This is a genomic window from Kitasatospora hibisci (assembly GCF_043950205.1).
GTDB lineage: Bacteria > Actinomycetota > Actinomycetes > Streptomycetales > Streptomycetaceae > Kitasatospora > Kitasatospora hibisci.
Map to the genome: position 1 here is coordinate 8,205,327 of NZ_CP171642.1, position 57,671 is coordinate 8,262,997.

Below are 57,671 nucleotides of genomic sequence, written 5' to 3' on the forward strand. Positions count from 1 at the left end.
ACCCCCGGGTGCGGTCCGACCTGGTCGCGGGCGCGCTGGAGGACACCGAGCGCCTCCAGGCCCTCGCGGCCGACCTCCTCCTGCTCGCCCGCCTGGACTCCGCCGGGCGCACCCGGCCGCAGGAGCCCGTCGACCTCGCCGAGCTGGTCCGGCACACGGCCACGGCCCGTGGAGTGCAACCCCACCCGGTCACCGTGCACGCGCCCGCCGCGGCCACCGTGGCCGGCAACCCCCTGTGGCTGGGCCGGCTGCTGACCAACCTGCTCGACAACGCCCAGCGCCACGCCCGGACCGCCGTCACCGTCCGGCTCGACACCGAGCCGGCCTCCGGCGCCGCCGTCCTCGAGGTGACCAACGACGGCGTCCCGATCGAGCCCGACGACCGCGAGAAGATCTTCGAACGCTTCGCCCGCCTCGACGACGCCCGCAGCCGTGACGACGGCGGCGCCGGCCTGGGCCTCCCGATCGCCCGTGACATCGCGACCCTCCACGGCGGCACCCTCACGGTGGTCGACACCCCCGGCGCCACCACCTTCCGACTGCGTCTGCCCGCCACCCCGACGCCGCCCGCCGGCGGGTGAGCCGACGAGCCGGTGGCCGGGTCTACGGCATCCGGCGGACGGGGAGCGTGCGGGGGCCGCGCACCAGGAGGCCCGGGCGGTAGGGGAGCGTGCCGGGGTCGGCCGCCAGGCGCAGGTCCGGCAGGGCCTCGAAGAGCCGGGGCAGCGCGACCATGGCCTCCAGCCGGGCCAGCCGGGCGCCGAGGCACACGTGCGGGCCGTGCCCGAACGCGAGGTGCGGGAGCGCCCGCTCGCCGCCGGGCGCGTAGCGGTCGGGGCGGAAGGCGTCCGGGTCGGTGAAGACGTCCGGATCGCGGTTGGCGGCCGCCAGCACCACCAGGACCGACGCGCCCTCGGGGACGACCGCACCGTCCCCGAGGTCCACGTCCTCGCTCGCGCGCCGCCAGGTGGTCCCCTCCAGAGGGCTCGCGTGCCGGAGCGTCTCCTCGATGACCGCGGCCCAGCCGGACCCGCCGTCCCGTCGTGCGGCGTGCAGCTCGTCCGGACGGCCGAGCAGCAGCAGCGCGGCGGAGGCCAGGAGGTTCATCGTCGTCTCGTAGCCGGCGAAGAGCAGGAGGAAGGCCATGGCCAGCAGCTCCCCGTCGTCCAGGGCCGCCTCGTCCTCGTCGTGGGCCAGCAGGCTGAACAGGTCCCCGCCCGGCCGGCGGCGCTTCTCCGCGATGAGCTGCGCGAAGTACCGGTGCAGGCTCTGCCACGCCTGGTCGAGCTCTCCCGGCGCGAGGGCACCGGCGGGGGAGCCCACGCGGTAGGTCCAGGTGCGCAGGTCCAGGCGGTCCTGTTCGGGGACGCCCAGGATCTCGCTGATCACCAGGACGGGCAGCGGGAAGGCGAAGTCGTCGACGAGGTCGACGACCCCACCGCGCTCGGCCCGTGCCGTGAGCTCCGCGAGCACGGAGTCGGTGAGACCGGCGATCCGCTCGGTGAGGGCGTCCACCCGGCGGGGTGTGAAGGCGACCGACGCCAGACGGCGCAGCCTCCGGTGCTCGGCGCCGTCGGTGTTCAGCATGTGCTGCTCCAGCACGGACCGCGCGCCCGCCGTCGCCCCCTCGGCCTTGCGGGGGCCGGTCTTCGGCGCGGGGGCGTTGGAGAACCTCGGATCGGCCAGGACCGCCCGGGCCTGCCGGTAGCCGGTCACCAACCACGCCGACGTCCCGTTGGACAGGGCCACCGGCGCCGCCGGGCGGCCCTGCTCGCGCAGTGCGGCGTAGTACGGGTACGGGTCGCGGGCGAACGCGGCATCGGCGGGGTCCAGAACAGTCGTCACCCGGTCATTCTCGTCCGGGGGCATCGGACGGGTGGACGCGCCCCCCGTCCCGGCGGCCTGCGCGGCCCCGCCGACCAGCGCGGGGCGCCGGCGGGCCGGGTCCGGGGTCAGAGCGGGAAACGGCGGGTCTCCCCGGGCCGGACGGTCGCCGGGCTGCCGCGGAAGCGGATCACCACCGGGTCCTGCCGGTCCTCCCGCAGGCTCACGGTGGCCGCACCGCGGTCGACGGCGACCACCAGTCCCCAGTGGCCCCGGTAGCGCAGTTCGAGTTCCAGCCGGCCGAGGGCGGAGGGCAGACGGGGGTCCAGCCAGAGGGCGTCCTCCCGGATCTCCAGGCCCGTGTAGCAGCGCTGCAGCAGGTCGACCGCGCCCGCCATGGCGCCGAGGTGGACGCCCTCGGCCGTGGTTCCCCGCTGGCTGTCCCGGAGGTCGGCCACCAGGGCGTCGCGGAAGTACCGCCAGGAGGCGCGGCGGTCGGAGCGGGTGAGTACCCAGGCGTGCACGACGGAGCTGAGCGTCGAGCCGTGCACGGTGCGCCGGAGGTAGTAGTCGGTGGTGCGGCGGAGCAGCTCGTGGCCGGCGGGGTAGCCGAGGTGCCGCAGCAGGTCGCGGACCTCGCGGCCGGAGAACAGGTACCAGAGCATGAGTGCGTCGGCCTGCTTGGACGCCTTGTAGCGGTTGACCGTGTCGCCTTCGGCCTCCAGGATCCGGTCGAGCCGGCGCAGGTCGGCGTACCGGCTGCGGTAGGCGGCCCAGTCGAGTTCGGCGAGCCGTTCGTAGCCGTCGAACTGGCTGAGGACGCCCGCGTGGAACGGGACGTGCAGGCGTCGGCCGACCTCCTGCCAGCGGTCGAGTTCCAGCGCGTCGAGGGCGAGGCGTTCGCGCAGCTCGTCGCGCCGGTAGCCGGGCAGGGCGTCCAGGGCGTCCCGCGCGCGGGCCAGCACCCAGGAGGCCAGCACGTTGGTGTAGGCGTTGTCGTCCAGGCCGGGGCCGCGGGCCCAGGGGTAGGCGTCGTGGTACTCGTCCGGCCCGAGGACGCCGCGGATCGACCAGCGGCCGCTGCCCCGGTCGTAGCTGGCGGAGGAGGACCAGAACCGGGCGATCTCCAGCAGCATCTCCGCGCCGGCCGTGGCGAGGAAGTCCCGGTCGCCGGTGGCCTGGTAGTACTGCCAGATGTTGTAGGCCACCGCCGATCCGACGTGCCGCTGCAGATGGCTGTGGTCGGGCAGCCAGCGGCCGGAGAGCGGGTTGAGGTGCAGCTGCTGCGACTCCTCGCGGCCGTCGCTCGCGCTCTGCCACGGGTACATCGCGCCGCGCCGGCCGGCCGCGCGGGCCTGGCGGCGGGCGGCCTCCAGGCGGCGGTGGCGGTAGCGGAGGACGGCGCGGGTGAGTTCGGGGAAGCGCAGGTTCAGCAGCCGCAGGACGAACAGGTCGTCCCAGAAGACGTGGCCCCGGTACGCCTCGCCGTGGAGGCCGCGGGCGGGGACGCCGGCGTCCAGGTCGACGGAGTGCTCGGAGTAGGTCTGGAGCAGGTGGAACAGGTTCAGGTGCAGCGGTCCGGCGCCGTCGAAGTCCGCCTCGATCCGGCAGCGGCGCCACAGCTCGGCCCAGCGCAGGGCGTGTTCGGCCAGCAGCTGGTCGAAGCCCGGGGCCTCGGCGGCGAGCAGGGCCGAGGCGCGCAGCGGTGTGCCGGTCGCCGGGTCGCGGGACGTGTGCAGGGCGACGGTCTTCTCCACCGTGACGGGCCCGCCGCGCTCGACGTCCACGGTGAGGAGGTGGGCCGCCCACCCGGTGCGGCATTCGGTCGCCACCTTCGCTCCCCGGCCCGCCTCGATGCGGGTCCGGGCACACAGGGCGATCCGCAGCGGTGAATCGGCCGTCCCCACCTCCAGCCGGAGCCGCCCGGCCCCGTCCACCCCCTGGCCGGCGGGGACGAGGTGGCGTTCGGCCAGCCCCCGGTAGCGGGCGACGCCGGTGTTGGCCACGTTTCCGTCGAGGCCCGAGCGGACCTCCAGCGGGCCGGACCAGTTCTCCGGCGTGAACGTGCTCTCCAGGGCGAGCAGGTGCGGCCGGGCCTGGCTGGCGAGGCGCCGCTGGACGAGCCGGGTCCGCCGCCCCCGCTCGTCGACGACGAGGGCGGTGCGGGTCAGCATTCCCCGCCGCAGGTCCAGCTCCAGGGCCTGTTCGGCCGGCGGACCGGTGAACCACGTGCCGCCCGCCGGGCGGAAGGTCAGCGGCAGCCAGTTCGGGCAGTTGACGAGGTCCTCGTTGGCGACCACGCGCCCGCCGACCGTCGACTCCGCCCGGTCGTAGCAGCCTGCGAGGTACGTCCCCGGGTAGTGGACGCCGTCGGCCACCGACTCGGGCGCGGCACCTCGGGTGACCGCGTAGCCGTTGCCGACCGCGCACAGTGCCTCCCGAAGCCCCTCCTCCGCGGGGTCGAAGCCCTCGAAACGCAGGGTCCACGGGTCCGGCATGAGGGGATAGCCCGCCGCTGAGTCCGCTGCCACGTCGCGACCTCCGTGCCGACCGGTCTGACTCCAGTGTGCGCACCGCACCGCCCGGTCGCTCGTCGCCGGGGCGGCGGCGGCCGTCGGGCGCCCCCACCGGAACGGCCGCGGGTCCGGAACGGCGAGGGCGTACGGCGACGGTGCGACCCGTGGTCCGATCGGGGTCACGGCGAGTAGTCTCCTCCGCCCTCGCGGTGCGCCCGCTTCGTCACCCTGCGGGACGCCCGGGCCACCCGGCTGCGGCAGACCTCCGGCCCCCTTCCCGTCGCCCGCGCACCGGACGCGTGAAGCCGTCCCGGCCACCCCCGGAAGGCCCGCGGCCGGGACCTTCGGCGCCCGGGACGGTGCCTCTCGGCCCCTGGGACCGCCGGTGGGCGGGGCGGGAGTCTGGTCACCGGTCGGGACCGTGCGCACCGGCGCCGCGGTCGGCCCGGGATCAGGGCGTGTCCGACACGCCCTCAGGGAGGTCGCAGTCATGTCGTACGGCGTGGTGGTGGGGATCGACGGCTCGGCGCAGAGCGCGGCGGCGGCGCAGTGGGCCGCCCGGGAGGCGCTCCGGCGGGGGCTCGGGCTGAGGATGGTCCACGTCGCCGGGACGGAGGCCGACGCCCTGGAGCGCGAGCTCGGCGGCGGGAGCGCGGTGCCGGAGCCCGTGGCGGTGATCCGCGACCGCATCGCGGCCGCCTCGCCCGGGCTGGACGTCTCCTGCGAGCTCCGCCCCGGAAGCCCGGCGGACGACCTCGCCGCCGTCGGCCGGCGGGCCGAGCTGCTGGTGCTGGGGTCGCGCGGCCTCGGCGGCTTCGCCGGCCTGCTGGTCGGATCGGTCGGGCTGCGCACCGCCGCCCGGGCCGGCTGCCCGGTGGTGCTGGTCCGCGCCGGAGCGGACGGCCAGGGCGGGACCGACGGCCCGGGCGGGGTGCCCGGGGACGTCGTCGTGGGCGTGGAGGGCGATCGGCCGTGTGACGCCGTCCTGGCCTTCGCCTTCCGGCACGCGGCCGACACCGGCGCCGTCCTGCGCGCGGTGGAGAGCCGGGACGTCTCCCACGGCGGCCCGTACACCACCGAGGCGCCGGTCTGCGAACGGGACATCAGGGACTCGTTGGCGGCGGCCGAGCAGCTGCGGCTGCAGGACGCGCTGGGCCGCTGGCGCGAGAAGTACCCCGAGGTCCGCACGGAGGCGGAGCTGCACCCCGGGAGCCCGGCCGGCGCGCTGGTGGCGGCCTCCCGCAGCGCCTCCCTGCTGGTGCTCGGGCGCCGCACCCCCAAGCACACGCTCGGCGCACCGCGGCTCGGAGCCGTGACGCAGTCCGTGCTCCACCACGCGCACAGCCCGGTCGCGGTCGTGCCGCACGCCTGAACGGGCGCACGGGCCCGCCCGAGCGGGCGGGCGCGCCGCCCCCGGCCGCGGCGGTCCCGCAGCCCGTCCCGGGACCAACCGCACTCCGTGGCAGGGACTTTCGGGCCGCGCCCTGGTCCCGTTGGGCGGATCCCCCGGAGCCCCGTGCAAGGAAGCCTTGAACCGAAGGCGCTCGCGGCCGCCGCCGGCGCCCCATCTCGGACGATGACCGAAAAGGTGGTCCAGCATGTCCCCTCGCCCGCAGCCCGAGGCGAACCCGGCTCCCGCGAGCGTCGGCAGCCCTCCCGTCCCGCCGACCGCCGTCGAGCGGCTGGTCGCGGCCGCCCTGACGTCCCTCCAGGAGTACGAGTCCTTCACCCAGGAGCAGGTCGACCACATCGTCCGGAAGGCCTCGCTGGCCGCGCTGGCCCGGCACACCGCGCTCGCGGTGCTGGCGGTCGAGGAGACCGGGCGCGGGGTCTTCGAGGACAAGGCGGTGAAGAACGTCTTCGCCTGCGAGAACGTCACCCACGTGATGGCCCGCACGAAGACGGTCGGGGTGGTCCACCGGGACGAGATCGACGGCATCGTGGAGATCGCCGAGCCGGTCGGCGTGGTCGCCGGCGTCACCCCGGTGACCAATCCCACCTCGACCGTGATCTTCAAGTGCCTGCTGGCGCTCAAGACCCGCAACCCGATCGTGTTCGCCTTCCACCCCTCGGCCCAGCACTGCTCCGCCGAGGCGGCCCGGACGGTGCGGGACGCGGCTGTGGCGGCCGGGGCCCCGGCGCACTGCATCCAGTGGATCGAGGAGCCGTCGATGGCGGCCACCGGGGCGCTGATGAACCATCCGGACGTCGCGACGATCCTGGCCACGGGCGGCAACGCGATGGTCCGGGCGGCGTACTCCTGCGGCAAGCCGGCGCTGGGCGTCGGCGCGGGGAACGTCCCCGCGTACGTCGAGCGGAGCGCGGACGTCCGCCGGGCGGTCAACGACATCGTGCTCTCCAAGACCTTCGACAACGGCATGATCTGCGCCTCCGAGCAGGCCGTGGTGCTGGACGCGGCGATCCGTGACGATGCGCTCGCCGAGTTCGGGCGGCTCAAGGCGCACCGCGCGAGCGCCGAGGAGAAGGCGCTGTTGGAGCGGTACCTGTTCGGGACGGCGGCCGACGGCGTCTCCTGCGCGGGCGGCCGGCTGAACGCGGAGGCGGTGGGCCGTTCGGCCGCCCAGGTCGCCGAGGCGGCGGGCTTCGAGGTCCCGGCCGACACCTCGGTGATCCTGGTCGACTGCGACCGGGTCGGTCCCGTCGAGCCGCTGACCCGCGAGAAGCTCTGCCCCGTGCTCGCCGTGCTGACCGCCGGCTCCCGCCGGGAGGGTGTCGAACTGGCCGCCGCGATGGTGGAGTTCGACGGGCTCGGGCACTCGGCCGCGGTGCACACCGAAGACCCGGCGTTCGTCGAGGAGTTCGGGCACGCGGTGAAGGCCTGCCGGATCATCTGGAACGCGCCGAGCTCGCAGGGCGGCATCGGCGACGTGTACAACGCCTTCACCCCCTCGCTGACGCTCGGCTGCGGCAGCTACGGGCACAACTCCGTGGCCGGCAACGTCTCGGCGCTGAACCTCGTCAACATCAAGCGGATCGGGCGGCGCAACACCAACATGCAGTGGTTCAAGGTGCCGCCGAAGATCTACTTCGAGCGCAACTCCGTCAAGTACCTGGCGAGCATGCCGAACGCGCACCGGATCGTCGTCGTGACCGACCACACCATGGTGAAGATCGGCCACCTGGAGCGGATCCGGAACGTGCTCGACCGCCGCCGGGAGCCGGTCGAGGTGCGGGTGGTCGACTACGTCGAGCCCAACCCGAGCATCGACACGGTGCGCAAGGGCGCCGACCTGATGCGGGAGTTCGAGCCGGACACCATCATCGCGCTCGGCGGCGGCTCGCCGATGGACGCGGCCAAGGTGATGTGGCTGATGTACGAGCACCCGGAGGTCGAGTTCGCCGACCTGAAGGAGAAGTTCTTCGACATCCGCAAGCGCGCCTTCACCTTCCCCGACCTCGGGGAGAAGGCCAGGCTGGTGTGCATCCCGACCACCTCGGGAACCGGCAGCGAGGTCACCCCGTTCGCGGTGATCACCGACACGGCCACCGGGCAGAAGTACCCGCTCGCGGACTACGCGCTCACCCCGAGCGTGGCCATCGTGGACCCGGCCCTCACCACCCGCCTGCCGAGCCACGTCACCGCCGACACCGGCTTCGACGCCCTGACCCACTGCATCGAGACCTACGTCTCCGTCTACGCCAACGACTTCACCGACGGCCTGGCGCTGCAGGGCGTCCGGCTCGTCTTCGAGAACCTGGAGCGGGCCGTCACCGGCGGCCCGGACGACCCCGAGGCCCGGGAGCGGATGCACAACGCCGGCACGATCGCCGGGATGGCCTTCGGCTCGGCCTTCCTGGGCGCCGTGCACGCCATGGCCCACACCCTGGGTGCCACCTTCCACGTGGCCCACGGCCGCACCAACGCGCTGCTGCTGCCGCACGTGATCCGCTGGAACGGGGCTGCCCCCGGCAAGGTCACCGGCTGGCCCAAGTACCGCAGCTACGTGGCCCCGGAGCGTTACCAGGACATCGCCCGGACGCTCGGTCTGCCGGCCGCGACCCCGGAGCAGGGCGTCGAGTCGCTCGCGGCGGCGGTCGAGGAACTGCGCGACCGGGTCGGCATCCCGCGTTCCTTCAAGGCCGCCGGCGTGGACGAGGAGGCCTTCCTGGCGGCGCTGCCGCAGCAGGCCATGAACGCCTACGAGGACCAGTGCGCCCCCGCGAACCCCCGGATGCCGATGCTCGCCGACATGCAGCAGCTGATGCGCCAGGCCTACTACGGCGACCGGGCCTGAACGACCGGGCCTGGAGAAGGGACACCGAGATGACCACCTCGCAGCACACCCCCCGCCCGGACGCCGGGGGCGGCCATTCCACCGGGGACGGCTCCTCCGCCTGGGGCGGCTTCCGCGGCGGAGCCTGGCGGGACGCGATCGACGTCCGCGACTTCATCCAGCACAACTACACCCCGTACGAGGGCGATGCGGCCTTCCTCTCCGGCCCCACCGAGCGGACCGCCGAGGTGTGGCGGCAGATCACCGACCGCTTCCCCGAGGAGCGCGCCAAGGGTGTGTACGACGTCGCGTACGACATCCCGTCCACCATCACCGCGCACGCCCCCGGCTGGATCGACCGGGAGCGGGAGCTCATCGTCGGCCTGCAGACCGACGCTCCGCTCAAGCGCGCGATCATGCCGAACGGCGGCTGGCGGATGGTCGCGGGAGCCCTGAAGACGTACGGCTACCCGGTCGATCCGCAGCTGGAGACGGTCTTCACGCGCTACCGCAAGACCCACAACGCCGGCGTGTTCGACGCCTACACCCCCGAGATCCGGGCCGCCCGCAAGGCCGGAGTCATCACCGGCCTGCCCGACGCCTACGGACGAGGCCGGATCATCGGCGACTACCGCCGCGTCGCCCTCTACGGTGTGGACCGCCTGGTCGGGGCGAAGCTCGCGGAGAAGGCGGAGCTCGACGACGCCCCCACCGACCCGGGACGGCTGGAGGAGACGATCCGCGAGCGCGAGGAGCTCGCGGAACAGATCCGGGCGCTGGGCGAGCTCAAGGAGATGGCCGCGGCGTACGGGTACGACCTCTCCGGGCCGGCCCGCACGGGCCGGGAGGCGATCCAGTGGCTCTACTTCGCCTACCTGGCGGCGGTCAAGGAGCAGAACGGGGCGGCCATGTCGCTCGGCCGCACCTCGACCTTCCTCGACGTCTACCTCCAGCGCGACCTCACCACAGGTCTACTGACGGAGGCTCAAGCCCAGGAGCTGGTCGACGACTTCATCATCAAGCTGCGGATAGTCCGCTTTCTGCGCACCCCGGAGTACGACGAGCTGTTCTCCGGGGACCCCACCTGGGTGACCGAGTCGATCGGCGGCATGGGCGCGGACGGCCGTACCCTCGTCACCCGGACCTCCTTCCGCTACCTGCAGACCCTCTACAACCTGGGCCCGGCCCCCGAGCCCAACATGACCGTCTTCTGGTCGCCGCGACTGCCGCGTGGCTTCAAGGAGTTCTGCGCCCGGGTGTCGATCGACACCTCCTCCCTGCAGTACGAGTCGGACGAGCTGATGCGCCCGCGCTTCGGCGACGACACCGCGATCGCCTGCTGCGTCTCCGCGATGGAGGTCGGAAAGCAGATGCAGTTCTTCGGGGCCCGGGTCAACCTCGCCAAGACGCTGCTCTACGCCGTCAACGGCGGGCGGGACGAGAAGTCCGGCGAGCAGGTCGGCCCGGCCACCGCACCGGTCGGCGGGGACGTGCTCGACTACGAGGAGGTGCTGGCCCGGTTCGACGAACAGATGGAGTGGCTCGCCGCGACCTACGTCCACGCGCTCGACGTCATCCACTACATGCACGACCGGTACGCCTACGAGCGGCTGGAGATGGCCCTGCACGACCGCGACGTCCGGCGCACGATGGCCTGCGGCATAGCCGGGCTCGCGGTGGCCGCCGACTCGCTCGCCGCGATCAAGTACGCCAAGGTCACCCCGGTGCGGGACGCGACCGGGCTCGCCACCGACTACCTGATCGAGGGCGACTACCCGGCGTACGGCAACAACGACGACCGCGTGGACGCGATCGCGGTCCGGCTGGTCGAGGAGTTCATGCGCAAGGTCCGCAAGCACCCCACCTACCGCGGCGCCGAGCACACCCAGTCCGTCCTGACCATCACCTCCAACGTGGTCTACGGCAAGAAGACCGGCAACACGCCGGACGGCCGCCGGGCCGGCGAGCCGTTCTCCCCGGGAGCCAACCCGATGAACGGCCGCGACCGCCACGGCTACGTCGCCAGCGCGCTGTCCGTCGCCAAACTGCCGTACGAGGACGCCGAGGACGGCATCTCGCTCACCAACACCGTCGCCCCGGACGCCCTCGGCCGCACCGAAGCGGAACGGATCGCCAACCTGGTCGGCGTGCTCGACGGCTACGTGGCGTGCCACGGCTTCCACATGAACGTCAACGTCCTCAACCGGGACACCCTCCTGGACGCCATGGCGCATCCGGAGAAGTACCCGCAGCTGACCATCCGGGTCAGCGGCTACGCGGTCAACTTCGTCCGGCTGACCCGGGAGCAGCAGCTCGACGTGATCAACCGCACCTTCCACGACGCCCTGTAGCCAGCCCCCTGCACGCGGTGCCGACGCCTCCCCGACGCGCGTCGGCACCGCACCCGGGAGCACCCAGGAGAAGGAGCCCCCGTGGCCCAGAACGACCAGACCGCCCCCGCCGTGGCCGACGGCGCCGCCCGGCCTCCGGTGACCGGAAGGCTCCACTCCTGGGACCTGTCCACCGGCGTCGACGGCCCCGGCACCCGCTTCGTCACGTTCCTCTCCGGCTGCCCGCTGCGCTGCCTGTACTGCCACAACCCGGACACCCGCCACATGCGTGACGGCCGTCCCTGCTCGGCCGAGGAGATCGTCCGGGAAGCCGCCAAGTACACCGCCTTCATCCGCGCCTCGGGTGGCGGCGCCACCGTCAGCGGGGGCGAGCCGCTCCTCCAGCCCGCGCTCACCGGCGAACTGCTGCACCGCTTCAAGCACGAACTCGGCCTGCACACCGCCCTGGACACCTCCGGCTTCCTCGGCGCCCGCGCCACCGACGCGTTGCTCGCGGACACCGACCTCGTCCTGCTCGACATCAAGTCCTGGGACCGCGCGCTGTACCGGCACCTGACCGGAGAGGAGCTCGCCCCGACCCTCGCCTTCGCCCGCCGCCTGGCCGAACTCGGCCGGGAGGTCTGGGTCCGCTTCGTCCTCGTTCCGCACCTGACCGACCCCGCCGCGAACATCGAGGGCGTCGCCGCCTTCACCGCCGAGCTCGGCAACGTCACCCGGGTCGACGTCCTGCCCTTCCACAGGCTCGGTGCGGCCAAGTGGAGTGCTCTCGGCCTCGACTTCCCCCTCGCCGGCACCCCGGTGCCCACCCCCGGGCAGGTCGCCGAGGCCCGAGCCGTCTTCACGGCGCACGGCCTGTACGCGGTCTGACGTTCCGTTCCTCCGCCGCGCGGCGGACTCCACCGGGATCAGGACCTTGCGCGTCCTGCCGCGAAGGAGCCGCGCTCGCACCCCAGGGGGAGAAGGAGCCGGGGGCCGATGACGGGAACGCCGCCGGCGCCGGACATCGGCCGCGTGGACCGGGCCGCGCTGCTCGGCCGTGCGGCCGACGTCCGCGAGGTGCACGCGCAGGCGTGCGGCCGGCCGCGGTGGAACGAGGCCGACCTGGCGGCGGCCTGCCCGGCCTGCCCGGTCGGGAGGGTCGGGCAGCCCGGTCGGGTGCTCGCCGTCGCGATGCAGGGCGACCGGCCGCCTGCACTCCGCTACCGCCACCGGTCCCGGGCCCGCGCCTTCCGCGCCCCGCTCGGCTCCCCGAGGGCGGTCAGCGGCCCGGCGTCGAGCACCGGGGCCCGTGACGCGGGTGGAGCGGCACAGCCGACGGGGCCCGGGCGGTCGGAGCAGCCCGGCACCGGTCAGACCAGCGCGGCGCCCCAGGCGCGCGCCCGCTCGATCTCACCCTGGCGCAGCGGGCCGTCGCCCTCCTCGACGATGAACCCCTCCGGCTCGACGACGACGTCGTAGTGGTGGCTGTTGAGCCGTTTGGCGATGCCGTTCGCGGCCCCGCCGCTCCTCCGCATGTCGGCGCGGGTGTCGAAGGCCGCCGCGTGGATGCCGTGCCCGGTCTTCGGAAGCGAGTGGAACCAGGAGCGCAGGCCGGGGCCCTCGGCGGTCTCGTACGCCTCGCGTGCGGCGTCCTCGTGGCCCTCCTTCTTCGCCTCGGCCATGGCGGCCATCCGGCGACTGGCGCCGGAGGACATGCCGTGCATGTGGGTCGGTCCGCCGACGACCAGTAGGTCTGCCGTGCGGGTCGTCTCCGTGTCCGCCCGGGCCACGGGCAGGCAGTCGACGGACGCCTCCGGATCGGCCTGGTGGACGCCCTCGGCGATGGCCTCGGCGATCTCGCGGGTGTTGCCGTACATGCTCTCGTACACGATGACGGTGTGCATCGATCCCACCTCCTGACACCAGTCTGGCGCGGCGGGGGGGCCGGGACCTGGGCCGTTCGTACCAGGCGGGGGAGCCGACCGGCCTTCCGTGCCGGCGTCAGGAGTACGAGACGACCGCGACGGGGCACCGGACGTGGTGGATCACGGCGTGGGCCACCGGCCCGAGGTGCGCGCCGATCGGCGCGTGACGGACACGGCGGCCGACCACCACGAGGCCGGCGCCGTCGGCCGCGGAGTCGACGACGGCGGCCGCCGCGTGGCCGCGAAGGAGCTCGGCGTCCACGGTCACCCGGGGGTGGCGCGACCGCCACGGGGAGAGCGTGTCCTCGAACTGGCGCTGCTCGGCGGCCGAGAGCTCCTCGTCCATGCTGCCGATCGCGGCGAACGCCATGTACTCGCTGCCGGTCGGCGGCATCCAGGCGTGCACCGCCCGGAGCGGCACCGAGCGCAGCCGGGCGGCCTCGAAGGCGAAGGCGATGACCTCGTCGCAGGCGTGCCGGAGATCGAGTCCGAGCACGACGCAGCCCTCCGCCGCGGCGGCCGCCGCCGGTCCGCCGGAGGCCGGGCCGCCGGCCGTCGGGCCGTCCTCCTCCGCGCGGACCAGCACCACCGGGCAGGCGGCCCGGCGCAGCACCTCCTGGCTGACCGAACCGACCAGGAAGCCGCGGAGTGCGCCGAGCCCGCGCGAGCCGAGCACCAGCATGGTGGCGTGCCGGCCGGCCGCCTCCAGGGCCTCGGCCGGGTCCTCGGGGACGTGGGTCGACGTGACCTCGGCGCCCGCGGCGAGCACAGACCGGAGCTCCGCCTCCTTGTCGGCCAGTTGCCGGCGACTCCAGGCGATCGCGTCATCGGTGCCGAGGACGTCTGTCCTCGGCCACGGCCACGCCTCGACGAGTTCGAGCGACAGGCCGCGGAGCAGCGCCTCACGGGCGGCCCATCCGGTCGCGGCGACGCTCTCCGGCGAGCCGTCGAAGCCCACCACGATCGGTCCGCTCATGCTGTCCTCCCTGTGATGTCCGTCGGTGTCCGCCGACCCCGGGGCACGGCCGTGACCGCCGGCGGTCAGGCGGGGCCGGACCTGTCGTTCGCGGTCGCGTCGGCCATCCCGGACCGCAGCAGCAGGTGCCCGAGTTCGACCAGGGCGCGCCCGGCCGCGTACTCGTCGCCGATCTCCGGCACGGGCGGGTCGTGCGGGTTGCGGTGGGCCTCGGTGCGGCTCTCCAGCGTCTTGTCGCCGGTGTCCAGCACGGCGTGGACCTTCGTGACGTCCCCCTCCTCGAAGAGGTCCAGTCGCAGAGCCCAGCGCTTGGTACGGACGGGGCCGGCAGCGGCGCTCTCGTTCATGGGCGGTTCTCCTCACGTGCGGCGCTCTCCGGCCGGCCGAGCGGTCGGCCCGCGGGAGCCTTCCCGCACCTCCATGGTGGGCCGAACGGGCCGCACCGGCACGGGGAGGGCCGCGGCGGCACGGGCGCGGACCGGCGGGCGCAGGCCGCGGACCGGGTGGGACGTGCGGACCGGGCCCCGACCCGCCGGCCGGGGGCCGCCGCGCGATGCCGTGCCGGGGGGTCGGCCGGCGCTCCGAGGGGCCGCGTGCCGACGGGCAGGCGGGGAGGAGCGGTCCGAGCGGTCTGCGGACCGCCTCGGACAGCCTGTTCCCGGCCTGGCGTGGTGGGCGGTGTGAGGGCCGTCGGCGGCGGTTCCCCACCCCGCCGGGAATGGACACGGGGATCCGGGCGCCTAGATCGGTCATGTTCCGGCCAAGTTGCGCTGTCCACTGCTTGCACACCGGACGTGCACGTGATCTCCGCACTAGGGTGGGGCCGATCCACCGCTTGGTTACCCCCGACCAGCGGGCGTCGCGCACGCCCGCCGCCAGGACTGGAGTGAACCGACCATGAATCCCCGTCATCTGTGGAAGCGTCTGACCGGCGCGGTCGTGCGCCGCGGCATCGGCGCGACCGTAGGCGCACTCGCGCTCGTCGCCGCCTTCGTTCTCGCCGGCACCGCCACGGGCGCGTCGAGCGCGGCCGCCCAGCCGTCCGGCCTGACCGGCTCCGGCCGGTGGTCCTGCGCCGGCGCGCCCATCCCGAGCGGGTACGTCCTCACCGGCTACAACTCGGCGGGCTGCAACGGCCGGGGCTCCTGGTACCAGGAGCCGGTCAAGGACGGGATGTGGACCTGCGGCGGCTCCCCGGTCGTCCCCGGCTACGTGAGCACCGCCTACAACAAGGCCGGCTGCAGCGGCGTCGGTTCCTGGCGGCACAACCTCGCCAAGGACGGCATCTGGACCTGCGGCGGCTCCCCGGTGGTCACCGGGTACGTCATCACCGCCTACAGCCGCACCGGCTGCCAGGGCGTCGGCGCCTGGCAGCACAACCTCGCCAAGGACGGCATCTGGACCTGCAGCGGTTCGCCGATCGTCGCCGGCTACGTCACCAACGACTACCTCCGCTCCGGCTGCAACGGCGTCGGTGCCTGGAAGCACCGGATCGCCAAGGCGGGCATCCTGACCTGCCCCGGCTCGCCCATCCCGCCCGGCTTCCGCTCGACCACGTTCCAGGCGGGCGGCTGCGGCGGCCTCGGCGCCTGGCTCCTCGCCCGCGCCTGACCGCCGGGCGGCGGTCGACCCCGGCCGGGCTGTGTCGTGCCGCCCGGCTGCGGGCTGCTCGCGACTCTCGTCGACCCGCCGGGCCGCACGGCCCGGCGGAGTCCGGGGCAGGTGCGCAGGCCCGGACCGTCACTCGAAGCGTGAGGGGTCGCCCGCCCCGCGTCGGACGATCTCCGGCTCGCCGCCGGAGAAGTCGACGACCGTCGTCGGTTCCGTGCCGCAGTCGCCGGAGTCCACCACGGCGTCCAGCACGTGGTCGAGGCGCTCCTTGATCTCCCACCCCTGGGTCATCGGCTCGTCCTCGCCCGGGAGGATCAGGGTGCTGGAGACCAGGGGCTCGCCGAGCTCGGCGAGCAGGGCCCTGGCGACGGTGTGGTCCGGGATCCTGACCCCCACCGTCTTCTTCTTCGGGTGCATCAGGCGCCGCGGAACCTCCTTGGTGGCGGGGAGGATGAAGGTGTAGCTGCCCGGCGTCGCGGCCTTGACGGCACGGAAGACGGTGTTGTCGAGCTGGACGAACTGCCCCAGCTGCGCGAAGTCCTCGCACATCAGGGTGAAGTGGTGGCGCTCGTCGAGGCGCCGGATCGACCGGATCCGTTCGAGGCCGTCGCGGTCGTCCAACCGGCAGCCCAGGGCGAAACAGGAGTCGGTCGGGTACGCGATGAGGGCCCCGGACCGCAGACTTGCGGCCACGGCGCCGATGGTGCGCGGCTGGGGGGACTCTGGGTGCACGTCGAAGTACTTCGCCATTGGCCGACCCTACGGTATCCCGGTCCCCGATCGGCACAGCCGCGACCTCCCGCCGTCGTGGCAGTGGACATGGCGGCAACGGCTGCGGCGCGCCCGCCGGGCGGACCCGGGGTGGCGAGGCGGCGGGTGGCGAGCGGGACCGTCTTCGCGAACCGGGCCTGCCGGCGCGGCGGGTGGGACTCGGCTTCACCGGGCGGACCGGCACGGAGCCGGCGTCGCCCGTGCGACGCTCGCGGTGGTCGGGCAGGGCCGACGGCTCTCTCCGGCCGCCACGGGGAGTGGCTTCTCGCCGCTCCGGGCCCGGCGAAGGCGCCCCCGCAGTGCGCTGCCGCCGCTCGGGGGCGCCCGCTGCGGGCCGGCTCAGCCGTACATCGCCACGCGGTACAGGGCCGCGAGCGCGTCGTCGATCGGATGGGGCTGCGGCCTGCCCGAGGAGTCCAGCCTGTTCCACCTCTGCACGTTCACCGCGAGCGCCATCTGCCGCCTGCCGTCGGCGCGGGTCATGGCCAGCGCTCCACCACCCCAGACCGTGCCGCCGTGGCCCCAGAAGGAGTCCTGACCGGCACCCTCCATCGGATGCAGGCCGAGGCCGTAGTCGACCGTCCTCATCTCCTGAGAGACGATCCGGACGGTGCGCTGCATCTGCGCCAGCGACGACGGGCTGACGATCTCCCCGGCCAGCAGCATGCCGTAGAAGCGGTTGAGGTCCGAGACGGTCGATATCAGCGAGGCCGCCGGTCCCACCCATGACATGTCGTAGACGCCGTAGTCGCGCGGCGGGTCGATCATGCCGAACCACGACTCGTAGAGCTGCGAGTGCGGCCCGTCGACGTCCGGTCCGGTGGGGAACCCGGTGTCCCGGAGCCCGGCGCGCTCGATGACGTCCCGGCTGATGCACCGTTCGGCCGTAGTGCCGGTCACCCGTTCCAGAAGTTGGCCGAGGAGCAGGTAGTTGGTGTTGGAGTACAGCCCGGGCGTACCGCCCGGGGCGCCCACGGGAGGTGCGGTGACCCCCATCCCGATCAGTTCGACGGGGTCGAACCGTGTGAAGCGGTGGTCGTCCAGGCTCTGCGGCCCGGTGTCCGCGAGGACGGGGTAGGCCTTGAGGGAGGGGTAGGCGTACGGGAGGTACTCGGCCAGGCCGCTGGTGTGGTTCAGCAGCATCCGGACCGTGATCGCGTCACCGCGTTCGCCGGGGACCAGCTCCGGAAGGTACCGGCCGATCGGCGTGTCGAGCCCGATCCGACCGGCCTCCACCTGCTGCAGCACCGCGGCGGCGGTGAAGGTCTTGGTGATGCTGCCGACACGGTGCCGCATGCCGGCGGTGACGGGGCGGCCGGTGGCGACATCGGCGACCCCGGCGGCGCCGCGCCAGACCCGGTCGCCGTCCCGCACCTCGGCGAACAGGCCCGGCACCCCGGCGCGGTGGACGGATTCGACGGCGGCGTCCAGTGCCGCGCAGTCCAGTGGGTTCTTCACGTCATGCGTCCTTTCGTCTTCCCCGGGCGACCTTCGCATCGGTCACCTGACCCGGGACAACAAGGGCACAAGGGGGCCCGCCTCCTGCCGGCCCCGCCCGACAAGCTCACGTCCTCATTATGCACGCACTGCGTGCAACGCCAAGTGCATAGGTTAGGCTGAGATCCGGCGAGAGGAGCGGCATGGCAGGCCGAAGGCGTTGGTCGACCGAGGAGATCCTGGACGCGGCGGCGGAGCTGCTGCGCACGAGCGATGCGGAGTCGTTCAGCGTGCGCAAGCTGGCCGCGGTCCTCGGGACCGACTCCTCCAGCCTCTACCGGCACTTCCGGAGCAAGACCGAACTGCTGCGGGCGGTCGCCGACCGGATTCTCCTCACCGCCATGGAGGGCCACCGCGCCGAGGGGGACTGGAAGCAGCGCATCACGGCCCTGGCCCTGCGCGTGAGGGACGCCTTCGGTCAGCAGCCCCAGCTCGCCGCGGTCTGGGGGCGCTACGCGTCGAGCGGCACCGGCTCCCGGCTGGTGATGGAAGAGGCGCTACAGGCGCTGCGCGCCTCGGGACTGCCCGACGAGGACGTCCCGGTGTTCTACCACCGGATCGCCGTCCTCATCGCCGCACTGGTCGCCTCCGAGGCCGGGGTCAGTACGGTCACCCCGGAAGAGCGCGAACAGGGCATGGAGCTGTTCCGCGTGGCGGTACTGGGCGCCGACCCCGCGCGCTTCCCGGCCCTGGCCCACTTCGCCCGTGACGTCCGCCCCCTCGGGGCGGACCGCCGCGCCGCGTTCGAGGACATCCTCGCCGCCCAACTCGGCCACCTGGAGGCCGCAGTCCGCCCGAGCCGGGGCGTGTCTCGTTGATCAGGCGGGGGCGCCGGTCGGTGAAGGCGCCCGAGCAGCCGCCGCGCCTCGGCCGGCCGGTCGGAGCCCGGGTGCGGCGTCCACCGGGCCCGCGTCCTTCAACGTCTTGAGGTGGTTCGACGGGCTGGTCTGCCGGGCCCTGTCCAGCCGGGACGCCGCCTCCGTCCCGCGGCCGTGGGCCCCCTGCTCCAGACCGTGGTGCCCGCCCTACTCGTGGACGGAGGCCCCCGGCGGGTGCCGGCGGTGGCCGCACACCCAGGCGAGGGCCTCGTAGACGCCGCGGGCGTAGTCCAGCTGGAAGGAGCGGCCGTTGTGACCGAGCAGTTCGGTGCGGGCGGCGTCCGTCTCGGCCAGGAGCCGTGCGGGGCAGGGGACGCCCGGCAGGGACGTCGCGGTGATGGGCGCGGCCTCCCGGTGACCCAGGGCCCAGCGCAGTCCGGCGAGGACTCCGCGTCCGTAGCGCCCGCTGCAGAACGGTGGAGTGTCGACCCGGGCGAGTACGCCTTCGAGATCCTCCGGGGCCCGTGAGCCGTCCGCAGGGCGAGCGGGCCGGGCGGTCACGGGCCCACACTGCCCTTCCCGGCGAACGGCCGGCCCGGGTCCGCCCGGAGGACGAGTACGGTGAGCGGAACGCGCAGGTAGAGGTGCTCCCACAGGCGGCGGAGCGCGACCGCGACCGGCTCGCCGGCGAACCGCACGCCGAGGCATCGGAGCTGCGCCACGGCGTCGGCCACCAGGTCGGTGTCCACGCGCACCTGTTCGCCGACGGGACTCCCGGCGGCGAACAGGTCGCCGATGCGGGCGGCGAGCCGGTCCCGGCCGGGACGGTCCCCGGCCGCTGCCGGAGACAGCGGCTGTTCGTCCGCGCAGGGCGGGCCCGCGGTCCGCAGTGCCGCACGGAGACCGCCCGCCACGACGCCGGCCTTCGGCCCCGGGTCGTCGGCGCCCGGGTCCGCGAGGCGGTCGAGCACTTCGGCGACCGTGGTCAGCACGGCGGACTCCATCTGGACCGCCGCCTGCCGGGGACTGCGGGCGGTCACGGTCGCGGTCACGGTCACGGGGACGGGCGCGGTGAGGTGGCTGGTGTGGTCCATGGGTGCCAGCCTGTCCCCGCCCGGGGACGGCGTGCGAGCGGAGACCGCCCGCCCAGGTGAACCTCCGGGCCGCCGACCGGTGGCTCCGTCGGTCGCCGCCGGCCTTGCCCTCGTGCCCTTGGGGCGCGTTCCCGGCAGGCAGAATGGGAAGGGAGCAGCCGTTCGCTCGACCTGTCCCACCGGTGGTGTGAGGAGGTGGCGGCATGCCGGATCGACTGGGACCGTCCGATGCGGCCCTGGCCGCGGGCGGCCTGCTGGACGTCCTCGGTGTGGCCGCCGTCGTGGTCGACGAGAAGGGCCGGATCGCGCTCTGGAGTCCGCCGGCGGAGGACCTGTTCGGCTACGCCTGCGACGAGGCGCTGGGGCGCGGTGCCGTGGACCTGCTCGTCGGGGCGGACCGCCGCGATGCCGTGCTGGAGGCGTTCGACCGGGTGATGGCCGGCGAGGGAACGTGGGCCGGGGCGTTCCCCGCCCGCCACAAGGACGGCCACACGGTCCTGGTGGAGATGCGCAACATGCGCCTGCAGGCCTCGTCCGGTACCTGGTACGCGCTCGGGATCGCCTCCTCCCGCGCGACCCTCCAGCGGGTGGAGCGGGACCTGGCGCTGTCGGTGCGCATGGTCGACCAGGCCCCGATCGGCCTCGCCGTCCTCGACCAGGACCTGCGCTTCGTCCTGGTGAACCCCGCCCTGGAGCGGATCAACGGCGTACCGGCGGCCGGACACCTCGGCCGCACCCCGGGCGAGGTGCTGCCGCACCTGGACGTCGCCGCCATCGAGGACCGGATGCGGCAGGTCCTGGCCACCGGCCGGCCGGTGCTGGAGGACTTCACCACCGGGTACACGCCGCACGACGGCGGCGAGCACGCCTGGACGTCCTCGTTCTACCGGCTGGAGGACCAGGTCGGCCGGGTGTTGGGCCTGGCGATCTCGGTCATCGACGTCACCGAGCAGTACCGGCAGTCCCTCGCCGCCGCCCGGGCCCGCCGCCGCCTCGCCCTGATCGCCGATGCGTCGATCCGGGTCGGCACCACGCTGGATCTCGCCGCCACCGCCCGGGAGCTGACCGAGGTGATCGTGCCCGAGGTCGCCGACATCGCCGCCGTCGACCTCCTGGACGCCCTGCTTCCCGGCGCGGCCGGCAACCCGAACGACGGGGGGCCGCCGGCCTTCCGCGCGATGGCCCTCAAAGCCGCCCAGCCCACGGCGGCCACCGCGGCCGCCGACCCGGTCGGCGAGGTGACGCACTACCACGCGCAGCGGCTCGTGACCCAGGCCGCCAGCGGCGCCCACCCCGTCCTCGTGCCCCACGTGAGCGCCGGCGACCTCCCGCGGATCGCCCGCAGCGATCAAGCGGCCCGCCTCCTCGCGGAAGCCGGCGTCCACTCCTACCTGGCGGTGCCGCTGACCGCCCGCGGCCAGGTCCTCGGCGTCCTCGACCTCAAGCGCACCCGCAACCCGGCCCCGTTCGACCGCGACGACTCCCTGCTCGTCACCGAACTCGCCGCCCGTGCCGCCGTCGCCATCGACAACGCCCGCTGGTACCAGCACCAACGTCACACCACGCTCGCCCTGCAACGCCACCTCCTGCCGCCCCGGCACGCCCCCCATCCGCCCGGCCTCGCGATCGCCCACCGCTACCAGCCCGCCAGCGCCACCGACGACACCGGCGGCGACTGGTTCGACACCATTCCCCTTCCCGGCGACCGCACCGCACTCGTCGTCGGCGACGTCATGGGCTCCGGCATCAACGCCGCCGCCACCATGGGACAGCTCCGCACCACCACCCGCGCCCTGGCCCGACTCGGCCTCGACCCCGGCGACCTCCTCACCCACCTCGACACCACCACCCGTGACCTCGGCGACGCCATGGCGACCTGTCTCATCGCCCTCTACGACCCCGCCACCGGCCGCTGCCGCCTCGCCGACGCCGGTCACCCGCCACCCGTCCTCACCCGCCCAGGCCACGCCCCTCACCCCGTCCCACTGGACCCCGGCCCGCCACTCGGCGTCGGTGGCCTGCCGTTTCCCGCCCATGACCTCACCCTGCGGCCCGGGGACGATCTGGTCCTCTACACCGACGGCCTGATCGAGGTCCGCGACCAGGACATCGACCAGCGCCTGCACGCCCTCACCGACCTGCTCGCCGGTTCCCGCCGCCCCCTCGACGACACCTGCGACCTCCTCCTGGCCGCTCTGCGCCGGCCCGACACCCACGACGACGTCGCCCTCCTCATCGCCCGCGTCCTCGCGACCCCGGCCGACTCCTCGGATCCGTCCTCGGATCCGTCGCCGTAGAACCCCGGGCGGACGCGAGGCGGGCCCTTCCCCGGCCCGGCCGCCGCCCCGCACCCGGATCCGGCCGCTTCCGGAGGAGGACCGGGACGAGGCGGTGGTCCCGGAGGACCGCGCGCCCGCGGAGAGGGGTCTGACCGCCCGGATCGGGGATGCCGTCCGCGCCCGGGGGGATCCCTCGCGTCAGTGCAGTTGCTCGGCCAGTCCGATGATGACGCCCTCCGGGCCGCGGACATAGCAGAGCAGATAGCTGTCCTCGAACCGGGCGATCTCGCCGAGGAGTTCGGCGCCGTGAGGGCGCAGGCGGGCCACGGTGTCCTCGATGTCGTCGACGGCGAACATGACGCGGTGCGTGCCCAGGACGTTGTGCGGCCGGTTGCGCGGCCCGGCGCTGATCACCGCGGGACTGTGGTACTTCGCCAGCTCCAGCCGGCTGTGACCGTCCGGGGTCCGGAGCATCGCGATGTCACAACGGACGCCGTCGAGTCCGGTGCACTGGTCGGCGAAGCGGCCCTCGACCTCCGCCCTGCCGTCCGGTTCCATCCCGAGTTCCACGAAGAACGCGATGGCGGCATCCATGTCCTCGACGACGATGCCGACGTTGTCCATCCGCTGAATCGCCATGCGACCCTTCCTCCCGTGGTGGAACCGATGTCTCGTCGGCAGCGCCGACGGCCGGCTTCGACGACCTCTGCATCGGTGTGCACCGCGTACAGCTCCGCCTCCGCCCGCCGGACGGCCGGTACGGCCTCGTGCAGCCCGGTCCGAGCGCCTGCCGCAGTAGGGCGGACTTCTCGTACCGGATGCCGTGGGGCACCAGTATGGCGGTGTCGGCCGCCTCGACGGGCTCTTCGGCGGCGGCGACGCGCAGCCCGCCGGCGCGGGATCAGCAGGTGCGGCCCCAGGCCCGCCCGGCCGTGGACTCCCGTACCTTCAGCGCCCACTCGTGCCGTCGCACGGCTCCGGGCTCGGCCGATCCCGCCAGCAGATCGCTGAGCAGGGCGGCGCACGCGCGCCCGTACTCCGACGGGCGCAGGTCGACCGCGGTGACCTGGGGGCCGGAGCCGCGCGTCGCCGCGCCGTCGACGCAGGCGGCCACCAGCAGGTCCGACCCGACCTGCAGGCCTGCCCGTGCCGCGGCCGTCAGCACGCCCGGAACCGCACCGTCGGGGGCGCACACCACCGCGTCCGCGCCCGAGGCCCCGCCGATCAGGCCCGCGGTGGCCGCCTCGGCCTCGACCGGCGTCGTGGCGAACGGCACCGTCCGCACGGTCACCTCGATGCCCTCGCGCCGGCTCCAGGCAACGGCGGCCGTCCGGAGTGCGGCGGCCCAGTCGGAGCCGGGACCGGGGACGAGCAGCGCCGGGCGCCGCGCGCCGCGCTCCGCCAGGTGGTCCAGCAGCGCGACCAGCGAGGCGGCGTTGTCGCACACCACGGCACCGCTCGGTGCGACGCCCCCGCCCAGGTAGCGCTCGCCCGTGACCACCGGGACGCCGGCGCCCAGCAGGTCGGGCACCTCCGGGTCGTCGACCTCGGGGTCGATCACCAGGAGACCGTCCACCCGCGCGGCGAGTCCTGTGCCGGCCGCCGTGCCGGGTGCGAGCAGGACGAGGTCCAGCCCGTCCTGCCTGGCCCGCTCGACCGCGCCGAACGCCAGGTTCATGTAGTAGTCGAGGCGGGTCGCGGTGCGCGGCAGGTGCAGTCCGATCGCGCCGGTGCTGGCACGGCGCAGGCTGCGCGCCGCGGTGTTCGGCCGGTAGCCGAGTTCCCGGGCCACGTTCCGGATGCGCTCGCGGGTGGTCTCCGAGACCCGGCCGGAGCCACCGAGCGCGTTGGAGGCGGTGCTCTTGGACACCCCGGCCGCCCGGGCCACGTCGATGAGGGTCACGGAGCGGCTGGTCACAGCCCGGAAGTCTAGACGCAGTCCCGCCTCGATCCCCTCCCCGGTTCGCCCCCGTTGCTGGAACGTTCCAGCATTGCCTAGGATGCGCGCTGCTGGAACGTTCCAGCAGCGCGGGCCGGCTCTGCCCCGGCCAGTGCGCCCGGAGGCGTGACGCCGTGTACGCCCCTGCCCCATCCGAACACCCAGGAGGCACCCGCATGACGCGCGGATTCGATGTTGTGGAGACCGGTATCGCCGACCTCCGGGCGGCGCTGGAGAGCGGGGAGACCACCGCGGTCGAACTGCTCGACGCTTACCTCGCGCGGATCGACGCCTACGACCGGCCCGGCACCGCCACTGCGCTCAACGCGATGGTCGTGATGAACCCGGACGCCCGCGCCGAGGCCGAGGCCTCCGACGCCCGCCGCGCGCGCGGCGAGACGCTCGGCCCGCTGGACGGCATCCCGTACACCGCTAAGGACAGCTACCTGGCGAAGGGACTCACCGCCGCCGCCGGCTCGCCGGCGTTCGAGCACCTGGTCGCCCAGCGCGACGCCTTCGCCGTCGAGCGGTTGCGCGCGGGCGGGGCCGTCCTCATCGGCCTGACCAACATGCCGCCGATGGCCAACGGCGGGATGCAGCGCGGTGTGTACGGCCGTGCGGAGAGCCCGTACAGCGCCGACTGGCTCACCAGCGCCTACGGCTCGGGCTCGTCCAACGGCTCGGGCACCGCGACCGCGGCGTCGTTCGGCGCGTTCGGCCTCGGCGAGGAGACCTGGTCCTCGGGCCGGGCGCCCGCGTCGTACAACGCACTGTGCGCCTACACGCCCAGCCGGGGCGTGATCTCGGTGCGCGGCAACTGGCCGCTCGTCCCGACCATGGACGTCGTCGTCCCCCACACCCGCACCATGGCCGACCTGCTCGAGCTGCTCGACGTCATCGTGGCCGACGACCCGGAGACCCGCGGCGACCTGTGGCGCGCACAGCCGTGGGTGCCGCTGCCCGCGTCGTCACAGGTGCGCCCGGCGTCGTACCCGGCTCTCGCGCCCGCCGACGCCCCGGCGGCACGCGCCGTGCTCGCCGGCAAGCGCGTCGGCGTGCCCGGGATGTACGTCAACGCCGACCCCGACGCCGGCGCCAACCCCGACGGTGGCATCGGCGGCCAGACCGGCCGGCGGATCGACACCCGTCCCTCGGTGATCGCCCTGTGGGAAGCCGCACGCCGTGACCTGGAAGCGGCCGGCGCCGAGGTGGTCGAGGTCGACTTCCCCGTGGTGTCGAACTACGAGTCCGACCGGCCCGGTGCGCCCTCGCTGCTCACCCGCGGCCTGGTCGGCCGGGACTTCCTCACCGTCGAGATCGAGGACCTGTCCGCCTGGGCGTGGGACGACTTCCTGCGCGCCAACGGGGACCCGGAACTCGCCTCCCTGGCAGAGGTCGACGGCGACCGCATCTGGCCCAAGCAGCAGGGTGAACTCCCGGACCGTTACGCCGGGTTCGACGACTCGATCGCCGACTACCCGCGCTTCGTCCGCGAGCGCCCGTACGCGTCCTTCACCGACATGCCGCACCTGGAACAGGGGCTCCGGGGGCTGGAGGAGACGCGCCGGGTCGACCTGGAGGAGTGGATGGACGGCCTGGGCCTGGACGCCGTGGTGTTCCCCGCGGTCGCCGACGTGGGACCGGCGGATATGGACGTCTGCGAGGCGTCCGCCGACCTCGGCTGGCGCAACGGCGTCTGGGTCGCGAACGGCAACCTGGTGCCCCGGCACCTCGGCATCCCGACGGTGACCGTGCCCATGGGCACCATGGCGGACATCGGCATGCCGGTCGGTCTGACCTTCGCGGGTCGTGCCTACGACGACAACGCACTGCTGGTTCTGGCCGCGGCCTTCGAGGCGACGGGTGCGCGCCGGACGGAGCCGGCACGCACGCCGCGGCTCGCGGCGCAGTGACGGCGTCGCCGGCTGAGGCCGGCCCGCCGTTGTCCTGGCGCCGGCGCCAGGACAACGGCGGACCACCCGTCGAAGCGGTCGGCGACGGGCAGGACCTTGCGGGAATCCCCGCGGTTCCCCGCGCCTCGGGCGTCTACAGACCCACCGGCAGGGCGACCAGGCCACGGACCAGTCGGGACTGCCGCCAGACGAGTCGGTCGGCGGGGGCCGCCAGCCGCAGACCGGGGAACCGCTCCAGGAGGACGCCGAGCACGATCTCGATCTCCGCGTGGGCCAGCGGTGCGCCGAGGCAGCGGTGGATCCCGTGTCCGAAGGCCAGGTGACCGGCGGCGTCCGCGCGGCGGAGGTGGAGCCGGTCGGGGTCGGCGAACCGCGCCGGGTCACGGTTCGCCGCGCCGGGGCACACGAAGACCGCGCTGCCGGCGGGTACGTGGTCGCCACCGAGGTCCAGCTCGTCGGGCGCCCAGCGCCAGGTGGCGATGCTCACCGGGGAGTCGTAGCGCAGCAACTCGTCGACGGCGGCCCGGACGCGGTGGGGGTTGGTGCGCAGGTGGTCAAGTTCGGCGGGGTGCCGGAGCAGCGCCAGCACGGCGTTGCCGATCGCCGCGGAGGTGGTCTCGTGGCCGGCGACCAGCAGCAGCACGGCCAGGGAGAGGAGCTCGTCCTCGTCGAGCCGGCCGGCGTCGTCGTCGTGGACGGCGATCAGGTCGGAGAGCAGCGAGCGGTCGGGGCGGGCGCGCTTGCCGGTGATCAGGTCCGTCATGTAGGCGGCCAGGGCGTGGGAGGCGGCGTCGATCCGGTGGTGGTCGCCCGTGGCGAACAGGTCGGTCGACCAGGCGCGGATCGACGGCCGGTCGGCCGGGGGGACGCCCAGGAGTTGGCAGATGACGGTGACCGGTAGGGGGCCGGCCAGCTCCTCGACGAGATCGACCTCGGTGCCGGGTTCCCAGCGGCTGACGAGCTGTTCGGCGAGTGATCGGATGTAGGGCCGCAGTCCGTCGACCACGGTGGTGGTGAACGCTCTGGTGACCAGGCGGCGCAGCCGGGTGTGCTCCGGCGGATCGGTGGCGAGCATGGTCCGGGCGACGGCCGGATGCAGGGACCGGCCGGACGGCCTGTCTGCGAAGTACGCGACGGTGTCCTTCGACAGCGGGGCCGTGAAGGCCTCCCGGGCGGCGTCGTAGCCGGTGACGACTGCCGCGGTGCCGGCCTTGCCGTGCATGGGGATCCGGAGGACCGGCGAGTCGGCGCGCAGGGCGGCGTAGGTCGGGTACCGGTCGCGGTAGAACGCCGGGTCGGCGAAGGGGGAGGTCATGGTGGTGATCCCTGTGCCGCTTCGAACGCCGTCCGCCGTTGGGCGGTGACGATGCCGCGGACGATGTCGGAGGTCCTGTAGTGCCGGAGGCCGAGCCTAGCCAGTACGCCGCGGCTCGAAGGCCACAGGCCTGCCGTCCGCCGTGCGAACGGCGTCGCACCGGTGCGCCCGGCGAAGGCTCGGCCCGGCCGCCCTCCGACCCCGTGGGCGGTTCGTCGGTGCCGACCTCCCGGTCAGGCCGGCGCGGCGAGTCGCAGTTCGACGCCGACCACGCCCGGTACGGAGCGCACCAGGCGTTCCAGGAGGGGTGCGGAGACGGTGTCCGTCAGTTCGCCGGTCAGGGTGATCCGGCCGTTCTCGGAGCGGACGTCGGTGTCCACCGCGGAGCTCGGGCCGAGGGTGGCGACCAGTTCGAAGCGCACCCGGTCGGCGAGCTCGCGGTCGTCGCCGAGGTAGACCTTCAGCAGGTCCCCGCGGCTGACGATGCCGACCAGGTAGTCCTCCTCGTCGACCACCGGGAGCCGCTTGAGGTGGCCGCGGGCCATCGTCCGGGCAGCCTCGTTCAGGGGGCTGTCGGGGTGCACGGTGACTGCGGGGACGGACATCATCCGTCCGGCCGTCAGGGCGCCGGCACGCTCGGCGTCGCGGTCACGGGCGGTGATCAGGTCGGCCTCGGAGACCACGCCGATCACTCGGCCGTCGCCGGTCAGCACGGGGACGGCGCTGACCTGCCAGCGCTGCAGGGTCTCGGCGATCTCGCGGAAGTCGGCGTCGCGGCCGACGGCGACCACGGCGTGGGTCATGACGTCGGCGACGACGCTCGGTGTGCTGGTCATCGTGGCCTCCTACGACGCCGCGCGGTAGGCGCGGGGGTGTTCCAGGGCCTGCTCGGTGTCGTCCTCGGCCCAGTCGAGGGTGGTGTGGACGGCGACCACGCCGTCGACGGAGCGGCAGAGCTGTTCGGCGATCGGGATCAGGCTGCGACGCGGCAGCCGCCCCTCCAGGGTGACCACACCCTCCTGCACCGCCACGCGGACGTCGCCGGGCGCGACCCACAGCGTTTGGCCGAGCACGTCGTGGTTGATCTCCTCGCGGATGGCCGCATCGTGCCGCAGGAAGACCTGGAGCAGGTCGCGGCGGCTGACGATGCCCACCAGGCGTCCGATCTCGTCGACCACGGGCAGCCGCTTGACCTTGTGCCTGTCCATGGCGCGCGCGGCCTCGGGGACCGACCAGCCGGGGCGGGCGGTGACGGCCGGGCTGGTCATCAGCCCGCCGGCCGTCTCGGCCTCGGCGCGGGCGCGGTCCTTGGCGTCCAGCCACCGGCCGGGGTGGCGGCCCTCCGGGTCGGGCAGGACGGCCTCCTTGCGGATCAGGTCGGCCTCGGACACCATGCCCAGCGGTCGCCCCTGGTCGTCGACGACCGGGATCGCGGTGATGTCGTTGCGGTGGAACAGCGCCGCGATCTCCTTGAACGGCGTGTCGGGCCGGGCGGTGACGACCTCGTGGGTCATCACGTCGTTGACGCTGCGATGCTGCATCGTTCTCACTCCTCCTCCGGTGGTCCCGTTATCACTGTCCGCCCGTCGGAGACGGGCGGACAGGGCCGTACGGTCCACGCCACAGGGTCGTTCCGGCCCGGGACACCGCCGCCGAAGCGGGAGACGATGGGGGGACCCCGCACCCTGGAGGTCGGCCATGACGACGGACGGTACGACCGACCGCGGCGGCCCGCGGACGCAGCCCAGGCCGGGCCTGTTGACCTTCCTCGGCGGCGTGGGCACCGTCACCGGCAGCAAGTTCCTGGTCGAGACCGACCACGCCCGGCTGATGATCGACTGCGGCCTGTTCCAGGGCCTGGCCGAGCTGCGCCGGCGCAACCGGCGGCCCCTGCCGCTCGACCCCGCCGACGTACGGGCCGTCGTGCTCACCCACGCCCACCTGGACCACTGCGGCTACCTGCCCCGCCTCGTCCGCGACGGCTTCCGCGGCCCGGTGCTCACCACGCCCGACACGGCCCGGATCGCCGAGCTGATCCTGCGTGACAGCGCCCACCTCCTGCGCGAGGAGGCGGACCACGCCAATGAACACGGCTGGTCCAAGCACCGGCCCGCCGAACCGCTCTACGACGACGAGGACGTCGAGAACGCCCTGCGGATGTTCGACCCCGTCCCGCTCGACACCGACGTCGAGATCGTGGCCGGCATCGTGCTCCGGCTGCACCGCGCCGGACACATCCTCGGCTCGGCCTGGGCGCACCTGGTGCTCGAAGACGGCCACACCATCGCCGCCAGCGGCGACCTCGGACGCCCCGTCCACCCCCTGTTGCGCCCGCCCGCCCCCTTCGGCGGCGCCGACGTGCTCCTCATGGAGTCGACCTACGGTCACCGGCACCACGAGGAGTCGGCCGCCCGCGAGTGGTTCGCCCGGGCGCTGGAGCGGACACTGGGACGCGGCGGGACCGTCGTGATCCCGTCCTTCGCCGTCGACCGCACCGAGGTCGTGCTGCACCGGCTCACCGAGCTGCGCCGGGCGGGTCGGCTACCGGCCGACGTGCCCGTGTACGTGGACAGTCCGATGGCCCTGGCCACCCTGCAGATCTACCGGGACGCCTTCGCCGCCGGCTCCGACCAGCTGCGGCCCGACGTCCTCGCCGAGGGTTCGTCCGCCCTGGACCCCGCACCGTTCACCCCTGTCCACTCGCTGCAGGAGTCGCTTGCCCTGGACCGCGCCCACGGCCCGGCGGTCATCGTCTCCGCCTCCGGCATGGCCACCGGCGGCCGTGTCGTCCACCACCTGCGACGCCTGCTGCCGGACTCCCGCAACACCGTCGTCGTGGTCGGCTACGCCGCGGAGGGCACCCGCGCCCGCGACCTGGTGGACGGCGCACGCGCGCTGAAGATGTACGGGACGTACGTGCCGGTTCGCGCGGAGGTCGTGAACGTTCCCGCGTTCTCCGCGCACGCCGATGCCGCGGAGATCATCGACTGGCTCCGGGGAGCCCCGCCCCCGAGCGCGGTGTACCTCGTCCACGGCGAGCCGGAGGGGTCGGAAGCACTGCGCGACCGGATCGACCGCGAACTCGGCTGGACGGCCGTGGTGCCCCGCTCGGGCGAGCGGGTGCTCGTCCGATGAGCCGGCGCGCCTGTCGGGGGTGACGGCGACTGCCGGCCTGCCCGTGCCGTGGCGTCATGCCGTGGCGGGCCCGGGCCCGTCCTGGAGGCGTGCCGGGTGGGACGGGGGGAAGGTGCCGGCGGCCGTGCCGTCGGGGATGCCGTGCTTCCCGGTGTTCACGTCTCCTCGGTGGCTGCGGGGCGCCGGAGCCGCCGCAGGTAGGGGTCGAAGGACGGGCGGCGTTCGAGGCGCACCCGTGCGTCCACGCACACGGCACCGTCCGGGCGGACGATGACGGGGTTGAGGTCGGCTTCGGCCAGTTCCGGGAAGTCCTCGGCGAGCCGGGACAGCCGCGTGAGGACGGACCGCAGCGCGGCGAGGTCGACGGCCGTTTCGCCGTTCTGTCCCAACAGCATTGGTGCGCTTCGGAGTTCGGTGACCATGGTGGTCAGGTCGCGTTCGCTGAGCGGGGCGAGCCGGGCCGCCCGATCGGCCAGTACCTCGGTGGCGGTGCCGCCGAGGCCGAGAACGACGAGCGGGCCGAAGACCTGGTCCTGGACCACGCCCGCGAGCAGTTCCACGCCGGGGGCGGCCATCGGCTGGACCACCGCTCCGGCCAGCTCGGCGCCGAACCGCCGTACGAACTCGCGGTAGGCGGACCGCACTTCGGCGTCGTCGGCCAGGCCGGTGCGGACGGCGCCGGCAGCGCTCTTGTGGACCTGCCCGGGCCAGTACGCCTTCAGGGCCACCTTCCCCTCGTGCCCGCGCGTGCGCAGGGCGGTGGCGGCGGCGGAGGCCGTCGGCTCGTCGCGGGCCCACACCGTCGTGGTCAGCGGCAGCCCGTAGGACTCCAGCAGGTCGGCGGTGGACAGCGGGTCCAGCCAGCCTCCCCCGGGGTGGGCGGTCAGGTAGCCGTCGACCAGGCTGCGGGCGGTGCGCCGGTCACAGCCCGGGGCGCCGGCGGGAGCGGAGGGGGGCTCGGCCAGCCATCGGGCGCGGTCCCGGGCGTGCGCGAGGGCACGGGCGGCGGCCACCGAGTCCGAGTAGGTCGGCAGTGCGCCGCCGTCGGCGCAGGTGCGGTAGCGGACGGGTACCTGCTGGTCGAGGAGGACGGCGACGACCGGTACGCGGCGGCGGGCCGGGCCCTCCAGCAGGGCGTACACCGGGTCCTGGCCGGTGGAGGCTTCCAGCGCGGTCGGCACCAGGCACACCAGGATGGCGTCGATGGCCGGTTCGTTCTCCAACGCCCTGAGGAGATGGGTCAGTTCGAGCGGGGTCACCGCGGCGGTGGTGTCCACCGGGTTCCGGACGGAGGCGCCGGGCGGCAGCACCCTGCCGAGTTCTGCCGGGAGCTCCGGCAGTTCCAGTCCCGCCTCGGCGCAGGCGTCGGCGGCCAGGATGCCGATGCCGCCCGCGTTGGACACCACGGCCACCGCTCCGCGCGGCGCCGGTGGCGGCTGGGCGTGCAGCAGGGCGGCGGCCTCCACGAGTTCGTCGACGCTGCGGGTCGCGGTGATGCCGGCCTGCCGGAACAGCGCCTCCCTGGCGACGGTGGGGGTGGCGGCGGCCGCGGTGTGCGAGGCCGCGCCCCGTCGACCGGCCGTGGAACGGCCGGCGTCGACGGTGAGCACCGGGATGGTGCGGGTGACGCGGCGGGCGGTACGGGCGAAGGCGCGAGGACTGCCGAAGGATTCCAGGTGCAGCAGTGCGAGGTCGGTGCGGCCGTCCGACTCCCACCACTGGAGCAGGTCGTTGCCGCTCACGTCGTACTTGTCGCCGAGCGAGACGAAGCTGGACACCCCGACGCCCAGCCAGGCCAGCCGCTGCAGCAGTGCGATCCCCACGCCGCCGCTCTGCACGGCCACACCGGCGGTGCCGGGTCTGGGGAAGGCACCGCCGAACTCGGCGTCCAGGCGGACGGCAGGGTCGGTCTGGGCCATGCCCAGGCTGTTCGGGCCGACCAGGCGCATGCTGTGGCGGCGGCAGGCCCGTACCAGCCCGCGGGCCTCCTGCGCACCGAGGCCCGAGGTGAGCACCACCAGCGCCCGGACCCCGGCGGCTCCGCATTCCTCGGCGACACCGGGGACGGCGTCGGCGGGCACGGCCAGCACGGCGAGGTCCGGTACTTCGGGCAGCGCACGGACCGACGGGTAGGCGGGCTCGCCGTCGATCTCCCCGGCGTGCGGGTTGACCGCCCGGACCGGGCCCGCGAAGCCGCCCTGCCGGATCTTCCGGAGGACGGTCCGTCCGACCGAACCGGGCCGCCGGGAAGCGCCGAAGACCGCGACCGAGGCTGGGCGCAGCAGGGTCGTCAGGCTCGCGACGTCGGCTCGGCGGCCGCGCTCGTCCACGGCGGAGCGGTAGCGCTCGTCGCGCTCGTCCAGTGGTACCCGGACCCTGACCTCGCCCTGCTCGTACCGGCGCTCGACGGGAAGGCCGAGGTGGGCGAAGACCCGGTGCACGGCCTGGTTTCCGGACAGCGTGTCGGCCTCGAAGAAGCGGACGCCGGCGGCGCGGGCGGCATGCACCAGGTGTTCCAGCAGCAAGGTGGCCACACCCCGGTGGTGCCAGCGGTCGGCCACCGCGAGGGCCAGCTCCGCGGTCTCCGGCGGTTCGTCCAGCGGCTCGCAGTCCGCCTCGCCGATCAGTTCATCGCCCGCCCAGGCGCCGAGCGCCAGCAGTCCGGCGCGCGGCGGCCCGCAGAGCCGGTCGGCGGCCTGTTTCGGCGCGTTGCGGCTGACTCCGAAGAACCGCATCCGGAGACTGTCCTGCGACATCCCCTCGGCGTGCAGTTCGACCACCGCCCTGTGATCGTCCGGGCCGAGCGGCCGGATCCCGACGGTGGTGCCGTCGGTCAGCAGGGCCTCGGCGCTGGTCTGCGACGGGTGGACGGTGGACATGGCGCACCTCCTGTCCTTGGACCCAGCCTCGGCGCCCGCCTCGGTCCTCGGAAGGGTCGACCGGCCCCAGTCGGAGCCGGCGCTTCGGTGGTGTCATGGAGGTGTGCGGACAGCCGGGCCGTGCCCGGGCCCGCGCCGACCGAGGGAGGACGACATGAGAGCCGCCGTGGGGGACCGCATCATCGTCCAGGCCACCCGGCCGGGCGCGGCCCGCAGGGACGGCGAGATCGTCGGCCTGCACCATCCGGACGGCAGTCCGCCGTACGACGTGCGCTGGTCGGACGACGGCCGGGTGACGGAGTACTTTCCCGGGCCGGACACCCGGATCCATCACTTCGAACACCGTCCGGGGGGTGCTGCGGCCGCGCCGCCCCACCCGCACCTGCCCGCCGAATGACCGCCCCGGTCGTGCCCGGATCCTTCCGGCACGACCTGCTGCACCGCGCGCGCTGCCAGGTCGTGACGGTGCCGGCCCCGTCCGGCCGAGACGGGCGCGCGCCGGCGGGGCGACACTGGTCGGGGGCCGAGGATGGAGTGAACGGATGTCCGACGGCGGAGACGGCACGTACCGTGCGCTGATCGCAGAACTCGCCGGTCTGGTCCGGCTGGCACACGGGGCACTGCGCGGCGCGACGGCTGCGCTGGTGGACCCGGTGGGCCCGGGCGACGCGATCCCGGTGGCCGAGAAGGCCCTGGCCGAGCTGCGTTCCCGGATCGAGGAGGACGCCGCCGGGGCGCTCGGCGGGCGGGCCGGAGTCGTCGTCGCCGTCCACGTGGGCACCGAGGTGGAGGCCCTGGGGCAGCTCGCCCAGCGGCTGCTGGAGGCAGGCTGGGCCCGCCAGGATCGGGAAGCGCTCGGAGAGCACCTGCGGATCCCCCTGGGCGGCCTCGCCGACGCGGCTCTGGAGCTGGTCGCGAGGGCGGCCGACGTCCTGGAGTCGGCAGCGCCCGGAGGCGTCGCGGACGTGCTGACGGGGCTGCACGAGGTCGGGCAGCGGCAGCGGCTGCTGTACGAGCTGCTGCTCCGCGAGGACGGGGCGGACCTGGCCGACGTGACCGACCTCGTGCTGCTGTCCTGCTGCTACCAGCAGTGCGCCGACCGGGCCGGGTCGATCGTCCGCCACGCCGCGCTGTTCCCGCACCTCGGCGGCTGAGGCCCTACGGGAGGCCCGCGACGGCGGTCGCCTCCCTCAGCAGCCGGCTGGTCGGCCCGTGCCGTACGGCGCCCCGGTCGGTCACCAGCATCGGGCCGAGGACCGGGTCCATCGCGAGCGGCCCGCCGCGCGCGAGCCGTTCGAGGAGCGCCAGCACGTTGTGGGCATAGGCGCGGGAGGCGGTCCCGGGCGCCTGGGCGGCGAGTTCCGCGGCCCCGATCACGGTGACCCCGTCGCCGACCAGCGTGGTGGTGTCCGGCAGGACGCCTTCGATGGTGACGCCGTCCGGACCGGCCGCCAGGTCCACCAGGACCGACCCGGGACGAAGCCGTGCGACGGTCTCCGTGCGGAGCAGGACCGGGGGCGTCCGGCCCGGCCGGGTCAGGGCCGACACGACGACGTCGTACCGGACGGCGGCCTCGGCGAGCCCGGACACCCACGCCGGACGCTCGCGGTCGAGGGCCGCCCACGGCTCGCGGCCGTCCGCCACCGGGCGCCACCCGGGCAGGTCCAGCAGGTCCGCCCCGAGGGCACCGGCCGCCGCCCGCTCGGGCTCGCGCCACTCGACCGCGCCGACCAGTGCACCCAGACGACGGGCGGTGTCGATCGCCTGGAGCCCCGCGGGTCCGGCCCCGATCACCAGCACCCGGACCGGGGTGAACAGCCCTCCCGCCGTGCCCCAGGGCGGGAGGCAGCGGTCCAGCCGGACGGCGGCGAGCAGCACGGCGCGGTAGCCGGCCACCCGGGCCTGGGAGGCGTCGGCGTCCACGGCGTACGCGGCTGACAGGCGGGGCGCCAGGTCGAGGCCGATCGCCGTCACGCCCCGTTCCGCCCACTTCCGGACCAGGTAGGGAATCCGCTGCGGCCGCAGCAGCGCGGCCAGCACCTGCCCGGGGTGCAGGTCGCGGTCCGGGTCGACGTTGGGCGGGTGGATGCCGAGCAGCACGTTCGAGCGGCCCAGCAGCTCGGCGCGCCCGGCCGGGACGGCCCCCGCGGTGCGGTAGTCGGCGTCGTGGTGGCCGGCCAGGGCGCCGGCGCCGCGTTCGACCAGGACCGTCCCGCCGAGGCGGGCCACGGCGGGAACCAGGTCCGGTACGAGGGCCACCCGGCGCTCGCCCGGGGACGTCTCCCGCAGGACACCTGCTGTCGTGGCCGTCATCGCCGCCTCCAGGTCACCCTCCATGCCCAGTATGTTCCGTTTGCCCGGGTGGTTCGCCCGGTCGGATACTCGTGCGCAGGGTTACTCGCGCACAGGACGCCAAGCGGCACGGCGGAGGGAGCCGGTCATGGCCTCCAGGGGCTGGCAGTTCTGGGTGGACCGGGGCGGGACCTTCACCGACGTCGTCGCCCTGGCACCGGACGGCCGGCTGACCACGCACAAGCTGCTCTCGCACGACCCGGCCCGCTACCGCGATCCCGCCGTGGCGGGCATCCGGGCGCTGCTGCCGCCCGACGCGGACCTCGAAACCGACGTCGAAGCGGTCCGGATGGGCACCACGGTGGCGACCAACGCCCTGCTGGAGCGCACGGGCGAGCCGACCGTCCTGTGCATCACCCGCGGGTTCGCGGACGCGCTGCGGATCGGCTACCAGAACCGGCCGCAGATCTTCGCCCGCGAGATCGTGCTGCCCGAGCCCCTGTACGCCCGGGTGGTCGAGGTGGACGAGCGGATCACCGCCGACGGCGAGGTGCTGCGCCCGCCGGACCTGGACCGGCTCGCCGAGGACCTGCGCGACTGTCTGCGCGACGGTGTCCGCTCCGTCGCCGTGGTGTGCCTGCACAGCTATCTGCACCCCGCGCACGAGCAGGAGATCGGGCGCCTCGCCGAGCGGCTCGGCTTCGAGCAGGTGTCGCTGTCCAGCGAGGTGAGCCCGCTGATGAAGGTGGTGCCGCGCGGGGACACGGCGGTGGTCGACGCCTACCTCGATCCCGGTCTGCGCCGTTACGTGCGACGGGTGGCGGACGAACTGGCCGGGGTTCGGCTGATGTTCATGCAGTCCAACGGCGGCCTGGCCGAGGCCGGACACTTCCGGGGCAAGGACGCGATCCTCTCCGGACCGGCCGGCGGCATCGTGGGCATGGTGCGGATGTCGGGGCTCGCCGGGTACGACAGGGTGATCGGCTTCGACATGGGCGGCACGTCCACGGACGTGTCGCACTTCGCCGGTGAGTACGAGCGGGTGGTGACCACCCGGGTCGCCGGCGTGCGCCTGCGGGCGCCGATGCTCGCGATCCACACCGTCGCGGCCGGCGGCGGCTCCGTACTGCGCTTCGACGGCGAGCGCCTGCGGGTCGGCCCGGACTCGGCCGGCGCGGACCCCGGCCCGACCTCCTACCGCAACGGCGGGCCGCTGACCGTCACCGACGCCAACCTGCTGCTCGGCCGGATCCAGGCCGAACACTTCCCGCACGTCTTCGGGCCGGAGGGCGACCAGCCGCTCGACCGGGAGCTGACCGAGCGCCGGTTCTCCGAACTCGCCGACACCATCGGCGGCATGTCGACGGAGGAGGTCGCCGAAGGGTTCCTGCGGATCGCCGTCGGCAACATCGCCAACGCGATCAAGCGCATCTCCGTCCAGCGGGGCCACGACGTCACCCGCTACGCGCTGACCACCTTCGGCGGCGCGGGCGGGCAGCTCGCCTGCCCGGTGGCCGAGGCGCTGGGGATCCGCACCGTCCTCGTCCCGCCGATGGCCGGGGTGCTGTCCGCCCTCGGCATCGGCCTGGCCGACACCACCGTCCTGCGCGAGCACGCGGTCGAACGCCCGCTCGCGGACGAGGAGATGGCCGCCGTACGGGCCAGGGCGGACGATCTGGCCGCAGCGGCCACCCGCGAACTGCTCGGTCAGGGTGTCCCGGAGGACCGGATCAGGCTGACCCGGCGCGCGCGGCTGCGCTACCGGGGAACCGACACCACGATCGGCGTCGCGCTGGGCGAACCCGTGGACATGAGGGGGGAGTTCGAGCGGCGGCACCGGGCCACCTACTCCTTCCTGATGGACCGACCGCTCGTGATCGAGGCCCTTGCCGTCGAGGGCACCGGGCTCACCGAGCAGCCCGGACTCGACGCCGTCCTCCCGGCGCCCTCGGAACCCACCCCGCCCGCCACGGTGTCCCTCCGCACCGGCGGCGAGTGGCGCCGGGTCCCGCTGCTGGAACGCGGGTCGATGCGGGCGGGGGACACCGTCACCGGCCCCGCCGTGATCGCCGAGGCCAACGCCACCACCGTCGTGGACGACGGCTGGCAGGCCACGGTCACCTCCGCCGGGCACCTCCTCGTCGAACAGGTCCGGGACCCGGCCGAGGAGGCCGTCCCCACCGCCGCCGACCCCGTCCTCCTGGAGGTCTTCAACAACCTCTTCACGGCCATCGCCCAACAGATGGGAGCCCGGTTGGAGTCCACCGCCCAGTCGGTCAACATCAAGGAGCGGCTGGACTTCTCCTGCGCCCTCTTCGACCCGGACGGGAACCTCGTCGCCAACGCCCCGCACATCCCGGTGCACCTGGGCTCGATGGGCACCACCGTCAAGGAGGTGATCCGCCGCCGCGGCCCGAAGCTGCGCCCCGGCGACACCTACGCGGTCAACGACCCGTACCACGGCGGCACGCACCTGCCCGACATCACCGTGGTGACGCCGGTCTTCGACCCCGACGGGCGGGACGTCCTCTTCTTCGTCGCCTCCCGCGGCCACCACGCCGAGATCGGCGGCATCACCCCCGGTTCGATGCCAGCCGGCAGCCGGGCCATCCACGAGGAGGGCGTGCTCTTCGACGACTGGCCCCTGGTGGTGGACGGGCGACTTCGCGAGGCGGAGACCGTGCGGCTGCTCACCGAGGCGCCGCACCCCTCCCGCGACCCGGACACCAACCTCGCCGACCTGCGCGCCCAGGTCGCCGCCAACCGCAAGGGCGTCGACGAGGTGAACGCGATGATCGACCACTTCGGCCTCGACGTCGTCCAGGCCTACATGCGCCACGTCCAGGACAACGCCGAGCAGGCCGTCCGGCGGGCCATCGACGGCCTCACCGGCGGGGCCTACCGCTACGAGACCGACTCCGGCGCCGTGATCGCCGTCGAAGTCCGGGTCGACCGCGAACAGCGCACCGCCACCGTCGACTTCACCGGCACCTCACCCCAGCTCGACAGCAACCTCAACGCCCCGTCCGCCGTCGTCACCGCCGCCGTGCTGTACGTCTTCCGCACCCTCGTCGCCGAGGACATCCCGCTCAACGACGGGTGCCTGCGCCCACTGCGGATCGTCGTGCCGCCCGGCTCGATGCTCGCCCCGGCGTACCCGGCCGCCGTCGCGGCCGGCAACGTCGAGACCTCCCAGGCCATCACCGGCGCCCTCTACGCCGCACTCGGCGTCCAGGCCGAAGGGTCGGGCACGATGAACAACCTCAGCTTCGGAAACGAGCACCACCAGTACTACGAGACCATCGCCTCGGGCTCCGGCGCAGGACCGGGCTTCGACGGCGCCGACGTCGTGCAGACCCACATGACCAACTCCCGCCTGACCGATCCCGAGGTCCTGGAGTTGCGCCTGCCCGTCCTCGTCGAGGAGTTCGCCGTACGCCCGGGCAGCGGCGGTCACGGCCGCCGGCACGGCGGCGACGGTGCGCTGCGCCGGCTGCGCTTCCGCGAGCCGATGACCGTCAGCATCCTGTCAGGCCACCGTCGCGTCCCCCCGTACGGCCTGGCCGGCGGCTCACCGGGCGCGCTCGGCGGCAACCGCGTCCTGCGCCGCGACGGCACCACCGAGGCCCTGCCCGGCTGCGGCAGCGCCGATCTCGACGCCGACGACGTCCTGGAGATCCGCACCCCGGGCGGCGGCGGTTATGGGAGCCCGTCGTAGCCCCGCCCGGTCCTGCGGGTGGGGCCGAACGGCCCCGGCTGCGGTGACCGTCCGGGCCGGTGCCCCGGGGCGAACGCCCCCGCGCGCACCGGCCCGCCCGGAGGGACAGTGGCAGGGACGGAGTCCTCGGCGGGCCCGGCGCCGCGAGGGCACACTGCGAGCGCGTCCGGAGGCAGTCATGCGCCGTGTCATCCGTTTCCACGACCTCGGTCGGGAGGACGTCGGCGTGGTCGGCGGCAAGAACGCCTCGCTGGGCGAGCTGATCACCGCGCTGGGCCCCGCCGGGATACGCGTGCCGGACGGCTTCGCCACCACCGCCGACGCCTACCGCGAGCTGCTCGACACCGGAGGCCTGCGCGAGCGGATCGCCGAACACGTCGACCGGCTTCACGGGGGCGCCCCGCTGTCCGAGACCGGCGCGGCGATCCGGTCCGCCGTGCTGGCCACTCCGCTGCCCGCCGCACTGGAACAGGACGTCCTGGAGGCGTACGGCCACCTCGCGCGCGAGGCCCGGCGGACGGACCCGGACGTGGCGGTGCGCAGCAGTGCCACCGCCGAGGATCTGCCGGAGGCGAGCTTCGCGGGCCAGCAGGAGACCTTCCTGAACGTCCGGGGGCCCGAGGCCCTGCTGGACGCCTGCCGGCGCTGCTTCGCCTCGCTGTTCACGGACCGGGCGATCGACTACCGCGAGCGGATGGGTTTCGACCACCTCTCCCTCGCGCTGTCGGTCGGCGTCCAGCTGATGGTGCGCTCCGACCTCGCGGGCGCCGGGGTGGTGTTCACCCTGGACACCGAGACCGGGTTCCCGGGCGTGGTGGTCGTCAGTGCCGCGTGGGGGCTGGGCGAGACGGTGGTGAGCGGCCAGGTGGACCCGGACGAGTACACCGTGTTCAAACCGGTGCTCAAGGACCACCACCTCGACCCCGTGGTCCAGGTGCAGCTCGGCGCGAAGCGCCGAAAGGCCGTGTACGGCGCGGACGGCTCGACCACGACCGTCGACACCGACGCCGACGAGCAGGCCCGCCCGGTGCTCGGGCGGGGTGACATCCGTACGCTGGCCGAGTGGGCGGTGGCCGTCGAGGAGCACTACGGCTGTCCGATGGACCTGGAGTGGGCCAAGGACGGCGTCACCGGCGGGCTCTTCCTCGTCCAGGCCAGACCGGAGACGGTGCAGTCCCGCCGGCACGGCGAGGTGCTGCGCCGCTTCCGGCTGACCGGTACGGGCGAGCGGCTGGTGGACGGGATCGCCGTCGGCGAGGCCATCGGCGCCGGACCGGTGTGCGCGCTGGCCGAGCCGGTCGGTCTCGAACGCTTCCCGCAGGGCGCCGTCCTGGTCACCGAGATCACCGATCCCGACTGGGAGCCGCTGATGAAGCGGGCCTCCGCGATCGTCACCGACCACGGCGGCCGCACCTCGCACGCGGCGATCGTCAGCCGCGAGCTGGGCGTGCCGGCGCTGGTCGGCACCGGCACGGCGACCGCGGTGCTCACCGACGGGCAGGAGGTCACGGTCTCCTGCGCCGAGGGCGCGGAGGGGCACGTCTACCGTGGTCCCGTCGCGTACGAGGCCACCGAGACCGACCTCGGCTCGTTGCCGGCCACCCGCACCAAGGTGATGCTCAACCTGGCCGACCCCGGCGCCGCGTTCCGCTGGTGGCGGCTGCCGGCGGACGGCGTCGGCCTGGCGCGCACCGAGTTCGTGGTGGCCCACCAGGTGCGCGTCCACCCGATGGCGCTGCTCCACCCCGAGCGGCTGTCCGCCGAGGACCGGCGGCTCGTCGAGGAGCTGACCTACGGCTACCCGGACCGGACCGACTACTTCGTCGACCGCTTCGCCCACGGCGTGGCCCGGATCGCCGCCTCCCGCTGGCCGGACCCGGTCGTGGTGCGCACCAGCGACTTCAAGACGAACGAGTACGCCAGGCTCGTCGGCGGCGCGCCCTTCGAACCGGTCGAGGCCAACCCGATGATCGGCTGGCGCGGAGCCAGCCGCTACTACGACCCCGGTTACCGGGAGGGCTTCGCCCTCGAATGCCGGGCACTGCGCCGGGCCCGGGACGAGCTCGGGCTGACCAACGTGGTCGTGATGATCCCCTTCTGCCGCACCCCGGAGGAGGCCGACCAGGTCCTCGCTGTGATGGCCGACAACGGGCTGACGCGGGGAGCGAACGGCCTGCGCGTGTACGTGATGGCGGAGATCCCGTCGAACATCCTGCTCGCCGACCGGTTCGCCGAGCGCTTCGACGGCTTCTCGATCGGCAGCAACGACCTCACCCAGCTCACCCTCGGTATCGACCGCGACTCCGGCCTGCTGGCCCACGTCTTCGACGAGCGGAACCCGGCCGTCACCCAGAGCATCGAGTCCCTGATCGCCACCGCCCACGCGGCCGGGCGCCACGTCGGCCTCTGCGGCCAGCGCCCGAGCAACGATCCCGACTTCACCCGCTTCCTGGTCCGGGCCGGGATCGACTCGATCTCCGTCACCCCCGACAGCTTCGCCGCCGTCAAGCGTGCCGTGGCGGCCGCCGAGGAGGGGCGTTGACCGCAGGCGTCCGAGCGGTCGCCGGCAAGGTGCCGCTCCGACCCGGCCGGCTGGTCGGACGGCGGACACGAAGGAGGCGGCGATGAACACGGCGGGCACCGTACCGGCGGCGACCGAGGGCTGGGTGGTGGAGCACCCCGGGCCGATCGGTGCGGCGCATCCGGCACCGCTGGTGTGGGAGAGGCGGTCACTGGCCGCACCCGGGCCGCACGAGATCCTGCTGGAGGTGGAGGCCTGCGGCGTCTGCCGCACCGACCTCCACCTCGCCGAGGGTGACCTCCGCCCCCGGACCGCGAGGTGCACGCCCGGACACGAGGTGGTCGGGCACGTACGGGCGGCCGGCACCGCGGTCGAAGGGTTCACCGTCGGGGACCGGGCGGGGGTGGCCTGGCTGGCCGGTACCTGCGGCAGCTGCGCCTACTGCCGGAGCGGGCGGGAGAACCTCTGCCCCGATTCGCGCTACACCGGCTGGGACCGGCACGGCGGGTACGCCGGACACGTGACGGCCGACGCCCGGTTCGCCTACCGGCTGCCCGAAGGTCCGCCGGCCGAGGAACTCGCCCCGCTGCTCTGCGCCGGGATCATCGGCTACCGGGCCCTGGAACGGGCCGAACTGCCGGTGGGCGGCCTCCTGGGCATCTACGGGTTCGGCGCGTCCGCCCACCTGACCGCCCAGGTCGCCCTCGCCCGGGGCGCCCGCGTGCACGTGTTCACCCGCGGCGCGAACGCACGGCACCTGGCACTGCAGCTCGGCGCCGGCTTCGCCGGTGACTCGTTCGACCCGCCCCCGGCACCGCTGGACGCCGCCATCCTCTTCGCCCCGGTCGGCGAACTGGTGCCGGTCGCACTCGCCGCCCTGGACCGCGGCGGCACGCTGTCCGTCGCCGGCATCCACCTCAGCGACATCCCGGCGCTGAACTACCAGCGGCACCTCTTCCAGGAGCGCACGCTGCGCAGCGTCACCGCCAACACCCGGGCCGACGGCCTGGCGTTCCTCGCGGAGGCGGCCCGCACCCGCCCGGCGGTCCACGTGACCCGCTACCCCCTGCGGCAGGCGGACAGCGCCCTCGCGGACCTCGCCGCCGACCGGGTGACGGGGGTCGCGGTGCTCGTCGCGGAGTAGCGGAGGAGCGGAGGAGCGGAGTCGCAAAACGGCACCGGGCGGGACGACCGCGCCACCCGGCGAGCTGCTGCTCCGAGCCCGGATCCGTCGATCCGACTCGTGGAGAGCGGGATCTCGCCGGTCCCGAAGGCAAACGGCCTCGCGCACCGCCCCGGGCGGGACGGGCGCAGCGGGCGCAGCGGCCGGCGTCTGGTCCAGGGAGACGGGTGCCGGCGGTCTCGAAGCAGCGGGCCGGTGCGCCACGGGCCGGACGGCCCCTCCGACGGGGGCGACCGGTCCTTGGACGGGGCCGGTCCTTCCGGGCACCGTGAGGTGAAGGGGGCAGGGAGTGAGGGGAACCCGTCATGACACCCGACACCACCGCCGCCCGACCGGAGGTGGCCGTGCACCCGACCGGCCGGGACGTCGAGAGCGCAGTCGAGCGCGTCGAGGCGACCGAGGACCAGGCCCGGGATCCTCGGCCGGGCGATCCGAGCCCTCGCCCAGGGCCTGGAGGAGGTGCGACCAGGAGCCCGACCCGCAGCCTCCGGCCGGTGCCGCCCGCCTGGCACACGGGCTCCTCGTTCGCCCGAGGGCTCCGGACGTCCGCCCACGACGGCCTGTCGCCGCAGGACGTGTCCACACGTGCGTCGGCTGCGGCGACCCGTCGGCCGTCGCACGATGGGAAGTGCGGGCCGCACGACAGGCAGGCCGTGATCGGAGGGATCCCCGTGGAGCCGCACACGCCGACAGCACTGCCCGCACACGGTGACGAGCACCTGGCTTCGCCCGACCCCGTCTGGCAACGGGCGCGTGGTCTGCTCGACGGACTGCCCGGCCGCAGGGGGCTGAACATCGCCCACGAGGCCGTGGACCGGCACGTCGCGGCGGGACGTGGCGGTCGCACCGCGCTGCGCTGCATCGCCGCCGACCGCACGGTCACCTCGGTGACGTACGCGGATCTGGGAACGCGCAGCAACCGGTTCGCCAACGCGCTGCGCTCGCTCGGGGTCGGCCGGGGCGACCGGGTCGCCTCGCTTCTCGGACGGTGCCCCGAGCTCTACGTGTCGGTGCTCGGAACCCTGAAGAACACCTCGGTCTTCTGTCCGTTGTTCCCCGCCTTCGGCCCCGCCCCCGTCGAGCAACGGCTTCGGCTCGGCGACGTCCGGGCGCTGGTGACCACGGCGGAGCTCTACCGGCGCAAGGTCGCCGACCGGCGGGAGCGTCTGCCGGGGCTGGAGCACGTCCTGATCGTGGGACCCGATGAGGGGGAGACGCCCGGCACCACGTCCTTCGACACCCTGATCGCCGGGGTCTCCGAGGAGTTCACGATCCCGGACACCGACCCCGGTGACATGGCCCTGCTCCACTTCACGAGCGGCACCACCGGCACCCCGAAGGGCGCGGTCCACGTTCACGAGGCGGTGGTCGCCCATCACGCGACCGCGGCGCTCGCCCTGGACCTCCGGCCGGGGGACGTGTTCTGGTGCACCGCCGATCCCGGCTGGGTGACCGGCACGTCGTACGGGATCATCGCACCGCTCACCCATGGTGTGACCCTGGTCGTCGACGCGGGCGAGTACGAGGCGCGACGCTGGTACGGCATCCTCGCCGACGAGCGGGTGAACGTCTGGTACACCGCACCGACCGCGATCCGGATGCTGATGCGGACGAGCCCCCGGGGCAGCCCTCCAGAGCTTCCCCGCTCCTTCGACCTGTCGGCCCTGCGGTTCGTCGCCAGCGTGGGCGAGCCGCTCAACCCGGAGGCCGTCCGCTGGGGCGAGGAGGTCCTGGGGCAGGCGATCCACGACAACTGGTGGCAGACCGAAACCGGCTGCATCATGATCGCCAACACGGCCGGCACCGAGATCAGACCCGGCTCCATGGGACGGCCGTTGCCCGGTGTGGTCGCGGGTGTCCTGGAGCGGGGGACGGACGGGCGCGCGGACACCACCGCCGGCAGGGTGCGGGTGCTGGAGGATCCCGGTGCCGAGGGCGAACTGGCGCTACGGCCGGGCTGGCCCTCGATGTTCCGCGGCTACCTCGGGGAGGAGGAGCGTTACCGGGCCTGCTTCGCCGACGGCTGGTACCTCACCGGGGACGTCGCCCGGCGCGATGCGGACGGCTACTTCTGGTTCGTCGGCCGGGCGGACGACGTGATCAAGTCGGCCGGGCACCTGATCGGCCCGTTCGAGGTCGAGAGCACGCTCATGGAACACCCGGCGGTGGCCGAGGCCGGGGTGATCGGACGCCCGGACCCGGTCGCGGGCGAGATCGTCAAGGCCTTCGTCTCGCTCAAACCCGGCCACGACCCCGGCACCGGCCTGGCCCGGGACATCACCGCCTTCGCCCGACGTCGGCTCGGAGCGGCCATCGCGCCCCGGGAGATCGCCTTCGACCAGCACCTGCCGAAGACCCGCAGCGGCAAGGTCATGCGGCGGCTGCTGCGCGCACGCGAACTGGGTCTGCCGGAGGGCGACCTCTCGACCCTGGAGGACCCGTCATGACGCGCCGAACCGCGGCGAAACCCCACCGGGCCGGGCGGCGGCCGGCCGACGATGCGGAGCACCGGCTCGGCCTGCTGCGCGAGATGCTGCGCATCCGCCGTTTCGAGGAGCGCTGCGCCGAGCTCTACAGCTCGGGCGAGATCCGGGGCTTCGTCCATCTGTGCATCGGGGAGGAGGCCGTATCGGTCGGCGTCCACCGGGCGCTCGCACCGGAGGACGCCGTCGTCACCACCTACCGCGAGCACGGCCATGCACTGGCCCGCGGCATTCCGGTGGAGTCGGTGTTCGCCGAGATGCTCGGACGGCTCACCGGTTGCAGCCGCGGCCGGGGCGGTTCGATGCACCTGTTCGACGCCTCGCGCCGCTTCTACGGCGGCCACGGCATCGTCGCCGGAGGCCTGCCGGTGGCGGCCGGGCTGGCCCTGGCCGACCGGATGCGCGGCGAACCCCGGCTGGCCTGCTGCTTCTTCGGTGACGGTGCCTTCGCCGAGGGAGAGTTCCACGAGACCGCCAACCTCGCGGCCCTGTGGGACCTTCCCCTCCTGCTGATTTGTGAGAACAACCTCTACGCCATGGGCACCCCGCTGGGCCGCGAACACGCCCAGATCGACCTGGCGGCCCGCGCGGCCTCGTACGGCCTGGTCGCGTGGGCCGTGGACGGGATGGACGTGCTGGCCGTCGAGCACGCCGCCCGCCGCGCCGCACAGGCCGTCCGCGAGGGCGGCGGCCCCTGCTTCCTCGAACTGCGTACCTACCGCTTCCGGGCGCACTCGATGTACGACCCCGACCTCTATCGGGACAAGGCCGAGATCGAGCGCTGGAAGGAGCGTGACCCGATCACGCTCCTCACCGGTCGGTTGCGCGCCGACGGCGTCCTGGACGAGGACGGGTTGCAGCTGATCGAGAAGGAGGTCACCGAGGAGCTGGACCGAGCGATCGAGCAGGCCCGGAGAGGCGAACCGGAGCCCGTCGAGGACCTGTTGCGCTTCGTCCGCACCCCGGCCGAGGAGGCGTCGTGACCGCGGCGAAGGCGGCCCCGGAACCGGTCACCTACCGAGAGGCGCTCCGGCAGGCCATGCGCGAGGCGATGGCGGCCGACGAGCGGGTGTTCCTGATGGGCGAGGACGTCGGCCGGTACGGCGGCGCCTTCGGGGTCAGCTTCGGCCTGCTCGACGAGTTCGGGCCGGACCGGGTTCGCGACACGCCCCTGTCGGAGTCGGCGTTCGTCGGAGCCGGCATCGGTGCGGCGATCGCCGGGCTGCGGCCGATCGTCGAGGTGATGACGGTCAACTTCAGCCTGCTCGCACTGGACCAGATCCTCAACAACGCCGCGACGATGCTGCACATGTCCGGAGGGCAGGTGGCGGTACCGCTGGTGATCCGGATGACCACGGGCGCCGGCCGCCAGCTCGCGGCCCAGCACTCGCACAGCCTGGAAGGCTGGTACGCCCACGTCCCCGGTATCCGGGTGCTGGCCCCCGCGACCCTGGCGGACGCCCGACACATGCTGGCCCCCGCTCTCGCCGACCCCGACCCCGTGGTGATCTTCGAGCACGGCTCGCTCTACAACGTCTCGGGCACGCTGCCACCCGGGGCCGGGCCGGTCGACCTGGACAGTGCGGCGCTGCGACGTCCGGGCACCGACGTCAGCCTCATCACCCACGGTGGCTCGCTCGGGAAGTGTCTGGAGGCCGCCGACCGGCTGTCGGCCGACGGCGTCGACGCAGAGGTGGTCGACCTACGCACGCTGCGCCCGCTGGACGACGCGACGGTCGTCGGGTCGGTCCGCAGGACCCACCGGGCCGTCGTGGTCGACGAGGGCTGGCGCACCGGTGGACTCTCGGCCGAGGTGGCGGCGCGGATCACGGAGCAGGGGTTCTACGATCTGGACGCGCCCGTGGAACGGGTCTGCGCGGCCGAAGTACCGGTGCCCTACGCCCGTCAGCTGGAGGCGGCCGCCCTTCCGCAGGTCGACGGCATCGTGGCGGCGGCTCGACGGGCGGTCGGTTGAGATGGCCGAGTTCACCATGCCCGCCCTCGGCGCCGACATGACCGAGGGAAGGCTTCTTGAGTGGCTGGTAGGCCCCGGGGACCGGGTGAGCCGTGGCGACATCGTGGCCGTCGTGGACACCGCCAAGGCGGCGATCGAGGTCGAGTGCTTCGAGACCGGCACCGTCGAACGCCTCCTCGTCGAGCCGGGCACGACGGTGCCCGTCGGGGCCGCACTGGCCGTGATCGAACCGGCCGGAACGGGACCGCCGCACGCGGAGGGGGAGGCCCCGGAGGCAGCCTCCGCGGTCGAGCCGGTCGAGCCGGTCGAGCCGGTCGAGCCGGTCGAGCCGGCCGAAGGGCCGGAGGGGCCGCACGTCACCCCACTGGTACGACATCTGGCCGAGGCGAGCGGAGTGGATCTCTCCGTCGTCCACGGAACCGGCCCCGGAGGACGGATCACCCGAGCCGACGTGACGGGCGCCGCAGCGGCCGCCGGGCCCGGGACCTCCCGCCCCTCCCGCGCCCCGGTGCAGCCGGTCGCCGAGCCGCCGACCGCACCCCGACGGGAGGCCGCCCGGGTGCGCGCGACCCCGATGGCCAGGCGGCTCGCAGCGGAGTCGGGAATCGACCTCGCCGAGGTGCGGGGCACCGGCGCGGGCGGCGCCGTACGGGCGGCCGACGTACGGGCGGCCACCGTCACCCGCCCCGCGCCGCCCCCGTCGCCCGGTGGGCCGCCGTCGCCGGCCGTCGCCCGGCCGGAGGCGATGCGCCGCGCCGTCGGGGACCTGATGGCCCGCTCCAAGCGGGAGATCCCCCACTACTACCTGTCCACCACCGTCGATCTCGCCGCCGCGATCGGCTGGCTCCACGAACGCAACCGTCGACTTCCCGTCCCGGAACGCCTGGTGCCCGCGGCACTGCTGCTCAAAGCTGCTGCGCTCGCCGCCCGCGAGGTGCCGGAGCTCAACGGCTTCTGGGCCGAGGACGGCTTCACCCCGGCCCCCGCCGTCCACCTGGGGGTCGCCGTCGCACTGCGCGGCGGCGGACTGATCGCCCCCGCCCTCCACGACGCCGCCGACCTCCCGGTGCCCGAGCTCATGGCACGGCTTCGGGACCTCGTCTCCCGGGCGCGTGCCGGACGGCTGCGCGGATCCGAGGCCACGGACCCGACCATCACCGTCACCAGCCTCGGTGACCAAGGCGTCGAGGCGGTGTTCGGCGTCATCTACCCGCCGCAGGTGGCCCTCGTCGGCCTCGGCAAGGTGGTCGAGCGGCCTTGGGCGGCCGAGGGCATGATCGGGGTCCGGCCTGTGGTCACGGCGACCCTGTCGGCCGACCACCGGGCCAGCGACGGTGCCACGGGAGCCCGCTACCTGGCGGTGTTGGACCGGCTGCTGCAGACACCGGAGGAGCTGTGAACCACGACCAGGCCCTCGCCCTCGTCCGGGACGTGCTCACGGAGATCGTCCCCGACGCCGACTTCACCGTCATCGGCCCTGACGGCGACTACCGCGCGGCCCTCGAACTCGACTCGCTCGACGTCCTGAACCTCGTGGAGCGGTTGTCCGAACGGGCCGGCTGTCGGATCGACGAGGACGACTACCCTCGCCTGACCACCCTCACCGGGAGCGCCGCCCTCCTGGCCGAACGGACCTGACCGGGCGTCGCCCCGTCGCGTACCGTCCGGACCGGCGACGGGGCGGGTGGGCAGAACGACCCGTCGACGCATGCCCGGGCCGGCCGGCCGGGACTCCCACGGAGCGACGGATCCGCACGGCGACGCCGCGCGCACCGGTTGATCGGTACTGCGGGTGGGCCGGAGGACCCACCGGCCCGCAGTCCGGGCCCGACCGGCCCTCCTCCGACCGCGCCGGGGCAGCCGACGATGAAGGTGCTCGGGTTCCGCAGGGAACCGCAGGCGTGAACACGGAGGTCGTCATGAGGACCACAGACGGAGGCCAGCCGAACGCCCAGCCCGCAGACCCCGGCGACCTCGGGCGTCGCGTGGCCCACCGCCGCGCCGAGCTCGGGCTCGCCCGGGGGCTGGTGGCGGAGCGGAGCGGCCTGGACCCGGGCTTCCTGGAGTACCTGGAGACGAACTCCGTCCCGGTCGGCGTCGGTACCCTCACCCGGCTCGCCGACGCCCTCGACACCACGGTCACCGACCTTCTGGGCGGCGGCCACGATGTCCCCGCCGGCCGGGCCCGTGCCAACGCCCGGGTCCGGGTGGAGGAACTGGACCGGACCGCCTGCTGGGAGAGGATCGGCCCCGGCGGAGTCGGCCGGGTGGTGTTGACGACGCCACGCGGCCCGGCGGCGCTGCCCGTCAACTACCGGGTGCTGGACGCGACCATCCTCTACCGCACCGTCGCCGGCGGAACGCTCGCCCGGGCGGCGGACAGCGAGGTCGCGTTCGAGGTCGACCGGTTGGACGAGACGTTCGCCACCGGCTGGAGCGTGCTGCTGAACGGCACCGTCTCGGTCGTCCCCGCCGAGGAGGCCGCGCGTCGGTTCGACCGGGACGCAGACCCCCTGCCCTGGGCGGGCGGCACCCGGGACGTCTGGATGCGTATCGAGCCCGGCGTGATCACCGGTCGGATCATCCGTCCCGAGGGGCCTCCGATCATCGGGGCGTCGGACTAGGGAGGGGGCGAGGGCCCGCGTGACCGCGTCACGGTGGAGCCGGTCGGCCCGTCCTCCGAGGTCCGACCCGCCTACCGGCCGTCGGGCCGCCGCCCGGCGGTGAAGTATCGAACCCCATCCGATGGGAGGCCGTCATGGCCAGTGACCTGATCAGAGGATTCCCCTTCGGCTACCGGTGGCCGTCCCTGCCGGAGATACTCGAAAGCTTCCCGGCCGACCTCCGCATGCCGGCCGGCGAGCACGTGATCCGCATCGAGGAGTCCGAAGCCGACGGCGTCTACCAGCTCAGGGCCGAACTCCCCGGTGTCGACCCCGACAAGGACATCGCGATCAGCGTCGACGACGGAGTCCTGACCGTCCAGGCCGAACGCACCGAGGAGAAGAAGAGGAAGCAGCGCTCGGAGTTCCGCTACGGCTCCTTCACCCGTAGCGTCCGCCTCCCCGTCGGCGTCCGCGACGAGGACGTCACCGCCGCCTACGACCACGGCGTCCTGACCGTGCGGGCTCCGATGGGCGGGGTCGGGAAGCCGCCCCGCACGATCGAGATCACCCGGGGCGGATGATCCCCACGTCCGGGCCCGGGCCGCCCGGGCCCGGACGCCCCCGTCCCCGTCCCCGGGGCGCTCCCTGGTGGGGCTCAAGCGGTGCGTGCGGGCAGCTCAGTGCCAGTCGGCCGGGCCGCTCGGCGGGAGGTGGCGGGGCAGGCCGTCGGTCCAGCGCTTGGTGCCGTCGGGCAGGACGGCGAGGGCCTCGACGCCGGGCCGCCCGCAGACCCACGCGAGGGCACGGTCCGGGCCCATGGCGAAGGCCGCGGTGGTCCACGCGTCGGTACGGGCGATGCCGATGCCCGGGCCGGTGACCAGGGTCAGCGAGGCGAGACCGGTCGCAGGGCGCCCGGTGTGCGGGTTGAGGATGTGCGGGCCGCGCTCGGCGGTGCCGGAGGTCGCCGCCGCGAGCCCGAGGCCGCCGAGGACGGCGGCGAGCCGGCCGGCCCGCAGCGGATGCGCGACGCCGATCCGCCACGGCCCGCCGGCGGTCTGCACGTCCCCGCCGCCACTGACGCAGAACTGCCGGGACCCGGCGGTGCGGAGCAGCCGGGCGGCCTCCTCGACCGCCCAGCCCTTGACCCAGCCGCTGGGGTCGAGGCGGCCGCCGGGCCGCTCGGTGAAGTAGCCGTCGGTCTCCTCGGCGGTTTGCCGGCACGCCGCCAGGACGTCGCGGACCTCCGGCGCGCAGTCCTCGGGGCCGAGTTCGCCGCGGTCGAGGCGGCTGATGTCGCTGTCCGCCCGGTAGGTGGAGAAGACCGCGTCGATGCGGTGCAGCCGGTCGGCGATGTCCCGGAACACCGCAGGGGTGTCCGGGCCGGGGTCGCGGACGGCGATCGAGAAGACGGTGCCCATGACGGGTACGGCGTGGCGCAGCACGGCTGCTCAGCGTCCGGCCTGGTCGAGGGCGCTCTGCAGGGAGCGGATGTAGCCCTCGCTGGTGAAGGTCGCACCGCTGACCACGTCGATCGCGGCGCTCTGGGCGGCTATCGCCTCCCGGTTCAGCAACGGCAGGGCAGAGCTGTTGATCTCCCGGTCCCGACGGTCCTCCGTCGGGTACTTGATCACGTCGACGGTGGTGATCCGGCTGCCGGAGAGGGTGACCTGGACCTGCACCGGCCCGTAGCGGGTGTTCGCCGCGTTGCCGGTGATCTTCCGTGTCCCGCCCGCGCCGGTCGCGGCCGAAGACGGCCCCGTTCCGCCGCCGGGTCCCGTGGCACCCACGGACGGCGAGGCCGCGTTCGACGGGCCGGCGGCGCCGGACGCTCCGTTCCCGTCGGAGCTGATGACCGCCGTCGGACCGGCGGCCTGGTGGGGCTTGAGGGACAGCAACAGGATGATTCCGGCCGTGGTGGCGGCACTGCTGACGACGGCTCGGCGCATGGAGGGTGCTCCTCGGGATCAGAAGGTGAAGGACTCGCGGTGGATACGGCCCCGCCGTACCCCGGCGGCTCGCAGCGAACGCACGGCTTCCTCGGCCATGGCCTCCGGCCCGCACAGGTAGACCTCGTGATCGGCGAGGCCGGGGAGCAGCCGGGCGATGGCCGTACCGAGGTCGCCGACCTGGGCCCGGGACCCGACCAGCTCGTACACCCGCCCGCCGCGTCGCCGGGCGACGTCCGACAACTCCTCCCGGAAGAGGAGGTCCTCCGGGCGCCCGGCCCGCTGCACGAGGGTCACTTCGCCGGGAATCGTTTCGAACAGGGCGCGCAGAGGGGTGATGCCCACCCCCGCCCCGATCAGCAGCACGCGGCGGCGCCGCTGGACCCGCGCGGTGAAGGCCCCGTAGGGACCTTCGGCACGGACCCGGGTACCCGGGCGCAGCGAGGCCACCGCCGCGCTGTGCCCGCCGAGGCCCTTGACGGTGAAGCGCAGGAAGTGCGCGTGCGCAGGCGCGGACAGCGAGTAGGGATTGGCGCTCCAGCGCAGGCCGGGCGCGTCGAACTGCAGCCGGAAGAACTGCCCGGGCTCCGCCCGCAACTCGTCCAGCCGCTGCCCCCGCAGGAAGACGGACACCACACCGGGGCCCTCGGGCCGGACCTCGGCCACCGTGAGCCGGTGGCGGCGGTCGCACAGCCACGGCCGCACCAGCCGGTACCAGCCCACCAGGGCCGCCGTGAGCACGTAGAAGGCGCACCAGACGAGCCGGGCCGGGCCGTCACCGAGGTCGGCGCCGGTGGCCAGCTGGTGTCCGAAGGCCAGGGCCACCGCCAGGTACGTCGCCAGATGCAGGTAGTACCAGGCCTCGTAGGAGAGCCGGCGGCGGGCCGCCCTGGCGGAGACCGCGCCGGTTCCCAGCATCAGGAGCGTGGCGGACGTGGCCTTGAGCATCTCGGGGAAGTGGAACGTGATCTCCACGCCCTCGGCGAGGAGGCCGCGGCCGTCCGTCAGGGCGTAGCCCCAGACGATCGTGAGCACGTGCGCGGTCACCGCGGCCACCAGCCAGCGGCCGCCGAAGGCGTGCCAGCGGGCCAGGCGGTCGGCACCGACCCCGCGTTCCAGCGCCGGCAGCCGGGCCATGAGCAGGAGCAGCACGGGGGCTGCGTACCCGGCGAGCAGGCCGGTGATCCGGCCGGCACCGGTGAGCCAGCCCGCCGCTCCGGTGACCGCGGTGGTGTTCGTCCACCACAGGGAGACGGCGCCCAGAGCGCCTGCGGCGATCAGCCCGAGCACGGCGCTCGGTGCGGCGGCGGCTGGACGGCGCTGCGCCGCGCGATGCGCCGGGTTCGCGGAGCGCGGCGGGGCGGCGCTGGTCATCCGGGATCTCCTTCCTGCCGACGGCGGTGGCCGTCGAGGTGATCACGATGACACCCCAAGCTCTCAGTTGCCTCTGAACCCGCGCCGGTGCCCCGCCAGCCCGAACGGCATCGGCGCAGCTCAGAGACGGTTCCGCCGGACCACCCGGCAGATCCGATCTCATGGCATTCTCACCGTCGCGTGACCAGAATGAGCGCCGACGACAGCGGATGCCGAGGGAGCACCATGGACGACACCGCCCACACACGCGCCTGGCGCGTACTCGTGGTGGACGACGAACCCGATCTGGTCGAAGTGGTCTGCGGCGCGGTCCGCTACGAGGGCTGGCAAGCCCTGGGCGAGACCACCGGCCTGGCGGCCGTCCGTGCCGCGGCGTCCTGGCGGCCGCACGCCATCGTGCTCGACATGATGCTCCCGGACCTCGACGGCATGGAGGTGCTGCGCCGCGTGCACGAGGAGCAACCGGAGGTGCGGGTGCTCTTCCTCACCGCCCGGGACGCCGTGGAGGACCGCATCGCCGGCATCGCCGCAGGGGGCGACGACTACGTGACCAAACCGTTCAGCCTGGCCGAGGTCGTCGTCCGGTTGCGCGGACTGCTGCGCCGCGCCGCGCCCGGCGCGGCGGCGCAGCCCCCGCCCGCGCACGCCCTGGTGCTCGGGGACCTCGTCCTCGACGATCAGGCGCGCGAGGTCACCCGGGGCGGAGACGAGATCGACCTGAGCCCCACCGAATACGCGCTCCTCACCTACCTGATGAACCACCCGCGGCAGGTGCTGAGCAAGGCGCAGATCCTGGATGCCGTGTGGTCCTACGACTTCGGCGGCCAGGCGCACGTGGTCGAGCTGTACATCAGCTACCTGCGCAAGAAGGTGGACGCCGGCCGGGCGCCGATGATCCACACCGTGCGCGGAGCCGGCTACCTGATCAAGGCGGCCGCGTGACCGGCGGCCTGCGCGGCCGCGTGGCCCGGCTGCTGCCGAGGACGCTGCGCGGCCGGCTGATCGCCGGACTGCTGGTGCTCCTGGTGGTGACCTGCACCGCCGTCGGGCTCGCCACCACCGCGGCGCTGCGCCACTTCCTGGTGGACCGGCTGGACCAGCAGCTCGCCGATACCGGCGGACGGTACGCGGCCAGTCTGGAGCACGCCGGACAGGGCGGAGACACCCGCGCCCAGGCCCCGGGTACCTTCGGTGCGCGTCTCCTGAACGGCCGGGTGACCGCGGCAGCGGTGGTCGACGGCGACGCCGACGACGCGGGCGATCCCAACGACGACGACCGGGTGATCCTGTCGCCGGCCGGGCAGCGCGTGCTCGCCGCCCTCCCGCCCGGCGGACCGGCCCGCACCGTCGACCTGGGTGCGGCCGGCGCCTACCGGGTGCGTGCCGTCGCCGGCCGGGACGGCGACCTCCTGGTCGGCGGGTTGCCCCTGCGACAGGTGGAGGAGACGGTCGAACGGCTGGCGACGCTGGAACTCACGGTGTTCGCGCTGGCCGCCGCCGGGGCGGGAGTGGCGGGTGCGCTCTGGGTCCGCTGGTCGCTGCGCCCGCTGGACCGGGTGGCGAGGACGGCCGAGCGGGTCAGCGCACTGCCGCTCGCCAGCGGTGCCGTCACCCTCGCCGACCGGGTTCCGGACGACGATCCGCGCACGGAGGTCGGCCGGGTCGGCACGGCTCTCAACCGGATGCTCGATCACGTGGGAGCCGCTCTGGCCCGCCGGCACGCGGTGGAGGAACGGTTGCGGGCGTTCGCCGCGGACGCCAGCCACGAGCTCCGCACCCCCGTGGCGGCGGTCCGTGGGCATGCGGAGCTCGCCCTGCGTCATCCCGGCGAAGTGCCCGAGCCGGTGCGACACTCGCTGGAACGGATCAGCGCCGAGGCGGGCCGGATGGGGACGATCGTCGAGGACCTTCTGCTGCTCGCCCGGCTGGACGCCGGCCGCCCACTGCTCGACGAGGAGGTCGACCTGACCCGGATCGCGCTGGACTCGCTGGCCGACGCCCGGGCCGCCGGACGGGAGCACCGCTGGCGTCTGGCCCTGCCCGAGGAGCCCGTTCTCGTGCGCGGCGACGCTCACCGGCTGAGCCAGGTGGTGGCCAATCTGCTGGCCAACGCCCACTCCCACACCCCGCCCGGAACCGAGGTCGAGCTCAGCCTGGAGCGCTCCGGGGAGCAGGTACGTATGTCCGTCGCCGACAACGGCCCCGGAATCGCGCCCGAGCTGACCGGCCGGGTCTTCGAACGCTTCGTCCGCGGCGACCGGGCCCGCTCGCGCGCGACCGGATCGACCGGGCTCGGCCTGTCGATCGTGCAGGCGGTGATCCAGGCGCAGGGCGGCGAGGTCGAGGTGGCGAGCCGTCCGGGGCACACCGTGTTCGTCGTGCGGCTGCCGGCCCTCCGGTGCTGCGACTGATCCGGCCCGGCCGGGTCGTCGTGGGCAGCGGTGCCCCGGCCGTGATCGCTCAGCGAGGACGCCGGAGCAGCGCGACGTCCTCCGTGATCCGCTCGGCGAGCGGTGCCACGACGGCTGCGACGGGTGCCGAGAGACCGCTGCCCAGGCTGTCGTCGGCTCGTTCCACGGCGTAGACGACCAGGCGCCGCGGCAGTCGGTCCAGTGCCCGGGCGAGCTCGACGGCCTCGCCCAGGCCGAGTCCGTGAGAACTCGTGGCACCGCCCGGCGGTGCCAGCCGGTCACCGGCCAGCTCCAGGCGGTGAACCCGGCCGGGGGATGCGGGGTGGGCATGGGCGGCATCCACCACGACGGCGAGTTCCGCGCCCTCCCACAGGCTGATCAGCCGGGCCGGCTCGCCGTCACAGACCCGCAGGACGGTCCCGTGCGGCAGGGGCTCCCGCTCGGCCCGTTCCGCCAGGCGCGCCACGACGGCCCAGCCCACACCGTCGTCGTGGCGGTACTCGTTCCCGACGCCGATGACGGCGATCCGTGTGGCGGCGTCCATGCACTTCACCCTTCCCGTAGCCCGCAGCCGCCAGTCGCACGTCGGCCGGCCGGGGACCGAACGGGAAGCAGAGGCCGCCACCTGGACCACACCGGGACGCCCGGCCGCGGGCGCGCCCCCATACTGGCCGGGACGGCTACTACTGGCCGGGGCGGTGTGACCGGTGCGCGGAGGTTGACGTGGCGGACGGCGCGGTGGTGATCGACCGGGACGGACTGAGCGCGCTGATCTCGGTCCTCGCCGGGCGCGGTCGTACGGTCGTGGGCCCGACGGTCCGCGACGGGGCGATCGTTCTGGCCGAGCTCTCGGACGGTGACGGGCTCCCGTACGGTTGGGGGGTGGAGCTGGAGGCCGGGACGTACCGGCTGCGCGCCCGCGAGGACGGCGCCGTGTTCGCCCACAGTGCCGGCCCGCAGTCCTGGAAGACGTTCCTGCACCCGCCGCGGGAGCGGCAGTGGACGGCCGAACGGCGCGCCGACGGCGGGCTGGTGATGACCGAGGAACGGACGTCGCCGCCCTCGTACGCCTTCCTCGGTGTCCGTCCCTGCGATCTGCGGGCCATCGCGATCCAGGACCGGGTGCTGACCGGCGGGATGTACACCGACCCGGCCTACCGCGGGCGCCGCGAACGGGCGTTCCTGGTGGCGGTGGAGTGCACCGAGCCGGGGGCAACCTGCTTCTGCGTGTCCATGGGCACCGGCCCGGCCGTCGGGCCCGGTTATGACCTGGCGCTCACCGAGGTGCTCGACGCCGACGGCCACCGGTTCCTGCTGCGGGCCGGCAGCGAGGAGGGGGAGTCGGTGCTCGCGGAGCTGCCGAGCCGCCCCGCCGATGCCGCGACCCGCACGGCCGCCTCCGAGCGGGTCGCCGGTGCGGCCGACCGGATGGGCCGCACCATGCCGCCGGTGGACCTGCAGGTGCTGATGCGCGAGACCCTCACGGCCGAGCGCTGGGACGACGTCGCGGAACGTTGCCTGACCTGCGGCAACTGCACGATGGTCTGCCCCACCTGCTTCTGCACCACCGCCGAGGACGTCACCGACCTGACGGGCGATCACGCCGAGCGATGGCGGCGCTGGGAGTCCTGCTTCGACCTGGAGTTCTCGCACCTCCAGGCGGGTCCCGTCCGCGGCACTCCGCGCAGCCGGTACCGGCAGTGGGCCACCCACAAACTGGGCACCTGGCACGACCAGTTCGGCAGCTCGGGTTGCGTCGGCTGCGGGCGCTGCATCGTGTGGTGCCCGGTCGGCATCGACATCACCGAGGAGGCCCACGCGCTGCACGGCGAGCGGGAGGCGGCCGGGCCGTCGGGGGAGGAGGGCCCGTCGTGACCGTCGCCCGCCACGGATTCCTCGGTGCGCTGTCGCCCGGTCACCGTGACCGCCTGCTGGGCTTCTCCCACGAGGTGACCCTCCCCGGCGGGACCCGCGTCTTCGAGGAGGACGGCGTCGCCGACCGGTTCTGGATCATCGGTTCCGGGACCGTCGCGCTCGACGTTCACGTCCCGAGCCGGCGCGAAACCGTGGTGGAGACGCTCGGCGAGGGCGATCTGCTCGGCTGG

Annotated in this window: 46 protein-coding genes (2 of these 46 cut by a window edge); 26 read left to right on the forward strand and 20 right to left on the reverse strand. The window is 74.1% G+C overall.

The features are described from left to right. On the forward strand, positions 1-581 hold the end of the coding sequence (locus ACF9IK_RS35625; RefSeq protein ID WP_395298196.1) for a sensor histidine kinase. The gene continues 880 nt to the left of window position 1, outside the view; 581 of the gene's 1,461 nt are visible here — the last part of the coding sequence; its start codon lies beyond the left edge, outside the window; its stop codon occupies positions 579-581. 22 nt (positions 582-603) lie between these two features. Here ACF9IK_RS35625 and ACF9IK_RS35630 read toward each other — a convergent pair whose 3' ends face one another. Then, on the reverse strand, positions 604-1,845 hold the full coding sequence (locus ACF9IK_RS35630) for a cytochrome P450 (protein WP_395298197.1): 1,242 nt from the start codon (positions 1,843-1,845) through the stop codon (positions 604-606). 107 nt (positions 1,846-1,952) lie between these two features. Continuing rightward, positions 1,953-4,355, reverse strand: a complete 2,403-nt coding sequence (locus tag ACF9IK_RS35635; RefSeq protein WP_395298198.1) for a glycoside hydrolase family 65 protein — start codon at positions 4,353-4,355, stop codon at positions 1,953-1,955. A gap of 475 nt (positions 4,356-4,830) precedes the next feature. Here ACF9IK_RS35635 and ACF9IK_RS35640 point away from each other — a divergent pair, with 475 nt between their 5' ends. The 4 genes from ACF9IK_RS35640 (at position 4,831) to pflA (ending at position 11,793) form a co-directional block, all read left to right on the forward strand. Beyond that, on the forward strand, positions 4,831-5,712 hold the full coding sequence (locus ACF9IK_RS35640; RefSeq protein WP_395298199.1) for a universal stress protein: 882 nt from the start codon (positions 4,831-4,833) through the stop codon (positions 5,710-5,712). A gap of 226 nt (positions 5,713-5,938) precedes the next feature. Continuing rightward, complete coding sequence (gene adhE, locus ACF9IK_RS35645; RefSeq protein WP_395298200.1) at positions 5,939-8,596, forward strand: bifunctional acetaldehyde-CoA/alcohol dehydrogenase; 2,658 nt, start codon at positions 5,939-5,941, stop codon at positions 8,594-8,596. A 29-nt stretch (positions 8,597-8,625) separates the two neighbouring features. Beyond that, positions 8,626-10,926 (forward strand): formate C-acetyltransferase, encoded by a 2,301-nt coding sequence (gene pflB, locus ACF9IK_RS35650; protein ID WP_395298201.1) that lies wholly within the window; start codon positions 8,626-8,628, stop codon positions 10,924-10,926. 81 nt (positions 10,927-11,007) lie between these two features. Continuing rightward, positions 11,008-11,793, forward strand: coding sequence for a pyruvate formate-lyase-activating protein (pflA, locus tag ACF9IK_RS35655; RefSeq protein WP_395298202.1), 786 nt, complete (start codon positions 11,008-11,010; stop codon positions 11,791-11,793). A gap of 482 nt (positions 11,794-12,275) precedes the next feature. Here the strand turns inward: pflA and ACF9IK_RS35660 are convergent, their stop codons facing one another. The 3 genes from ACF9IK_RS35660 to ACF9IK_RS35670 all read right to left on the reverse strand — a co-directional run bounded on the left by ACF9IK_RS35660 (position 12,276) and on the right by ACF9IK_RS35670 (position 14,153). Further along, complete coding sequence (locus tag ACF9IK_RS35660) at positions 12,276-12,809, reverse strand: flavodoxin family protein (protein ID WP_395298203.1); 534 nt, start codon at positions 12,807-12,809, stop codon at positions 12,276-12,278. Between the two features lie 97 nt (positions 12,810-12,906). Continuing rightward, entirely contained in the window at positions 12,907-13,806 is a 900-nt protein-coding gene (locus ACF9IK_RS35665) for a universal stress protein (RefSeq protein WP_395298204.1), read from the reverse strand. A 65-nt stretch (positions 13,807-13,871) separates the two neighbouring features. Continuing rightward, positions 13,872-14,153: a dsRBD fold-containing protein gene (locus ACF9IK_RS35670; protein WP_395298205.1), complete on the reverse strand. Its 282-nt coding sequence runs from the start codon at positions 14,151-14,153 to the stop codon at positions 13,872-13,874. Positions 14,154-14,703: 550 nt separating this feature from the next. Here ACF9IK_RS35670 and ACF9IK_RS35675 point away from each other — a divergent pair. After that, positions 14,704-15,417 carry a hypothetical protein gene (locus ACF9IK_RS35675; RefSeq protein ID WP_395298206.1) on the forward strand — a complete coding sequence of 238 codons (714 nt, stop codon included), beginning with the start codon at positions 14,704-14,706 and terminating at the stop codon, positions 15,415-15,417. A 129-nt stretch (positions 15,418-15,546) separates the two neighbouring features. On the opposite strand, the gene ACF9IK_RS35680 is transcribed toward ACF9IK_RS35675, so the two are convergent. Together ACF9IK_RS35680 and ACF9IK_RS35685 are read right to left on the reverse strand one after the other, a co-directional pair. Then, entirely contained in the window at positions 15,547-16,167 is a 621-nt protein-coding gene (locus ACF9IK_RS35680) for an L-threonylcarbamoyladenylate synthase (protein WP_395298207.1), read from the reverse strand. A gap of 360 nt (positions 16,168-16,527) precedes the next feature. Beyond that, positions 16,528-17,646: a serine hydrolase domain-containing protein gene (locus ACF9IK_RS35685; RefSeq protein WP_395298208.1), complete on the reverse strand. Its 1,119-nt coding sequence runs from the start codon at positions 17,644-17,646 to the stop codon at positions 16,528-16,530. A 182-nt stretch (positions 17,647-17,828) separates the two neighbouring features. Here ACF9IK_RS35685 and ACF9IK_RS35690 point away from each other — a divergent pair, with 182 nt between their 5' ends. After that, complete coding sequence (locus tag ACF9IK_RS35690; RefSeq protein WP_395298209.1) at positions 17,829-18,503, forward strand: TetR/AcrR family transcriptional regulator; 675 nt, start codon at positions 17,829-17,831, stop codon at positions 18,501-18,503. A gap of 207 nt (positions 18,504-18,710) precedes the next feature. On the opposite strand, the gene ACF9IK_RS35695 is transcribed toward ACF9IK_RS35690, so the two are convergent. Together ACF9IK_RS35695 and ACF9IK_RS35700 are read right to left on the reverse strand one after the other, a co-directional pair. Next, positions 18,711-19,064 (reverse strand): hypothetical protein, encoded by a 354-nt coding sequence (locus ACF9IK_RS35695; protein WP_395298210.1) that lies wholly within the window; start codon positions 19,062-19,064, stop codon positions 18,711-18,713. Next, entirely contained in the window at positions 19,061-19,597 is a 537-nt protein-coding gene (locus tag ACF9IK_RS35700) for a hypothetical protein (RefSeq protein WP_395298211.1), read from the reverse strand. Before ACF9IK_RS35700 ends, ACF9IK_RS35695 begins: the two co-directional genes overlap by 4 nt. A 203-nt stretch (positions 19,598-19,800) precedes the next feature. Between ACF9IK_RS35700 and ACF9IK_RS35705 the strand changes: the two genes are divergently transcribed. Beyond that, entirely contained in the window at positions 19,801-21,894 is a 2,094-nt protein-coding gene (locus ACF9IK_RS35705) for a SpoIIE family protein phosphatase (RefSeq protein ID WP_395298212.1), read from the forward strand. Positions 21,895-22,074: 180 nt separating this feature from the next. Here the strand turns inward: ACF9IK_RS35705 and ACF9IK_RS35710 are convergent, their stop codons facing one another. Next, a complete protein-coding gene (locus ACF9IK_RS35710) occupies positions 22,075-22,515 on the reverse strand; it encodes a VOC family protein (RefSeq protein WP_395298213.1) in 441 nt (146 codons plus the stop codon). 262 nt (positions 22,516-22,777) lie between these two features. Beyond that, positions 22,778-23,794, reverse strand: a complete 1,017-nt coding sequence (locus tag ACF9IK_RS35715) for a LacI family DNA-binding transcriptional regulator (protein ID WP_395298214.1) — start codon at positions 23,792-23,794, stop codon at positions 22,778-22,780. 197 nt (positions 23,795-23,991) lie between these two features. On the opposite strand from ACF9IK_RS35715, the gene ACF9IK_RS35720 reads away from it, so the two are divergent. Continuing rightward, positions 23,992-25,728, forward strand: coding sequence for an amidase (locus tag ACF9IK_RS35720; protein ID WP_395298215.1), 1,737 nt, complete (start codon positions 23,992-23,994; stop codon positions 25,726-25,728). Positions 25,729-25,861: 133 nt separating this feature from the next. Here the strand turns inward: ACF9IK_RS35720 and ACF9IK_RS35725 are convergent, their stop codons facing one another. From ACF9IK_RS35725 to ACF9IK_RS35735, 3 genes are all read right to left on the reverse strand, one after another. Beyond that, on the reverse strand, positions 25,862-27,043 hold the full coding sequence (locus tag ACF9IK_RS35725) for a cytochrome P450 family protein (RefSeq protein WP_395298216.1): 1,182 nt from the start codon (positions 27,041-27,043) through the stop codon (positions 25,862-25,864). A 233-nt stretch (positions 27,044-27,276) separates the two neighbouring features. Beyond that, positions 27,277-27,879: a CBS domain-containing protein gene (locus ACF9IK_RS35730; RefSeq protein WP_395298217.1), complete on the reverse strand. Its 603-nt coding sequence runs from the start codon at positions 27,877-27,879 to the stop codon at positions 27,277-27,279. Positions 27,880-27,888: 9 nt separating this feature from the next. Continuing rightward, the gene (locus tag ACF9IK_RS35735) at positions 27,889-28,584 is read right to left on the reverse strand and encodes a CBS domain-containing protein (protein WP_395298218.1); all 696 of its coding nucleotides are present in this window, start codon (positions 28,582-28,584) and stop codon (positions 27,889-27,891) included. 157 nt (positions 28,585-28,741) lie between these two features. Here ACF9IK_RS35735 and ACF9IK_RS35740 point away from each other — a divergent pair, with 157 nt between their 5' ends. Continuing rightward, on the forward strand, positions 28,742-30,178 hold the full coding sequence (locus tag ACF9IK_RS35740) for an MBL fold metallo-hydrolase RNA specificity domain-containing protein (protein ID WP_395298219.1): 1,437 nt from the start codon (positions 28,742-28,744) through the stop codon (positions 30,176-30,178). Positions 30,179-30,333: 155 nt separating this feature from the next. Here ACF9IK_RS35740 and ACF9IK_RS35745 read toward each other — a convergent pair whose 3' ends face one another. After that, entirely contained in the window at positions 30,334-33,057 is a 2,724-nt protein-coding gene (locus ACF9IK_RS35745; protein ID WP_395298220.1) for a GNAT family N-acetyltransferase, read from the reverse strand. Positions 33,058-33,211: 154 nt separating this feature from the next. Between ACF9IK_RS35745 and ACF9IK_RS35750 the strand changes: the two genes are divergently transcribed. Further along, a complete protein-coding gene (locus tag ACF9IK_RS35750) occupies positions 33,212-33,454 on the forward strand; it encodes a DUF1918 domain-containing protein (RefSeq protein WP_395298221.1) in 243 nt (80 codons plus the stop codon). Positions 33,455-33,599: 145 nt separating this feature from the next. Next, the gene (locus tag ACF9IK_RS35755) at positions 33,600-34,211 is read left to right on the forward strand and encodes a hypothetical protein (RefSeq protein ID WP_395298222.1); all 612 of its coding nucleotides are present in this window, start codon (positions 33,600-33,602) and stop codon (positions 34,209-34,211) included. Between the two features lie 4 nt (positions 34,212-34,215). Here ACF9IK_RS35755 and ACF9IK_RS35760 read toward each other — a convergent pair whose 3' ends face one another. Next, complete coding sequence (locus ACF9IK_RS35760; protein WP_395298223.1) at positions 34,216-35,394, reverse strand: NAD(P) transhydrogenase subunit alpha; 1,179 nt, start codon at positions 35,392-35,394, stop codon at positions 34,216-34,218. A 103-nt stretch (positions 35,395-35,497) separates the two neighbouring features. Here ACF9IK_RS35760 and ACF9IK_RS35765 point away from each other — a divergent pair, with 103 nt between their 5' ends. From ACF9IK_RS35765 to ACF9IK_RS35810, 10 genes are all read left to right on the forward strand, one after another. Continuing rightward, on the forward strand, positions 35,498-39,067 hold the full coding sequence (locus tag ACF9IK_RS35765; protein ID WP_395298224.1) for a hydantoinase B/oxoprolinase family protein: 3,570 nt from the start codon (positions 35,498-35,500) through the stop codon (positions 39,065-39,067). A 178-nt stretch (positions 39,068-39,245) separates the two neighbouring features. Beyond that, positions 39,246-41,609: a phosphoenolpyruvate synthase gene (ppsA, locus tag ACF9IK_RS35770; RefSeq protein WP_395298225.1), complete on the forward strand. Its 2,364-nt coding sequence runs from the start codon at positions 39,246-39,248 to the stop codon at positions 41,607-41,609. Positions 41,610-41,691: 82 nt separating this feature from the next. Beyond that, on the forward strand, positions 41,692-42,732 hold the full coding sequence (locus ACF9IK_RS35775; RefSeq protein ID WP_395298226.1) for a zinc-dependent alcohol dehydrogenase family protein: 1,041 nt from the start codon (positions 41,692-41,694) through the stop codon (positions 42,730-42,732). Between the two features lie 734 nt (positions 42,733-43,466). Further along, complete coding sequence (acsA, locus tag ACF9IK_RS35780) at positions 43,467-45,218, forward strand: acetate--CoA ligase (protein ID WP_395298777.1); 1,752 nt, start codon at positions 43,467-43,469, stop codon at positions 45,216-45,218. Next, positions 45,215-46,237 carry a pyruvate dehydrogenase (acetyl-transferring) E1 component subunit alpha gene (pdhA, locus tag ACF9IK_RS35785; protein ID WP_395298227.1) on the forward strand — a complete coding sequence of 341 codons (1,023 nt, stop codon included), beginning with the start codon at positions 45,215-45,217 and terminating at the stop codon, positions 46,235-46,237. Before acsA ends, pdhA begins: the two co-directional genes overlap by 4 nt. Then, entirely contained in the window at positions 46,234-47,229 is a 996-nt protein-coding gene (locus tag ACF9IK_RS35790) for an alpha-ketoacid dehydrogenase subunit beta (RefSeq protein WP_395298228.1), read from the forward strand. The genes pdhA and ACF9IK_RS35790 overlap by 4 nt, the downstream gene beginning before the upstream one ends. 1 nt (position 47,230) lies before the next feature. Further along, positions 47,231-48,628 carry a 2-oxo acid dehydrogenase subunit E2 gene (locus ACF9IK_RS35795; protein ID WP_395298229.1) on the forward strand — a complete coding sequence of 466 codons (1,398 nt, stop codon included), beginning with the start codon at positions 47,231-47,233 and terminating at the stop codon, positions 48,626-48,628. Continuing rightward, positions 48,625-48,867 (forward strand): acyl carrier protein, encoded by a 243-nt coding sequence (locus ACF9IK_RS35800; RefSeq protein WP_395298230.1) that lies wholly within the window; start codon positions 48,625-48,627, stop codon positions 48,865-48,867. Before ACF9IK_RS35795 ends, ACF9IK_RS35800 begins: the two co-directional genes overlap by 4 nt. 281 nt (positions 48,868-49,148) lie before the next feature. Continuing rightward, positions 49,149-49,853 carry a helix-turn-helix domain-containing protein gene (locus tag ACF9IK_RS35805; RefSeq protein ID WP_395298231.1) on the forward strand — a complete coding sequence of 235 codons (705 nt, stop codon included), beginning with the start codon at positions 49,149-49,151 and terminating at the stop codon, positions 49,851-49,853. Positions 49,854-49,987: 134 nt separating this feature from the next. Further along, entirely contained in the window at positions 49,988-50,416 is a 429-nt protein-coding gene (locus ACF9IK_RS35810; protein ID WP_395298232.1) for an Hsp20/alpha crystallin family protein, read from the forward strand. Positions 50,417-50,512: 96 nt separating this feature from the next. On the opposite strand, the gene ACF9IK_RS35815 is transcribed toward ACF9IK_RS35810, so the two are convergent. The 3 genes from ACF9IK_RS35815 to ACF9IK_RS35825 are packed head-to-tail and all read right to left on the reverse strand — an operon-like array spanning position 50,513 to position 53,155. Continuing rightward, positions 50,513-51,253, reverse strand: coding sequence for an FAD:protein FMN transferase (locus tag ACF9IK_RS35815; RefSeq protein ID WP_395298778.1), 741 nt, complete (start codon positions 51,251-51,253; stop codon positions 50,513-50,515). Between the two features lie 30 nt (positions 51,254-51,283). Continuing rightward, positions 51,284-51,781, reverse strand: coding sequence for an FMN-binding protein (locus ACF9IK_RS35820; RefSeq protein WP_395298233.1), 498 nt, complete (start codon positions 51,779-51,781; stop codon positions 51,284-51,286). An 18-nt stretch (positions 51,782-51,799) separates the two neighbouring features. Continuing rightward, entirely contained in the window at positions 51,800-53,155 is a 1,356-nt protein-coding gene (locus ACF9IK_RS35825; RefSeq protein WP_395298234.1) for a ferredoxin reductase family protein, read from the reverse strand. A gap of 225 nt (positions 53,156-53,380) precedes the next feature. Between ACF9IK_RS35825 and ACF9IK_RS35830 the strand changes: the two genes are divergently transcribed. Continuing rightward, entirely contained in the window at positions 53,381-54,097 is a 717-nt protein-coding gene (locus tag ACF9IK_RS35830; RefSeq protein WP_395298235.1) for a response regulator transcription factor, read from the forward strand. Further along, a complete protein-coding gene (locus ACF9IK_RS35835) occupies positions 54,094-55,566 on the forward strand; it encodes a sensor histidine kinase (protein ID WP_395298236.1) in 1,473 nt (490 codons plus the stop codon). Before ACF9IK_RS35830 ends, ACF9IK_RS35835 begins: the two co-directional genes overlap by 4 nt. 49 nt (positions 55,567-55,615) lie before the next feature. On the opposite strand, the gene ACF9IK_RS35840 is transcribed toward ACF9IK_RS35835, so the two are convergent. Continuing rightward, positions 55,616-56,110, reverse strand: coding sequence for a hydrogenase maturation protease (locus ACF9IK_RS35840; protein ID WP_395298237.1), 495 nt, complete (start codon positions 56,108-56,110; stop codon positions 55,616-55,618). Positions 56,111-56,289: 179 nt separating this feature from the next. Here ACF9IK_RS35840 and ACF9IK_RS35845 point away from each other — a divergent pair, with 179 nt between their 5' ends. Together ACF9IK_RS35845 and ACF9IK_RS35850 are read left to right on the forward strand one after the other, a co-directional pair. Then, positions 56,290-57,441, forward strand: coding sequence for a 4Fe-4S dicluster domain-containing protein (locus tag ACF9IK_RS35845; protein ID WP_395298238.1), 1,152 nt, complete (start codon positions 56,290-56,292; stop codon positions 57,439-57,441). After that, a protein-coding gene (locus ACF9IK_RS35850; RefSeq protein ID WP_395298239.1) for a Crp/Fnr family transcriptional regulator crosses the window boundary here: on the forward strand, positions 57,438-57,671 show its 5' portion. Its footprint extends 225 nt past the window's final position; the window shows 234 of its 459 coding nt (coding positions 1-234); it begins with the start codon at positions 57,438-57,440; the stop codon falls past the right edge of the window. The genes ACF9IK_RS35845 and ACF9IK_RS35850 overlap by 4 nt, the downstream gene beginning before the upstream one ends.

Bases quoted from the DNA above. Each gene is read 5' to 3' on its own strand.
- ACF9IK_RS35640 (WP_395298199.1), top strand. From the start codon at position 4,831: ATGTCGTACGGCGTGGTGGTGGGGATCGACGGCTCGGCGCAGAGCGCG.
- adhE (WP_395298200.1), top strand. From the start codon at position 5,939: ATGTCCCCTCGCCCGCAGCCCGAGGCGAACCCGGCTCCCGCGAGCGTC.
- pflB (WP_395298201.1), top strand. From the start codon at position 8,626: ATGACCACCTCGCAGCACACCCCCCGCCCGGACGCCGGGGGCGGCCAT.
- ACF9IK_RS35660 (WP_395298203.1), bottom strand. From the start codon at position 12,809: ATGCACACCGTCATCGTGTACGAGAGCATGTACGGCAACACCCGCGAG.
- ACF9IK_RS35665 (WP_395298204.1), bottom strand. From the start codon at position 13,806: ATGAGCGGACCGATCGTGGTGGGCTTCGACGGCTCGCCGGAGAGCGTC.
- ACF9IK_RS35670 (WP_395298205.1), bottom strand. From the start codon at position 14,153: ATGAACGAGAGCGCCGCTGCCGGCCCCGTCCGTACCAAGCGCTGGGCT.
- ACF9IK_RS35675 (WP_395298206.1), top strand. From the start codon at position 14,704: ATGAATCCCCGTCATCTGTGGAAGCGTCTGACCGGCGCGGTCGTGCGC.
- ACF9IK_RS35680 (WP_395298207.1), bottom strand. From the start codon at position 16,167: ATGGCGAAGTACTTCGACGTGCACCCAGAGTCCCCCCAGCCGCGCACC.
- ACF9IK_RS35690 (WP_395298209.1), top strand. From the start codon at position 17,829: ATGGCAGGCCGAAGGCGTTGGTCGACCGAGGAGATCCTGGACGCGGCG.
- ACF9IK_RS35700 (WP_395298211.1), bottom strand. From the start codon at position 19,597: ATGGACCACACCAGCCACCTCACCGCGCCCGTCCCCGTGACCGTGACC.
- ACF9IK_RS35705 (WP_395298212.1), top strand. From the start codon at position 19,801: ATGCCGGATCGACTGGGACCGTCCGATGCGGCCCTGGCCGCGGGCGGC.
- ACF9IK_RS35710 (WP_395298213.1), bottom strand. From the start codon at position 22,515: ATGGCGATTCAGCGGATGGACAACGTCGGCATCGTCGTCGAGGACATG.
- ACF9IK_RS35720 (WP_395298215.1), top strand. From the start codon at position 23,992: ATGACGCGCGGATTCGATGTTGTGGAGACCGGTATCGCCGACCTCCGG.
- ACF9IK_RS35725 (WP_395298216.1), bottom strand. From the start codon at position 27,043: ATGACCTCCCCCTTCGCCGACCCGGCGTTCTACCGCGACCGGTACCCG.
- ACF9IK_RS35730 (WP_395298217.1), bottom strand. From the start codon at position 27,879: ATGACCAGCACACCGAGCGTCGTCGCCGACGTCATGACCCACGCCGTG.
- ACF9IK_RS35735 (WP_395298218.1), bottom strand. From the start codon at position 28,584: ATGCAGCATCGCAGCGTCAACGACGTGATGACCCACGAGGTCGTCACC.
- ACF9IK_RS35740 (WP_395298219.1), top strand. From the start codon at position 28,742: ATGACGACGGACGGTACGACCGACCGCGGCGGCCCGCGGACGCAGCCC.
- ACF9IK_RS35745 (WP_395298220.1), bottom strand. From the start codon at position 33,057: ATGTCCACCGTCCACCCGTCGCAGACCAGCGCCGAGGCCCTGCTGACC.
- ACF9IK_RS35750 (WP_395298221.1), top strand. From the start codon at position 33,212: ATGAGAGCCGCCGTGGGGGACCGCATCATCGTCCAGGCCACCCGGCCG.
- ACF9IK_RS35755 (WP_395298222.1), top strand. From the start codon at position 33,600: ATGTCCGACGGCGGAGACGGCACGTACCGTGCGCTGATCGCAGAACTC.
- ACF9IK_RS35760 (WP_395298223.1), bottom strand. From the start codon at position 35,394: ATGGAGGGTGACCTGGAGGCGGCGATGACGGCCACGACAGCAGGTGTC.
- ACF9IK_RS35765 (WP_395298224.1), top strand. From the start codon at position 35,498: ATGGCCTCCAGGGGCTGGCAGTTCTGGGTGGACCGGGGCGGGACCTTC.
- ppsA (WP_395298225.1), top strand. From the start codon at position 39,246: ATGCGCCGTGTCATCCGTTTCCACGACCTCGGTCGGGAGGACGTCGGC.
- ACF9IK_RS35775 (WP_395298226.1), top strand. From the start codon at position 41,692: ATGAACACGGCGGGCACCGTACCGGCGGCGACCGAGGGCTGGGTGGTG.
- pdhA (WP_395298227.1), top strand. From the start codon at position 45,215: ATGACGCGCCGAACCGCGGCGAAACCCCACCGGGCCGGGCGGCGGCCG.
- ACF9IK_RS35795 (WP_395298229.1), top strand. From the start codon at position 47,231: ATGGCCGAGTTCACCATGCCCGCCCTCGGCGCCGACATGACCGAGGGA.
- ACF9IK_RS35805 (WP_395298231.1), top strand. From the start codon at position 49,149: ATGAGGACCACAGACGGAGGCCAGCCGAACGCCCAGCCCGCAGACCCC.
- ACF9IK_RS35810 (WP_395298232.1), top strand. From the start codon at position 49,988: ATGGCCAGTGACCTGATCAGAGGATTCCCCTTCGGCTACCGGTGGCCG.
- ACF9IK_RS35815 (WP_395298778.1), bottom strand. From the start codon at position 51,253: ATGGGCACCGTCTTCTCGATCGCCGTCCGCGACCCCGGCCCGGACACC.
- ACF9IK_RS35820 (WP_395298233.1), bottom strand. From the start codon at position 51,781: ATGCGCCGAGCCGTCGTCAGCAGTGCCGCCACCACGGCCGGAATCATC.
- ACF9IK_RS35825 (WP_395298234.1), bottom strand. From the start codon at position 53,155: ATGACCAGCGCCGCCCCGCCGCGCTCCGCGAACCCGGCGCATCGCGCG.
- ACF9IK_RS35830 (WP_395298235.1), top strand. From the start codon at position 53,381: ATGGACGACACCGCCCACACACGCGCCTGGCGCGTACTCGTGGTGGAC.
- ACF9IK_RS35840 (WP_395298237.1), bottom strand. From the start codon at position 56,110: ATGGACGCCGCCACACGGATCGCCGTCATCGGCGTCGGGAACGAGTAC.